Origin of the sequence: Donghicola sp. XS_ASV15 (assembly GCF_041224595.1) — a bacterium.
Lineage (GTDB): Bacteria > Pseudomonadota > Alphaproteobacteria > Rhodobacterales > Rhodobacteraceae > Donghicola.
The window spans coordinates 280,104-336,306 of sequence record NZ_JBGFGN010000162.1; the positions used below are offsets into that span (position 1 = coordinate 280,104).

The 56,203-nt window shown below is 58.3% G+C and carries 55 protein-coding genes and 1 pseudogene (2 of these 56 only partly in view); 31 read left to right on the plus strand and 25 right to left on the minus strand.

Going from position 1 to position 56,203, the window contains the following annotated elements:
- Together lpxD and AB9K37_RS17770 are read right to left on the minus strand one after the other, a co-directional pair.
- Positions 1-393: the 5' end (the start) of a UDP-3-O-(3-hydroxymyristoyl)glucosamine N-acyltransferase gene (gene lpxD / locus AB9K37_RS17765; protein WP_369841240.1), read on the minus strand. Its footprint begins 702 nt before the window's first position; 393 of the gene's 1,095 nt are visible here — the first part of the coding sequence; the start codon lies at positions 391-393; its stop codon lies off the left edge, out of view.
- A 32-nt stretch (positions 394-425) separates the two neighbouring features.
- The gene (locus AB9K37_RS17770; RefSeq protein ID WP_369841243.1) at positions 426-2,033 is read right to left on the minus strand and encodes a murein L,D-transpeptidase; all 1,608 of its coding nucleotides are present in this window, start codon (positions 2,031-2,033) and stop codon (positions 426-428) included.
- Between the two features lie 292 nt (positions 2,034-2,325).
- On the opposite strand from AB9K37_RS17770, the gene AB9K37_RS17775 reads away from it, so the two are divergent.
- The 4 genes from AB9K37_RS17775 (at position 2,326) to AB9K37_RS17790 (ending at position 5,957) form a co-directional block, all read left to right on the plus strand.
- Positions 2,326-2,886: a YcbK family protein gene (locus AB9K37_RS17775; protein ID WP_369841245.1), complete on the plus strand. Its 561-nt coding sequence runs from the start codon at positions 2,326-2,328 to the stop codon at positions 2,884-2,886.
- A gap of 177 nt (positions 2,887-3,063) precedes the next feature.
- The gene (locus AB9K37_RS17780; RefSeq protein WP_369841247.1) at positions 3,064-4,284 is read left to right on the plus strand and encodes an NAD-dependent epimerase/dehydratase family protein; all 1,221 of its coding nucleotides are present in this window, start codon (positions 3,064-3,066) and stop codon (positions 4,282-4,284) included.
- Positions 4,285-4,286: 2 nt separating this feature from the next.
- Positions 4,287-5,120, plus strand: coding sequence for a glycosyltransferase (locus AB9K37_RS17785; RefSeq protein ID WP_369841249.1), 834 nt, complete (start codon positions 4,287-4,289; stop codon positions 5,118-5,120).
- Positions 5,121-5,957: an NAD-dependent epimerase/dehydratase family protein gene (locus AB9K37_RS17790; protein ID WP_369841252.1), complete on the plus strand. Its 837-nt coding sequence runs from the start codon at positions 5,121-5,123 to the stop codon at positions 5,955-5,957. It abuts the gene before it with no gap.
- Between the two features lie 31 nt (positions 5,958-5,988).
- Here the strand turns inward: AB9K37_RS17790 and hflX are convergent, their stop codons facing one another.
- From hflX to dusB, 9 genes are all read right to left on the minus strand, one after another.
- A complete protein-coding gene (gene hflX / locus AB9K37_RS17795; protein WP_369841255.1) occupies positions 5,989-7,263 on the minus strand; it encodes a GTPase HflX in 1,275 nt (424 codons plus the stop codon).
- Positions 7,260-7,499 carry an RNA chaperone Hfq gene (hfq, locus tag AB9K37_RS17800; RefSeq protein WP_072706490.1) on the minus strand — a complete coding sequence of 80 codons (240 nt, stop codon included), beginning with the start codon at positions 7,497-7,499 and terminating at the stop codon, positions 7,260-7,262. The genes hflX and hfq overlap by 4 nt, the downstream gene beginning before the upstream one ends.
- Before the next feature lie 128 nt (positions 7,500-7,627).
- On the minus strand, positions 7,628-9,082 hold the full coding sequence (locus tag AB9K37_RS17805) for a TrkH family potassium uptake protein (protein ID WP_369841259.1): 1,455 nt from the start codon (positions 9,080-9,082) through the stop codon (positions 7,628-7,630).
- Positions 9,083-9,150: 68 nt separating this feature from the next.
- Positions 9,151-10,527 (minus strand): Trk system potassium transporter TrkA, encoded by a 1,377-nt coding sequence (trkA, locus tag AB9K37_RS17810; RefSeq protein ID WP_369841262.1) that lies wholly within the window; start codon positions 10,525-10,527, stop codon positions 9,151-9,153.
- Between the two features lie 70 nt (positions 10,528-10,597).
- Positions 10,598-11,992: a sigma-54-dependent transcriptional regulator gene (locus AB9K37_RS17815; protein ID WP_369841264.1), complete on the minus strand. Its 1,395-nt coding sequence runs from the start codon at positions 11,990-11,992 to the stop codon at positions 10,598-10,600.
- Position 11,993: 1 nt separating this feature from the next.
- Complete coding sequence (locus AB9K37_RS17820) at positions 11,994-14,138, minus strand: ATP-binding protein (protein WP_369841481.1); 2,145 nt, start codon at positions 14,136-14,138, stop codon at positions 11,994-11,996.
- 215 nt (positions 14,139-14,353) lie between these two features.
- Complete coding sequence (locus tag AB9K37_RS17825) at positions 14,354-15,718, minus strand: response regulator (protein ID WP_369841267.1); 1,365 nt, start codon at positions 15,716-15,718, stop codon at positions 14,354-14,356.
- Positions 15,719-15,730: 12 nt separating this feature from the next.
- Positions 15,731-16,831, minus strand: coding sequence for a nitrogen regulation protein NR(II) (locus AB9K37_RS17830; RefSeq protein WP_369841270.1), 1,101 nt, complete (start codon positions 16,829-16,831; stop codon positions 15,731-15,733).
- Positions 16,828-17,811, minus strand: coding sequence for a tRNA dihydrouridine synthase DusB (dusB, locus tag AB9K37_RS17835; RefSeq protein ID WP_369841273.1), 984 nt, complete (start codon positions 17,809-17,811; stop codon positions 16,828-16,830). Before dusB ends, AB9K37_RS17830 begins: the two co-directional genes overlap by 4 nt.
- Before the next feature lie 179 nt (positions 17,812-17,990).
- Between dusB and AB9K37_RS17840 the strand changes: the two genes are divergently transcribed.
- The 3 genes from AB9K37_RS17840 to AB9K37_RS17850 are packed head-to-tail and all read left to right on the plus strand — an operon-like array spanning position 17,991 to position 20,070.
- Positions 17,991-19,118 (plus strand): bifunctional 2-C-methyl-D-erythritol 4-phosphate cytidylyltransferase/2-C-methyl-D-erythritol 2,4-cyclodiphosphate synthase, encoded by a 1,128-nt coding sequence (locus AB9K37_RS17840; RefSeq protein ID WP_369841276.1) that lies wholly within the window; start codon positions 17,991-17,993, stop codon positions 19,116-19,118.
- A complete protein-coding gene (locus tag AB9K37_RS17845) occupies positions 19,115-19,606 on the plus strand; it encodes a phosphatidylglycerophosphatase A (RefSeq protein WP_369841279.1) in 492 nt (163 codons plus the stop codon). The genes AB9K37_RS17840 and AB9K37_RS17845 overlap by 4 nt, the downstream gene beginning before the upstream one ends.
- Positions 19,603-20,070, plus strand: a complete 468-nt coding sequence (locus AB9K37_RS17850; RefSeq protein WP_369841281.1) for a CinA family protein — start codon at positions 19,603-19,605, stop codon at positions 20,068-20,070. Before AB9K37_RS17845 ends, AB9K37_RS17850 begins: the two co-directional genes overlap by 4 nt.
- Here AB9K37_RS17850 and AB9K37_RS17855 read toward each other — a convergent pair.
- Positions 20,037-20,504 carry a type II toxin-antitoxin system RatA family toxin gene (locus AB9K37_RS17855; RefSeq protein ID WP_072706501.1) on the minus strand — a complete coding sequence of 156 codons (468 nt, stop codon included), beginning with the start codon at positions 20,502-20,504 and terminating at the stop codon, positions 20,037-20,039. The two genes, AB9K37_RS17850 and AB9K37_RS17855, sit on opposite strands and share 34 nt — an antisense overlap.
- 100 nt (positions 20,505-20,604) lie before the next feature.
- Between AB9K37_RS17855 and hpt the strand changes: the two genes are divergently transcribed.
- Together hpt and AB9K37_RS17865 are read left to right on the plus strand one after the other, a co-directional pair.
- Positions 20,605-21,114: a hypoxanthine phosphoribosyltransferase gene (gene hpt, locus AB9K37_RS17860; protein WP_072706705.1), complete on the plus strand. Its 510-nt coding sequence runs from the start codon at positions 20,605-20,607 to the stop codon at positions 21,112-21,114.
- Positions 21,111-21,296 carry a hypothetical protein gene (locus AB9K37_RS17865; protein ID WP_369841284.1) on the plus strand — a complete coding sequence of 62 codons (186 nt, stop codon included), beginning with the start codon at positions 21,111-21,113 and terminating at the stop codon, positions 21,294-21,296. The genes hpt and AB9K37_RS17865 overlap by 4 nt, the downstream gene beginning before the upstream one ends.
- Positions 21,297-21,371: 75 nt before the next feature.
- Here AB9K37_RS17865 and lipA read toward each other — a convergent pair whose 3' ends face one another.
- Positions 21,372-22,322 carry a lipoyl synthase gene (gene lipA / locus AB9K37_RS17870; RefSeq protein ID WP_369841287.1) on the minus strand — a complete coding sequence of 317 codons (951 nt, stop codon included), beginning with the start codon at positions 22,320-22,322 and terminating at the stop codon, positions 21,372-21,374.
- 317 nt (positions 22,323-22,639) lie between these two features.
- Here lipA and AB9K37_RS17875 point away from each other — a divergent pair, with 317 nt between their 5' ends.
- Complete coding sequence (locus AB9K37_RS17875; RefSeq protein WP_369841289.1) at positions 22,640-23,191, plus strand: peroxiredoxin; 552 nt, start codon at positions 22,640-22,642, stop codon at positions 23,189-23,191.
- 83 nt (positions 23,192-23,274) lie between these two features.
- On the opposite strand, the gene AB9K37_RS17880 is transcribed toward AB9K37_RS17875, so the two are convergent.
- Positions 23,275-24,198, minus strand: coding sequence for a LysR substrate-binding domain-containing protein (locus AB9K37_RS17880; protein ID WP_369841292.1), 924 nt, complete (start codon positions 24,196-24,198; stop codon positions 23,275-23,277).
- 135 nt (positions 24,199-24,333) lie between these two features.
- Between AB9K37_RS17880 and AB9K37_RS17885 the strand changes: the two genes are divergently transcribed.
- Positions 24,334-25,059 (plus strand): VIT1/CCC1 transporter family protein, encoded by a 726-nt coding sequence (locus AB9K37_RS17885; RefSeq protein ID WP_369841295.1) that lies wholly within the window; start codon positions 24,334-24,336, stop codon positions 25,057-25,059.
- Here AB9K37_RS17885 and AB9K37_RS17890 read toward each other — a convergent pair.
- Positions 25,056-26,174, minus strand: a complete 1,119-nt coding sequence (locus AB9K37_RS17890; protein ID WP_369841297.1) for a DUF6456 domain-containing protein — start codon at positions 26,172-26,174, stop codon at positions 25,056-25,058. The genes AB9K37_RS17885 and AB9K37_RS17890 overlap by 4 nt on opposite strands.
- Before the next feature lie 227 nt (positions 26,175-26,401).
- Between AB9K37_RS17890 and AB9K37_RS17895 the strand changes: the two genes are divergently transcribed.
- The gene (locus AB9K37_RS17895; RefSeq protein ID WP_369841299.1) at positions 26,402-26,782 is read left to right on the plus strand and encodes a DUF6477 family protein; all 381 of its coding nucleotides are present in this window, start codon (positions 26,402-26,404) and stop codon (positions 26,780-26,782) included.
- Here AB9K37_RS17895 and AB9K37_RS17900 read toward each other — a convergent pair.
- Positions 26,692-28,236, minus strand: coding sequence for a trimethylamine methyltransferase family protein (locus AB9K37_RS17900; protein ID WP_369841301.1), 1,545 nt, complete (start codon positions 28,234-28,236; stop codon positions 26,692-26,694). The genes AB9K37_RS17895 and AB9K37_RS17900 overlap by 91 nt on opposite strands.
- 196 nt (positions 28,237-28,432) lie before the next feature.
- Between AB9K37_RS17900 and guaA the strand changes: the two genes are divergently transcribed.
- The 15 genes and pseudogenes from guaA to AB9K37_RS17975 all read left to right on the plus strand — a co-directional run bounded on the left by guaA (position 28,433) and on the right by AB9K37_RS17975 (position 43,698).
- Complete coding sequence (gene guaA, locus AB9K37_RS17905; RefSeq protein ID WP_369841304.1) at positions 28,433-29,995, plus strand: glutamine-hydrolyzing GMP synthase; 1,563 nt, start codon at positions 28,433-28,435, stop codon at positions 29,993-29,995.
- A 178-nt stretch (positions 29,996-30,173) separates the two neighbouring features.
- A pseudogene (locus AB9K37_RS17910) lies at positions 30,174-31,150 on the plus strand (IS5 family transposase).
- A gap of 582 nt (positions 31,151-31,732) precedes the next feature.
- Positions 31,733-32,131, plus strand: coding sequence for an SxtJ family membrane protein (locus AB9K37_RS17915; RefSeq protein WP_369841307.1), 399 nt, complete (start codon positions 31,733-31,735; stop codon positions 32,129-32,131).
- A 37-nt stretch (positions 32,132-32,168) separates the two neighbouring features.
- Positions 32,169-32,318, plus strand: a complete 150-nt coding sequence (locus AB9K37_RS17920) for a DUF5989 family protein (RefSeq protein WP_369841310.1) — start codon at positions 32,169-32,171, stop codon at positions 32,316-32,318.
- 18 nt (positions 32,319-32,336) lie between these two features.
- Positions 32,337-34,175 carry a carbamoyltransferase gene (locus tag AB9K37_RS17925; protein WP_369841312.1) on the plus strand — a complete coding sequence of 613 codons (1,839 nt, stop codon included), beginning with the start codon at positions 32,337-32,339 and terminating at the stop codon, positions 34,173-34,175.
- Complete coding sequence (locus AB9K37_RS17930) at positions 34,162-35,430, plus strand: hypothetical protein (protein ID WP_369841315.1); 1,269 nt, start codon at positions 34,162-34,164, stop codon at positions 35,428-35,430. Before AB9K37_RS17925 ends, AB9K37_RS17930 begins: the two co-directional genes overlap by 14 nt.
- Before the next feature lie 182 nt (positions 35,431-35,612).
- Positions 35,613-36,266, plus strand: coding sequence for a YdcF family protein (locus AB9K37_RS17935; protein ID WP_369841318.1), 654 nt, complete (start codon positions 35,613-35,615; stop codon positions 36,264-36,266).
- Between the two features lie 53 nt (positions 36,267-36,319).
- On the plus strand, positions 36,320-37,210 hold the full coding sequence (locus tag AB9K37_RS17940) for a DMT family transporter (RefSeq protein ID WP_369841320.1): 891 nt from the start codon (positions 36,320-36,322) through the stop codon (positions 37,208-37,210).
- Between the two features lie 115 nt (positions 37,211-37,325).
- Positions 37,326-38,516 (plus strand): OmpP1/FadL family transporter, encoded by a 1,191-nt coding sequence (locus tag AB9K37_RS17945; protein WP_369841323.1) that lies wholly within the window; start codon positions 37,326-37,328, stop codon positions 38,514-38,516.
- A 137-nt stretch (positions 38,517-38,653) separates the two neighbouring features.
- Positions 38,654-39,514, plus strand: coding sequence for an ATPase (locus AB9K37_RS17950; RefSeq protein ID WP_369841326.1), 861 nt, complete (start codon positions 38,654-38,656; stop codon positions 39,512-39,514).
- Between the two features lie 57 nt (positions 39,515-39,571).
- Positions 39,572-40,495 carry a homoserine O-succinyltransferase gene (gene metA / locus AB9K37_RS17955; protein WP_369841328.1) on the plus strand — a complete coding sequence of 308 codons (924 nt, stop codon included), beginning with the start codon at positions 39,572-39,574 and terminating at the stop codon, positions 40,493-40,495.
- A complete protein-coding gene (locus tag AB9K37_RS17960; RefSeq protein ID WP_369841331.1) occupies positions 40,470-41,474 on the plus strand; it encodes an alpha/beta fold hydrolase in 1,005 nt (334 codons plus the stop codon). Before metA ends, AB9K37_RS17960 begins: the two co-directional genes overlap by 26 nt.
- A 32-nt stretch (positions 41,475-41,506) precedes the next feature.
- A complete protein-coding gene (gene ppk2 / locus AB9K37_RS17965) occupies positions 41,507-42,373 on the plus strand; it encodes a polyphosphate kinase 2 (RefSeq protein ID WP_369841334.1) in 867 nt (288 codons plus the stop codon).
- The gene (locus tag AB9K37_RS17970; RefSeq protein WP_369841336.1) at positions 42,366-42,980 is read left to right on the plus strand and encodes a TetR/AcrR family transcriptional regulator; all 615 of its coding nucleotides are present in this window, start codon (positions 42,366-42,368) and stop codon (positions 42,978-42,980) included. The genes ppk2 and AB9K37_RS17970 overlap by 8 nt, the downstream gene beginning before the upstream one ends.
- A gap of 418 nt (positions 42,981-43,398) precedes the next feature.
- The gene (locus AB9K37_RS17975) at positions 43,399-43,698 is read left to right on the plus strand and encodes a MarR family transcriptional regulator (RefSeq protein ID WP_369841338.1); all 300 of its coding nucleotides are present in this window, start codon (positions 43,399-43,401) and stop codon (positions 43,696-43,698) included.
- Positions 43,699-44,266: 568 nt separating this feature from the next.
- Here AB9K37_RS17975 and rpsI read toward each other — a convergent pair.
- From rpsI to AB9K37_RS17990, 3 genes are all read right to left on the minus strand, one after another.
- A complete protein-coding gene (rpsI, locus tag AB9K37_RS17980; protein WP_072706526.1) occupies positions 44,267-44,752 on the minus strand; it encodes a 30S ribosomal protein S9 in 486 nt (161 codons plus the stop codon).
- Complete coding sequence (gene rplM, locus AB9K37_RS17985) at positions 44,752-45,216, minus strand: 50S ribosomal protein L13 (protein WP_293707716.1); 465 nt, start codon at positions 45,214-45,216, stop codon at positions 44,752-44,754. The genes rpsI and rplM overlap by 1 nt, the downstream gene beginning before the upstream one ends.
- Before the next feature lie 225 nt (positions 45,217-45,441).
- Positions 45,442-45,864, minus strand: a complete 423-nt coding sequence (locus tag AB9K37_RS17990; RefSeq protein ID WP_369841342.1) for a PaaI family thioesterase — start codon at positions 45,862-45,864, stop codon at positions 45,442-45,444.
- A gap of 136 nt (positions 45,865-46,000) precedes the next feature.
- Here AB9K37_RS17990 and trmFO point away from each other — a divergent pair, with 136 nt between their 5' ends.
- On the plus strand, positions 46,001-47,344 hold the full coding sequence (trmFO, locus tag AB9K37_RS17995; RefSeq protein ID WP_369841345.1) for a methylenetetrahydrofolate--tRNA-(uracil(54)-C(5))-methyltransferase (FADH(2)-oxidizing) TrmFO: 1,344 nt from the start codon (positions 46,001-46,003) through the stop codon (positions 47,342-47,344).
- Positions 47,344-48,207: a tRNA glutamyl-Q(34) synthetase GluQRS gene (gene gluQRS, locus AB9K37_RS18000; protein ID WP_369841347.1), complete on the plus strand. Its 864-nt coding sequence runs from the start codon at positions 47,344-47,346 to the stop codon at positions 48,205-48,207. The genes trmFO and gluQRS overlap by 1 nt, the downstream gene beginning before the upstream one ends.
- A 46-nt stretch (positions 48,208-48,253) precedes the next feature.
- On the opposite strand, the gene hisI is transcribed toward gluQRS, so the two are convergent.
- Positions 48,254-48,622 (minus strand): phosphoribosyl-AMP cyclohydrolase, encoded by a 369-nt coding sequence (gene hisI, locus AB9K37_RS18005; protein ID WP_369841349.1) that lies wholly within the window; start codon positions 48,620-48,622, stop codon positions 48,254-48,256.
- A gap of 77 nt (positions 48,623-48,699) precedes the next feature.
- On the opposite strand from hisI, the gene AB9K37_RS18010 reads away from it, so the two are divergent.
- Positions 48,700-49,152 (plus strand): iron-sulfur cluster assembly scaffold protein, encoded by a 453-nt coding sequence (locus AB9K37_RS18010; protein ID WP_369841352.1) that lies wholly within the window; start codon positions 48,700-48,702, stop codon positions 49,150-49,152.
- A 287-nt stretch (positions 49,153-49,439) separates the two neighbouring features.
- Here AB9K37_RS18010 and AB9K37_RS18015 read toward each other — a convergent pair whose 3' ends face one another.
- From AB9K37_RS18015 to AB9K37_RS18035, 5 genes are all read right to left on the minus strand, one after another.
- On the minus strand, positions 49,440-49,562 hold the full coding sequence (locus tag AB9K37_RS18015) for a hypothetical protein (protein WP_276326945.1): 123 nt from the start codon (positions 49,560-49,562) through the stop codon (positions 49,440-49,442).
- A gap of 120 nt (positions 49,563-49,682) precedes the next feature.
- A complete protein-coding gene (gene recG, locus AB9K37_RS18020; RefSeq protein ID WP_369841355.1) occupies positions 49,683-51,770 on the minus strand; it encodes an ATP-dependent DNA helicase RecG in 2,088 nt (695 codons plus the stop codon).
- A 3-nt stretch (positions 51,771-51,773) separates the two neighbouring features.
- Positions 51,774-53,900: an NAD-dependent DNA ligase LigA gene (gene ligA, locus AB9K37_RS18025; RefSeq protein ID WP_369841357.1), complete on the minus strand. Its 2,127-nt coding sequence runs from the start codon at positions 53,898-53,900 to the stop codon at positions 51,774-51,776.
- Between the two features lie 68 nt (positions 53,901-53,968).
- Entirely contained in the window at positions 53,969-54,688 is a 720-nt protein-coding gene (gene ctrA / locus AB9K37_RS18030; RefSeq protein WP_369841360.1) for a response regulator transcription factor CtrA, read from the minus strand.
- Positions 54,689-54,767: 79 nt separating this feature from the next.
- On the minus strand, positions 54,768-55,064 hold the full coding sequence (locus AB9K37_RS18035; RefSeq protein ID WP_369841363.1) for a DUF1153 domain-containing protein: 297 nt from the start codon (positions 55,062-55,064) through the stop codon (positions 54,768-54,770).
- A gap of 130 nt (positions 55,065-55,194) precedes the next feature.
- On the opposite strand from AB9K37_RS18035, the gene mnmA reads away from it, so the two are divergent.
- A protein-coding gene (mnmA, locus tag AB9K37_RS18040; protein ID WP_369841366.1) for a tRNA 2-thiouridine(34) synthase MnmA crosses the window boundary here: on the plus strand, positions 55,195-56,203 show its 5' portion. The gene runs 137 nt beyond the window's last position; the window shows 1,009 of its 1,146 coding nt (coding positions 1-1,009); its start codon is at positions 55,195-55,197; the stop codon falls past the right edge of the window.

Genomic DNA, 56,203 nt, shown 5'->3' on the forward strand with positions numbered 1-56,203 from the left:
CACCGAACCGGCACCAATAATAGAGAATGGCCCGACGCTGGCATCCGCGCCGATCTGCGCAGTCGGGTCAATGATCGCTGTGGGGTGAATGCCGAGTGCATAGCCCTGCCCTGCGTCCATCATGGCGGACAGCTTGGACATGCCATACCGCGGTCGGTCCATGAGGATCGCGCCCTTCAGACCATAGCTTTGCCAATCCGCGCCCTGCCAAAGCAACGCCGCCTGAGCAGCGCCCGCTGAAATCTGGTCCGCAAATTCGGGTTTCATGGCCAGCGCCAAATCCGCTGCAGTGGCCGACGCGGGTTCTGCAACCCGCGTGATGGTCAAAGAGCCGTCGCCCTGAGCGTCCACGCCCAAGGCGGCGGCGATTTCGGCAAGAGTAAAGGTCGTCATTCAGTGCCTCCCGGCCTAGTCCGGGATTTGATCTAGCCCTGAATGCCGCGCAGTACCACCCCCCGCTGCTGCAATGCCTGCCAGATCGCGGCGTCGCGCCCATAGACATCGCGGCGGTATTGCACGTGTCCTTTGGCGGACGTGAATGCGGTCCTATATATAATGTGTACAGGAACATGCTCTTTCAGTGGCACTGTCGTCTCGCGGCCCGTGCTCAGAACGCTCTGGAAGTAGCCCTGCGGGTCGGCTTCCTGCTTGGCTAGCAAGGCGTAGGCGAAGTCAAAGGGCTTGTGCAGACGCACGCAGCCATGGGAATAGGCCCGTACTTCGCGCCCAAACAGGCTCTTTGCCGGAGTATCATGAAGATAGATATTATAGGGGTTCGGGAACATGAATTTCACCAGCCCCAGCGCATTGCCCTGGCTCGGCGGCTCCTTCAAGCGGAAGGGGAAGGTCTTGCCCGAGTACTGAGCAAAGTTCACAGCCGAACGTGGAACAACGCGGCCACGGTTGTCGATCAGGTTCAGATGACCCACCGCATTGGGGTTTTTCTGGAGCATCGGAAGATACTCTTTGACCGTAATCGAGCGCGGCACATTCCAAGTCGGATTGATGACCATATGCTCCATGACGTCGCTGAACTCGGGGGTCCGGCGGTCCAAGGATTTTGCACCAACAACTGAACGGGTCTCAAAGGTGACTTTGTCGTTGTCGATGATTTTTGCGGTAAAGTCGGTCAGGTTCACCAGAACATGGCGCGCGCCCCGCTCCTTGTTCAACCAACGCTCGCGCTCCATGGCAACGATGACCGACGCCAGACGTTGGGCCGCGGATTTATTGACCTCGTCCACCGTCGCAGGGCCCGCCACTCCGTCTACGGTCAGACCATGGTCACGCTGGAAGATCTGCACGGCCTGCTGCATCTTGGCATCATAGGTCGCAGAGGCGCTCCGCTCCATGTAGCCCATGGCCTGCAACCGGTTGCGCAGGATTGCCACCGAATTGCCAGATGCGCCGGGCTTGAGGGCACCGGGGACTTTTTGCCCCCAATCGCCCAAACCAACCTGACGTTCGAGATCGGCTTTGACACCAAACAAACGGTTATATTCCTGTGTTTGCGGCGCCAGCGCACGGAAGAAACCACGCGGAGAGGACTTCGCAACAGCGGTTAGGTAAGACAAACGATTGCGATAGGGAATCTCTCGCACGATCAGCGAGTCGACCCGGCGCGGCACCAGCACACCGGTCTGAAGGTCCTGAGCATACCTCAAAAAAGTCTCACTGACTTTTACTTCAGCATAACCGACCTCCCGGGCCGTCTTGGCAGAAGAGATTACAGATCGAAGCCCGACGGGGTCATAAGCCGATGTCGGCAGACCATGATTGCCACTGTCTTCCAGCGCCTCGAAAAGAGCTTGCAACCGGCGCGCATTTTTGCCGCGCCCGATCCAAATCGGATCAAAGTCCGCTTGACGGTAATACGCCGCGATATCTTCGTCTGAGGCAGAAGCTTCGGCGATGGCTTGTTTTATTGCGGCACTCTGCGCATGGGCCGGAACAGCCAACCCAGAAAACACAATCGCAAGAGCAGCCACGAATAGCTGCACACGCACAAGTTTTTTCGCCAATAGCGATAGCATGGCATGTCCTTTGCAGTTCTGAAATTGTTCACACTTAATCTCGGTGTCGTGACAGCCTTTGTCTATTCACAAAAGGACCAAACGTCATGGGGCCACAGGATTAACGGTTACTTGTATACTTTGGGTCACAATAGAGAGAGTTTGAGCGAAAAAATGCCAATGGGCGCTATCAGGATGGAACCAAATTGAATCCAAGCTTGGTCAAGATCGGTAACTATGCCATAAAAAGCGCACATCTGGGGATGGATGAAAAATCCGCGAAACGCGGAACAAAATGAATGGGACAGGCATAATGACGATCACGAATGTGACTCGCCGTGGGTTGCTTCAGGCTTTTGCTGCGACTGCTGTCGCTGCTGCGCCCACCTACTCGAACGCGTTCGGTCTACTGCGTGGTGCGGGTGATATCCGCCGCGTGCAAATGTATTCTGGCCGGACTGGGGAAAAAGTGAACACGATCTACTGGGTCGACGGGGAGTACGTCCCTGACGCGCTGGCAGAGATCAATTACTTCATGCGCGACTGGCGTACGAATGAAACCAAGAACATTGATGCCCGTACAGTGGACATCATGTCAGCGGCCCACCGTCTGATGGACGTGAGCGAGCCCTACATGATGCTGTCGGGCTACCGCAGCCCCAAAACCAACAACATGCTGCGTTCGCGCTCTTCGGGTGTCGCGAAAAACTCGCTTCACATGCGCGGTCAAGCGGCGGACCTGCGCCTCGCTTCGCGTTCGGTCGGCCAGATGGCCAAAGCGGCCGCAGCCTGCAAAGCAGGCGGTGTTGGTAAATACAGCCGCTCGAACTTTGTGCACATGGATTGCGGGCAAGTCCGCAGCTGGGGCAGCTAAGCCCCTTTACCTTTGCTCTGCCAATAGAATGAAGCCGCCCTTTGAGGCGGCTTTTTTCATTTTTTTGTGACTGCGCCGCGGACGCTGTCACAATATCTTTGCCTTTCTGTCACAAATGCTAATTTCTTATGAGATAAGAGTTTTTCATTCCGATGATTACGTCCGAAAGAGGTTTACATGAAGATCGCGGTTCTTGGCGGAGATGGCTTTGTAGGTTGGCCCACTGTGTTGCACCTGTCCGATTTGGGGCATGAGGTCCACATTATCGACAACCTCTCGCGCCGCTGGATCGACACCGAATTGGGCGTCCAATCGCTGACCCCCATGGACTCGATTCAGGAGCGTTGCCGCATCTGGAAAGAAGTCAGTGGCAAAACCCTGAACTTCCACCTGCTGGATCTGGCCCAAGAATACGAGCGCCTGAAAGCGTGGCTGGTCGAGAACAAGCCCGACGCAATCATCCACTTTGCCGAACAGCGTGCCGCGCCTTATTCGATGAAGACCGACCGCCACAAGGTCTACACGGTCAACAACAATGTAAGTGCGACCCATAACCTATTGGCAGCCGTCGTAGAATCCGGCATCGACCCGCATATTGTGCACCTCGGAACTATGGGCGTTTATGGCTATTCCAGCGTTGGCGCGGCCATCCCAGAGGGGTATCTAGACGTCGAGATCGAGAACCTTGAGGGCGAGAAAAAGGGTCTTGAGATCCTGTATCCCACCAAGCCCGGGTCGGTCTACCATATGACCAAGTCCCTCGATCAGATCTTGTTCCAGTTCTACGCGCAGAACGATGGCTTGCGGATCACTGATCTGCATCAGGGTATCGTTTGGGGCACCCACACCGAGCAAACCCGCCGCGACGAACAGCTGATCAACCGCTTTGACTATGACGGTGATTATGGCACCGTTCTTAACCGCTTCTTGATCCAAGCGGCGATTGGTTATCCGCTGACCGTCCACGGCACCGGTGGTCAGACCCGCGCGTTCATCCACATTCAGGACTCGGTGCGCTGTATCGAACTGGCACTGTCGGACGCCCCTGAACGCGGTGATCGGGTCAAGATTTTCAATCAGATGACAGAGACGCACCGCGTCCGAGATCTGGCTGCGCTGATCTCCAGGCTCACCGGCGCAGAGGTCATGAACCTGCCCAACCCGCGCAAAGAGGCGCCCGAGAACGACCTGATCGTAAAAAACGACCAGTTCCTTGCGCTGGGTCTGAACCCAACCACTTTGGAAGATGGTCTGCTGGCCGAAGTCGTCGAAGTGGCCAAAAAGTACGCCCACAGGATCGACCGCAGCCGCGTTCCTGCGGTTTCAGCATGGACCAAGGATATTGCGGCGACGGTCAATCACGACCCCGAAGGCAAAGCGCTTAAATCGGTCGGCTAAGAATGGACGGACTGACTGCCTCGCGCCCTGCCCGCGCGCAAACGGCGTTCGTGACACTGGTCACCAATGCAGACTACGCCATGGGCGCGACCGCCTTGGTGCAATCGCTGATCTGGACCGGCACCAAGGCTGATCTGGTCGTCATGTACACCGGCGGGGTCGCGTCAAGCGACCTCGAACCACTTGAACGTCTGGGGGCGCGACTGATCGAGGTCGCGCTGCTCCCCACATCCGATGCGTTCAACGAACGCCACGCACGCAAGAACCTGCATGGCGCGGCACCTTTTACCAAAGGCGAAAAGCCCAGCTTCCACACGCCGCTCGACAATTTTGCCAAGCTGCGTTTGTGGCAGATGACGGACTACACCTCGGTCGTTTTTCTGGATGCAGACACGCTGGTGCTGCGGAATATCGACACCCTGTTCGACTATCCACAGTTCTGTGCCGCGCCCAATGTATATGAAAGTCTGGCTGATTTTCACCGCATGAACAGTGGTGTGTTTACCGCGCGCCCGTCAGTCGCAACATTCGACTCGATGCTTGCGGAATTGGACCAGCCAGAGGTCTTTTGGCGCCGTACGGACCAGACATTTCTGGAACACTACTTTCCCAATTGGCACGGTTTACCAGTGACTTACAACATGCTCCAATATGTGTGGTTTAATATGCCGCAACTCTGGAGCTGGTCATCGGTGAAGGTGTTGCATTACCAGTATGAAAAGCCCTGGCAGGACCCGCACCCCAAGGCCGACCAATTGGCGCCGCTCATCACTCTGTGGCGGCAGTATCTGGACGGCAAGGCGGCGCCTGACCTGGATGTGTTGGAGAACCCTTGAATGAAAATTGCTGTCACCGGCGCTTCTGGATACCTTGGTCACTTTGTCATGAACGGCCTCAAGCGCGCGGGACACGATATAACGGCACTCAGCCGGCAGCCCTGTGCCTCTCATGATCATGTCGAGTATCAACTCGGCGATGCGCCTGACATCGCGGGCATGGATGCTGTCATTCACTGTGCATTCAGCCATGTCCCGGGCAAGTACCGCGGCGGCGAAGGTGACGATCCCGAAGGGTTCCGGATGCTGAACGTGGACGGGTCAATCACCCTGTTCAAGGCAGCAAAGGCCCAAGGGGTGAACCGATTTATTTTCCTGTCTTCTCGCGCAGTCTATGGCTCTGAGCACGACGGGGTGTTGCACGAAGATTCGAAGTGCGCCCCCGATACGCTGTATGGACAAGTGAAATTCGAGGCCGAGGCAGCTTTGTTCGCGCTGGCTGATGCAGGGTTCCACCCCACAAGCCTAAGAGCGACGGGGATCTACGGGTCGGCTTATCCGCAAGGCTGGCATAAATGGCGCGGTCTGTTCGAAGAGTTCGAGAACGGCGCAGACCTGCCCCCACGCCAAGGAACAGAAGTTCACGGCGATGACATGGCGGAGGCGATCAACTTGATCCTAAAAACAAAAGCGCCACCCCAGATCGCTAACCTCTCTGACATTTTGCTGGATCGCCGCGATCTACTGTCGGAATACGCGACCCTGCGCGGCGCAAATCGACCTCTGCCAGACGCTGCGAGCGATACGCCAAATGTCATGTCTTGCGAGGTTCTCAAATCCTTGGGCTGGCAACCGAGCGGACGCGCCGGGTTGACCAAATTCCTCCAGAACCTGTGACCCAAAGAAGAAGCGCCCTGCAGGGCGCTCTTTAGATTTCTCGGAACCGCTTGGCGTCTTTGGCGCTCCAACGGACTTCGATGTCATATCCATTGTCGGTCTGGGTTTCCTCGATCACGACGCCACGCTGAAAGAGCCATGCCCGTTCCTTGCCCTGAGCAAAAGTCAGGGAAATCACCTCTTCCCAACGCCCGCCTTCGAGCCGCTCAGAGACCAGCTCCAGCAAACGATCCATCCCGGTGCCCTCGAGCGCGGATAGGACCATTACATCATCCAAGCGTTCTGCCATATTTTCGAGCGTCACGCGGCGTTCATCGTCCACGCGGTCGATTTTGTTCCAAACCTCGATCATCGGCGTCGAATCGTTCACGCCAAGCGTGTCCAGAATCTCGTGCACGTCTGCAGCCTGTTCCGCTGTTTCTTCGTGGCTGATGTCCCGCACATGCAGGATCAGGTGGGCACTCAGAACCTCTTCGAGAGTCGCACGAAAGGCCGCCACGAGTTCCGTCGGCAGATCACTAATGAAACCCACGGTATCGGATAGAATGACCTCGGGGCCGTCAGGCAGCTTGACCCCGCGCATCGTCGGGTCGAGCGTGGCAAAGAGCATATCCTTGGCCAAGACATCTGCACCCGTCAGTCGGTTGAACAGGGTCGACTTGCCCGCGTTGGTGTAGCCCACCAGCGCAACGATCGGGAACGGCACTTTGGCACGGGCGGCGCGGTGCAGGTTGCGGGTCTTAACGACCTTTTCCAACTGCCGGCGCAGGCGCACAAGTTGCTCGTCGATGGCACGGCGGTCGGCCTCGATCTGGGTTTCACCCGGGCCACCGACAAAGCCTAATCCGCCCCGCTGACGTTCAAGGTGGGTCCACGCCCGCACCAGTCGCGTCCGTTGATAGGACAGCGCCGCCATCTCGACCTGAAGCACACCTTCGCGGGTGGCCGCGCGATCAGAAAAGATCTCAAGGATGAGCCCCGTACGGTCCAACACCTTGCATTTCCACTCTTTTTCAAGATTGCGCTGCTGGATCGGGCTCACCGGGCCATCGATCAGCACCAGCTCGGCTTCCATCTCGTGGATTTGCTCTTTCAGCTCTTGGATCTTGCCAGAGCCGAACAACATCCCCGGATGCGGACGCGGCAGACGCACAACAGATGACCCCACCACCTCTAGGTGCGGCAGGGCTGCGGCCAGAGAAACGGCCTCTTCCAGGGCGGGACCTGCGTCGCGCCGTTGACTATCGCTCCGGATGTCGGGATGCAGAACTAACGCGCGGGTTAGCTCGGTCTTTGTTTCGGTCAATTGTCGCCGTCACCGTCATAAAGGTTCAGCGGTTGCGCCGGCATAATCGTCGAAATCGCATGCTTGTACACAAGCTGGGATTGGCCATCGCGGCGCAGAAGAACACAGAAATTATCGAACCAGGTGATAACACCCTGAAGTTTGACACCATTGATCAAAAAAATCGTGACCGGTATCTTGGTCTTCCGGACGTGATTAAGAAATGCGTCCTGCAGGTTTTGCTTATCGGAAGCCATTGTATTTTTGCCTTTATTCTTGCCATTGCCTCAAGGGAGTGCCCCTGCTGCCAATGCAGTATGAAGACGGAAATTCCGAGTTTCCAGCCCGAATTTGCCCGCCGCCCCCGAAATTTGACAAAGATGTCTCAGTTTCGCCAGAAATTTGGGTTGAACACCGCGATAAGTGCAAGCGCTTCTAACCGGCCCAGAACCATCGCAAAACACAAGATCAGCTTCGCACCGCCCCCCAGTGACGCATAGCTAAAACCCGCTTCGGTTGCCGAATGGGCAAGAGGACCGGTGGTCGACAGGCCCGCGACAGCGAGCACCATTGCGTCTTCGAAGGTGACACCGACCGCAGTGAGCATCGCCATGATCGCTGCAATCGAGAGCGCAAACAGCATGAAGAACAGCCATGCCAGATAGGCCCCGCGCTGGTGGATACGCCGTCCCGGTCCCCCGATGGCACGCACCGAAGATGGGTGCACCAGCTTCTCCATCTCGCGCAGGCCATGCATGTACAGGGTATAAACGCGCAGAAGCTTGACCCCGCCTGTGGTGGTCGCAACACCCCCGCCGATGATCGCCAGACCGATGAGAACCACGCCAGCCGCGGGCAAACCAGACCAGCCGCGTGCGGCTTCCCAGTGGACAGACTCGTAGCCGGTGGTCGTCAAAAACGACATCACCGTAAACATTCCCCCCCAGAACGCGTTGATCCCCTCGTACCAGTTGTCTTGCTCGTTCACCTCGATCGCGCCGATCCAGTGGCGCAAGAACAGGATCGAAGGCACGATCACGACCAACAAAAGACCGACCTTGAACTCTGGATTCACCAGGATGCGCTCTGGTTGGATCAACATCTCTCTCGAGAATGCCAAGCGGGTGATCGCAGGCAACAGCAAGAGGAAGATCATCACTTCGCCCACCACCCCGCTCGAGCTATTCTCGGTTCCGGTGATCGGAGAAATTCCAGAGGTCGCAAGCGTGCCCATGGCATGGCATAATGCGACAAGCGGCCGGTCGCCTGCGATCAACAGCATAACCCAGAGCGCCAAGGTGAGCGCGGCGTAGAGCGGTGCCAACGTGCTGGTCGCCTGCCAAACGCGGCCTGCTTGGGACTTACGCCCCATGCCGCGATGGATGATGGATTGATCGCTATGCAAGGTGCCCGTGCCGGTAATCTCGAACCCACCCAAGTTCATCGGCGCGAGCGTCGCTGTGGCCACCACCCAGATCAGAAGCCCCCCAAGCCATCCGACAATTGCGCGCCATAGATGCAGACTGGGGGCGATTGCCTCGGACTGATCAAAGAGCGTCGCACCTGTAGTCGTGAAACTCGACACCATCTCGAAGTACGCATTCAGAAAGCCCGTAGTGCGGCTCGCCTCTTGGAACGGGATTGCGAGGATAACGGGCAAGAAAACATAGGAGACAACCAACGTCAAAAGCTGGTCCCGCTGGCTGAAGGCTTGGCTCCGACCCGAGATCGCAATGCCTATGAACGTGCTGATCACAAAGACCAGCAGCCCTGCGTAAAAGAAGGTGCGCGCGACGTGGTAATCCTCGGCCACCAGCGCGTGGGCAGCAGGCACAAACATGGCCAGCCCTGCAATCAAGCATAGGTGCAAAAGAAGCGGAAGGTGTGAGAGCGCGCGCAGCATATGGCTTAGAAGTAGTCGATCGAGACTTGCAGTAAGCGCTCGACTTCGGAGACGTCTTTTGTCAGGGCAAAGAGCGCGACGATATCACCTTCTTCGATCACCGTTGCCCCACGGGGCCGAATGTACTTGTCGCCTCGGATGACACCACCCAGCAAAACGCCTTCGGGGAAGTCGATGTCGCGAACAGGATTTCCTGACAATGGGCTGGTCGACAGAACCTGCGCTTCGATCACCTCTGCCTCGGCATCTCCAATCGAATAGACGTTCCGCACGCGGCCGTGGCGGATGTGACGCAGGATCGAGCTGACCGTGGTGGCCCGCGGATTGATGAAAGCGTCAATCCCCAGCGGTTCGATCATCGGCAGCAGCGTTGGATCGTTAATGAGTGCAATCGACATGGGACACCCCAAAGACTTCGCACGGGTCGCCGCCAGCATGTTGGTCTTGTCGTCGTCTGTGACGCACAGCACCGCATCCGCGCGCTGGATATTGGCCTCTTGCAGGATCTCCGCATCCAGACCGTCACCGTGCAAAACAATCGTGCGCTCGAGTGCGTCAGCTGCTTTCTCCGCAACTTTACGGTTCTTTTCGATGACCTTTAGGCGCACACGGTTCTTCTGGCTTTCCAGCTCTTTGGCCACGGCCAGACCGACATTCCCTCCACCAACCAGCACCACGCGCTCTTGTTTGCGGGGCTTCTTGCCAAAGATCTCCATGCAGCGGTTCACATCGTCTTCGCAGGTAAACACGTAGATCTGGTCACCGGCAAAAATCTGATCGCCAGCCTCGGGCGCATAGAGAGAGCCTTCGCGCCGTATGCCCACCACCGTCGCCCGCAGGGTCGAAAACAGATCGGTCAGCTGCCGCAGCGGCGTATTCAGCACAGGGCAATCTTCGTCGGTGACAATCCCCAAGAGCCGTGCGCGGCCATCGAAAAACACTTCGGTGTCAAAGGTTTCTGGCGCAGACAATCGCTGGAGCGCTGCTGCTGCCACTTCGCGTTCAGGGCTGATCACCACATCAATGGGCAGATGTTCACGGCGATACAGATCCGAGTAGATTGCAGTCAGGTAGCTTTGCGCCCGCAGACGCGCGATCTTGCGCGGGATGTCAAAGACAGAGTGCGCCACCTGACAGGTGACCATGTTCACCTCGTCCGAATAGGTCGCGGCGATAATCATGTCCGCGTCCCGCGCCCCTGCCCGTTCCAGCACGTCTGGATAGCTGGCAAACCCCGCAATCCCTTGAACATCAAGCGAATCCGTCGCGCGGCGTACCAATTCTGGATTGCTGTCCACCACCGTCACATCATTCAGCTCACTGGACAGGTGACGGGCAATTTGCCAACCGACCTGACCTGCCCCGCAGATGATCACTTTCATTGCCGCAAGCCTCCTGCTCTTAGGCTTTTTCCTTGGCAGGTTGTCGCAGGCGCGTCAATCGGGGCCTCGATCACTCTTCTTCGCCCTCGCCGTTTTTGGTCGTCCCTTTGGCTCCGATGCCCAGAGACTTCAGTTTTCTGTGCAGTGCGCTGCGTTCCATCCCGACAAACTGCGCCGTGCGGCTGATGTTTCCGCCAAATCGGTTGATCTGGGTCAGCAAATATTCACGTTCAAAGGCTTCGCGGGCCTCGCGGAGCGGCAGCGCCGCCAAGGCACCGGACAGGACCACGCGATCCCCGCCGCCCGTATCAGGGCTGTCAGAACCAGAGACTTCGGCCGCACTAATGGGCCCATCCCCGTCGCCCAAGATCAGGACACGCTCGATCAAGTTGCGCAGCTGCCGAACGTTTCCAGGCCAAATATGAGATTGCAGAACAGCGATGGCCTCATCGCTAAGCGTCCGCTTCGGCAAACCCTGCTGGCTGTTCAATTCCTCGATGAAATAGGACACCAGCAAGGGTAAATCCTCGCGGCGTTCAGACAGCGCAGGCACAGCAACGGGCACCACATTCAGACGGTGATACAGTTCTTCGCGGAACCGACCTCCGGCAATCTCGCTCTTCAGATCGCGACCCGTCGAAGAGATCACACGTAAATCGACGCGCACTTTATCTGTCCCGCCGACCCGCTGGAATGTTTGATCCACCAACACGCGCAGCATCTTGGACTGGGTGCCCAAGGGCATGTCGGCCACTTCGTCCAGATACAGCACGCCGCCGTCTGCTTGCTCGAGCATCCCCTTTTCCACACCACGCTCGCCGCTTTCGCGCCCGAACAGGACTGTTTCCATCTGGTCCGGTTGGATCGATGCACAGCTCACAGTCACAAAAGGCGCCGTCGCACGGTTCGAATTTTGATGAATGTAGCGTGCAGCGACCTCTTTCCCGCTGCCCGCAGGTCCGGTCAACAAAACCCGCCCGTTCGAACGTGTGACCTTGTCAAGCTGACCCACCAGCCCGCGGAACGCTGCGCTCTCGCCAACCATCACCAGAGGCTTCTGATCGACCCGCTTCAGGCTTTGGTTTTCGCGGCGCAATAGGCTGGTTTCCATCGCACGGCGGATCACCACCAGCAACTGGTCGATGTTAAAGGGCTTTTCAATGAAATCGTAGGCGCCCTGCTTGATTGCCGCGACCGCGATCTCGATATTCCCGTGCCCTGAGATGATCACCACCGGAATGCCCGGATTATCGCGCTTGACGACCTTCAGAATATCGATGCCATCCATCTGGCTGTCCTTCAGCCAGATATCGAGGATCATCAACGCAGGCGGCGCAGAGTTCAGCTGCTGCATGCATTCATCTGACGAACCGGCGAGACGCACGGCATAGCCCTCATCCTCGAGAATATCTCCGATCAACTCGCGGATATCGCGCTCGTCATCTACGATAAGAATGTCGCTCATCTTATTCAGAAGCCTCGTTTTTTTGTGGTTTTCCTTCCTCCAGCGGCAGCACAATTTCGGCGCGCGCGCCGCGATGTGCTCCGGGAGAGAAGGCAGCAGCGTCTTCCAGGCTCAGAAGTCCGCCGTGTTCCTCGATAATTTTCTTCACGATAGGGAGGCCCAGGCCGGTGCCCTTGTCGCGGGTGGTCACATAGGGTTCAAACAAGCGCGCACGATCCTCGGGCAATCCGATGCCGTTGTCGGAAATCGTGATACGTGCGCGCGCGCCATCGCATTTCATCGCGACCCTGATCTCGGGGGAAAAGTCGCAGTCATCGCCCTTTTCCAATCTAGATTCAATGGCTTCTCCGGCATTCTTGATCAAGTTGATCAGTGCCTGAGAAATCATCGTCTCGTCGAGCAAAGACGTTACGGGGTCTGCCGGGATACTCGTTTTGAATTTAACATCTGCCTGGCCTACGTCCTGCAGCACCACGGCATCGCGTAGGATTTTGGTCAAATCAACGGGCCTGCGCTGGGGCTGCGGCATACGGGCAAACTTCGAGAACTCGTCGACAATGCGGCGCAAATCCTCGGTTTGGCGAACGATAACGTCGGTCAGTTGCTCCAGCTTGTCCACATCCTCGCCTGCGGCCTTTGCGAACTTGCGCCGGATGCGCTCGGCGGACAGGCGGATCGGCGTGAGCGGGTTCTTGATCTCGTGGGCAATACGGCGCGCCACATCCCCCCATGCCGCCATCCGCTGCGCCGAGACCAGATCGCTCACGTCGTCAAATGCAAGCACGTAGCCTTCGAGCAGCTCCTCGTGGTTCATCCGCGCCGACATCCGTACCAAAAGCGTTTCAGTGCGGCCGTCACGGGTCAAACGGACCTGTTCTTGGACACTGTCGCTGGGATCTTCGCTCAGACGTTTGAACACCGGCAAGAACTCTGGCGCGATGAGCCCCATGGGCTGCCCTTCCTCGTCGCCCTCCAGTCCCAACAAAGCCACCGCGGACCGGTTCGCCAAGGTGATCTTGCCATCGGTATCCAGCGCCACCACCGCAGAGGTGACCGAGCTGAGGATCGAGTCAAACAGTCGGCGCCGACGCTCGATTTGGTCGGTGTTGTCCAGCAATGTATCCCGCTGGACCTTCAGTTGCCGCGTCATCTGGTTAAAGTAGCGGCCAAGCATGGCGATCTCGTCATCGCCCTTTTCCTCGCGCACCTGAATGTTCAGATCCCCAGAGCCCACGCGCTGCGCAGCGCCGGCAAGCCGCCCGATCGGGCGCGCCAATCGCTCTGCGAAATACAAGCCCAACCAGATCGCAGCGAGGATGAGGATCAACGCGAATCCAAGGTACAAAAGCCCGAATTCGAACAGAAGCCGCCCGCGATCATTCTCTAGCTGTTGGTAGAGCTTTACCGTTTGTTGTGTGTCATCCAACAGCCGCAAGATATCCCCATCTACTTGGCGGCTCACATATAGGAAGCGGTCGATAAACCCGGGCAAATCAACCAGCGCACGGAACTCGTCCCGATCCCAGTCTTTGATGACCTCAATCCCGTTGTCTCGCGCGGACTGAATTTGCTCGACCGACGGCATTTCATAGTTGAACAGATACGATCCCTCGCCGCGGGCTTTGATCTCTCCGCTCGAATTGATGACAAAGGCTTCGGTCAACCCGCGCTGAATCTTGCTTTGACCCTCGGCCAGAAAACGGCGAACATCGCCGTCGGTCAGATAGCCCGCAACGCGGCGGTTTACCTCGAGGTAACTGGCCAGAACCCGCGCATCTTCGGACAAATCCTGACGATGCTCTTGTTCGTAAGCCTGAGCCGCTGCGAGCGAGGTTCCCAAAACCCGTTGAACGCGATCGGAAAACCATCCCTCGAGGCCAAAATTCACTGTGAGCGTCGCGAAAACCGCAACGCAGACCGTGGGCACCAGCGCCAGCATCACAAAAACACCGGTCAGTCGCAGGTGCAAACGCGATCCCGCAGAGCGGGCGCGCCGCGCCGCGATCATCTGGGCCACACGCCCCAACACGAGCGCAGCCACCAGCAGCACGTAGACAAAATCAGCAAGAAGAATGCCGCGCAGATGCGCAGAAGACATCCCTTGGTCCAAGGGACCCAGTACAAGAAACGTCGCCAAAGCAAGCATCGGCCCGAGGATCACCAACCCGAGCGTCGCAATGTTCTGGAACTTTCGTTGGGCCCGCAACCGATTGATGCGGTCCCAAGTCAGAGAGCGGCCAAGCCGCTGTGCCCCTGTTGCCACGGGTCTACCTCTAGTGATGGGGGCCAAAACGGCCACCGACGCAATATCGTGGTAGGATGACCGGGGTGCGCCCCAAAAGCCATCCTACTGTTGCGTATTTACATCAACTTGCGGCGCCGTGTCACCTGAATATCGAGATCTGTGATCTTTTTCCTGAGGGTATTTCGGTTAATTCCCAGTAGATCCGCGCATTTGGCCTGATTTCCACCGGTTGCATCGAGGGCGATTTCGATCAGGGGCAGCTCTATCTCGTGCAAGATTCGCTGATAAAGCCCGGGAGGCGGCAACACGCCGCCATGGAGATCGAAATACCGACGCAGATGGCGCGCGACCGAAGCCGAGAGCTTCTCTTGGGGGGCGCCACTCACCATCGGTTCGATGCTGGGCTGATTGCCGAGCACAGATTCAACCTCGGTCTGGGTAATGCTGGGTTCGCGAGAGGTGACCACCAGACGCTTCATTGCATTTTCCAGCTGGCGGACGTTGCCCGGCCAACTATAGGCGCGCACCATTTTCTCTGCTTCATCAGACAATTGGCGTGCGGGGGCGCCCTCTTGCTCGGACTTCATGAGGAAGTGCGCGGCCAGCAGCGGGATGTCATCCACACGCTCGCGCAAAGCGGGAACCTGAATCGAGACACCGCCAAGACGATAGAACAGATCCTGACGGAACTCGCCGCCCTCCATCCTGTTGGTCAGATCGGTCTGGCTGGTCGCCATAATCCGTGGCGCGTTGTCGGTCAGGCTATCGAGCATCCGGACCACGCGGGCCTGCGCCTCGGCGCTCAGATCACCGACCTCGTCGAACAAAAGCGAGCCGCCGCGCGCTTTGGCCAGCGCCTGAGCCGGACCCTCCAACGTTTCCAGATCGTTGGAATTCACGGTCACGAACGGCAGCGTGCGGCGATCACTGAAGTCGTGAATAGCCTTCGCGATCAGAGACTTACCGGACCCACTTTCCCCAGAAATCAGGACCGGAAGTTCGGTGTTCATGACCCGCGCAACCAGACGATAGAGCGCCTGCATCGCGGGGGTACGCCCCACCAAGGGCAACTCGTCGGGACGCTCTGGCTCTTCGGTGGCCCGAGGTGTGCTGCGGGCGCTGCTTTCCAGTGCGCGCGCGGTGCGCTTCATCAGGTCGGGCAGATCGAACGGCTTGGGCAGGTAGTCATAGGCCTTGGCCTCAGCGGCCTGAATGGCGGTCATGATGGTATTCTGGGCCGAGATCACGATAACAGGCAGGTTCGGACGCTCTTCGCCAATCTTCGGCAGCATCTCCAGACCATTGCCGTCCGGCATCATCACGTCGCTGATCACCACGTCGCCCTTGCCCTCGCTGACCCAACGCATCAGCGTGGTCAACGAACTGGTCGCGTGGACTTTGCAGCCTGCGCGGGTCAAGGCTTGGGTCAACACCGTGCGAATGGTGCGATCATCATCTGCGACCAATACAGTTCCGTCCATAACCCGTTCTCCTTACTTCGAATTCTGCTCTTGGGCTGCCTTCATCTCTTGGCGCACCGCACGGGGCACCTGAGGCAGCGAAATGCGAAAAGTTGTTTTGCCGGGGACCGAGTCCACCGAAATCCAGCCGTCATGTTCCGAGATAATCTTGCTGACCAAGGCGAGCCCCAGTCCAGTCCCGTTCTCCCGACCCGAGACGAAAGGATCGAACACATCATCGGCGATTTCCGGCGGCAGACCGGGGCCGTCATCCTGAATCTCGATCTGTAGGGGCAGAGCTTTGCCGCCTCCGTCCTTTCGGCGCAAACGCAGGGAATACTCGTAATAGGTCCGCATCTTGATGGTGCCGCCGCCGTTCCCCGCCGCTTGGGACGCGTTCTTGAGCAGGTTCAGGACCACCTGAAGCAATTGGTCCGCATCCACCCACGCTTCGGGCAGCGAGGGGTCGAAATCCTCGACAAAGGTCATGTTCGCGCCAAAGCCAAGGATGGCCGACCGGCGCGCACGGTCCAGAATGTCGTGTAGGTTCACCGCCGCCAGTTTGGGCGGGCGCTGGTTGCCGAACTGTTCGACCTGATCCAAGAGCGCAGCGATCCTGCGGGTCTCACCCACAATTAGATCGGTCAGTTCCAAGTCCTGCTTGGGCAGGCTCATGGACAAAAGCTGTGCCGCACCTGCAATCCCCGCGAGCGGGTTCTTAATCTCGTGCGCCAGCATTTGCGCCATGCCAATCGCGGATTTCGCCGCAGACTTAACGGTTTGTCCTTGAGTGATCCGGCCCGCAAACTCGCGAGTCGACAGCAGGAACAGAAACTTGCCCGGCGATCCGATCAGCGGCGCGATCTGCAACGTGCACTGCAAGGGCGCGCGGTCGCCCGTCCCGACATCCACATCGTTGACGATCAGGACCGAGTTGTCTTTGCGGGCGCGCCCGAACGCTTCTTCGATCGGCGCGTCCACGGCCAGAACGTCGAACACCGGATAGCCGATCATCGAACGGGTCGAGTGGTTCAGGAACCCCTCGGCGGCGGGGTTCATATCACAAATCTTGCTCTCTTCGTCGACCAAGAGGCCGGGCACCGGCAAGGAGTTCCACAGGGTATCGAGGGTCATGCGGCCTCTCCCAACGGGTTCAGCAGCGCCTCTTCCAGATGCTCGAAAACAGCGGACGGCTCTTTTGCCGTCAGGATGCGACGCCGTGTTGCGGCGTTCGTTTGTGCGTTGTCCATATACCAGCCCAAATGTTTGCGCGCGACCTTGAGACCAAGCTCGCCGCCATAAAAAGAAAGCATTTCGTCATAATGTCCGGCGACCATATCCACGAGCGCCTGCCCCTCGGGGATGTCCGGTGCGGGGGTCCCAAAGAGGTCATGTGCGACTTCTGCCAGCACCCAAGGGCGTCCCTGTGCGCCGCGTCCGATCATGACCCCGTCTGCGCCGGACTGATCCAGCGCCATACGGGCTGTGTCCGCATCCACGATATCGCCATTTGCTATGACTGGAATGCTGACCGCCTGTTTGACGTTGGCAATCGCAGCCCAATCGGCAGACCCTTTGTAAAACTGACAGCGGGTGCGGCCATGAATGGTCATCATCTGCACGCCCGCTGCTTCGGCGCGCTGCGCCAATTCCGGTGCGTTCAGGCAGTCATCATCCCAACCAAGGCGACACTTCAGCGTCACCGGCACATCCACGGCGGCCACCACAGCCTCGATCAAGGTCAGTGCATGATCCAGATCGCGCATCAAAGCCGAGCCGGAATAGCCGTTGGTCACCTTTTTGGCGGGGCACCCCATATTGATGTCGATGACACGCGCACCATCACCGGCCACCCGCTTTGCAGCCTCGGCCATCCAGTAGGCGTCCTTGCCCGCGATCTGCACACTGGTCCTGTCTACACCAAGCCCTAACTCAGCCTTGGCCCGCACACCGGGCTTGGACTGGATCATCTCTTGGCTGGCGACCATTTCACTGACCACCAGTCCGGCGCCAAAGCGCGACACCAGATTGCGGAAGGGCAAATCGGTGATCCCCGCCAAGGGGGCCAAGAGAACTGGAGGCTCGATCGAGAGGTTTGCCACGCGAATGGACAAATGATTAATCCTTGTGCAATTGATAATGTGTTACCCAGCATGCGCCTTTCTTTCAACGGCACGGTGCTGATTTAGCGCCCGCAATTGAGCGAACGCACATTTTTTAATCACAACCGAGGGGTGGATTGCCAGCGCTGTTTGGACAGCCTAAGCAGGGCGGGAATTACAGGACGAGGGCTATGACCACAGCAGCAGTCATTGTCGCCGCAGGCCGCGGCACCCGCGCAGGCGGCGATATTCCCAAGCAATGGCGGTCTTTGGGCGCGCGTCTGGTGGGCGAATACAGTGTCGCGACGCTGACCCAGCATCCGGACGTGGCCCATGTGGTTGTGGTCGTGCACGCCGACGATCTGGAGTTTGCCCAAGGCTTGGGCTGGACCTGTGTCACTGGGGGCGCAAGCCGTCGGGATTCGGTGGTGAACGGGCTAGAGGCTCTGGCGGGCAAGGGCGTGACCAAGGTGCTGATCCACGACATCGCGCGCCCCGGTCTGACCGATCAAGTGATCGACGACGTGATCGCGGCGCTCGACACCCATCAGGGAGCTGCACCCGCCCTGCCCGTCGTTGATGCCCTGTGGATCGGCGCAGACGGGAATGTGAACGGAACGCAGCCCCGAGACGGGCTATATCGCGCGCAGACGCCCCAAGGGTTTCACTATGATGCGATCCTGAACGCCCATCGCACGCACGGACAGGACGCCGCCGATGACGTAGAGGTCGCCCGCGCGGCAGGCATGACCGTCGCGATCACCGCAGGGTCCGAAGATAATTTCAAGATTACGCACCCGCAGGACTTTGCCCGCGCGGCGCGACTGTTGGAGACAGGTATGGATATCAGACTAGGCAATGGCTACGACGTGCACGCATTCGAAGAGGGCGATCACGTCATCCTCTGCGGCGTGAAGGTGCCGCACACCAAGGCGCTCAAGGGCCATTCAGACGCGGATGTGGGCATGCACGCCATCACCGACGCGATCTATGGCGCTTTGGCCGAGGGCGACATCGGCCGGCACTTCCCCCCGTCGGACCCGCAGTGGAAGGGCGCCGCGTCAGAGATATTCCTGAAACACGCGGTAGATCTGGCGACATCCAAAGGGTTCACCATCAGCAACGTCGATTGCACCCTGATCTGCGAGCGCCCCAAGGTCGGCCCCCACGCGGATGCCATGATGGAGGCCCTGTCGGCGATCATGGGCATCGCCAAAGACCGCATCTCGGTCAAGGCGACCACCAGCGAACGTCTGGGTTTCACGGGCCGTGAAGAGGGCATCGCCTCTATCGCAACAGCAACATTGGTGAAGCTATGAGCAAGTTTATCGCAACCTTCTTTGGCGTCGGAAACCTGCCCAAGGCACCGGGCACATGGGGGTCTCTGGCCGCCCTGCCCGTCGGGTATGTGCTGCATGAAACCGTGGGCTTCTACGGGTTCGCCATTGCCACTGTCGCGGTGTTCATCATCGGCTGGTGGGCGACGGCCGCGGTGACCAAGGGCAGCGACAACCATGACCCCAGCGAGATCGTGATCGACGAAGTGGCGGGCCAGTGGATTGCTCTGCTGCCTGTGTCATTGGGCGCGACCCATGCGGGCGCGGACATGCTGGCCCTTTGGCCGGGCTGGGTTGTGGCTTTCGTCGGCTTTCGTCTGTTCGACATTTGGAAGCCCGGGCCCGTTGGTTGGGCAGACCGTCGCGGCGATGCGCTTGGCGTGATGCTGGACGACGTTTTCGCAGGGATCATCGCGGCGATCTGTGTTATGATCGGCGCAGGGATCAGCCACGGGTTGCTTGGCGTATGAGCTTGGCCGTCGAAATTCTGGACCGCTACAAGGCGGAGGGGCGCATGATCGCCACCGCCGAAAGCTGCACGGGCGGCATGGTCAGCGCCGCCCTGACCGACATCGCGGGCTCTAGCGCAGTGGTCGAGCGTGGCTTTGTCACCTACACCAATCTGGCGAAACAGCAGATGCTGGGGGTTAAGGCCGAAACTCTAGAATCTGTGGGCGCTGTATCCGAAGAGGTTGCACGGGAAATGGCCGCTGGCGCGCTGGCAAATTCCGCTGCGCAGGTGGCTGTCAGCATCACAGGAATTGCCGGCCCCGGCGGGTCAGACCACAAGCCCGAAGGACGCGTCTGTTTCGGCATCGCGACCGAGGCTGGATATCTTCATACCGAGACGATTGAGTTCGGTGCCTTGGGCCGCGACATGGTTCGTGCCGCGGCGCGGGATCACGCACTCGCGCTCTTGCTGTCTGCGCCGTAGAGGGTATTCGCGCGTTCCAGAAACGCGCGCACAATCCGCTGCATCGCTTCGTTGAACACTAGGCCGATGATCCGCTGAAGCATGGCGTTCTTGAATTCGAAATCGACAAAGAACGCCACTTCGCAGCCCCCTTCGACATCTGTGAACGACCAGTTGGACTTCATGTACTTGAAGGGACCATCAAGATATTCGGTGTCGATCTTCTTGTCGTTCGGCCACAGGGTCACGCGGCTGCCGAACCGTTCGCGGAACACTTTGAAACTGATCACCAGATCGGCGTCCATGACGGTCGCCTCGCCCTGTTCGGTGGTCTTGCGCACACGGGCAGCGGCACACCACGGCAGGAACTTGGGATAGCTGTTCACATCCGCCACCAGATCATACATCTGTTGGGCGGTGTACGGCATAAAGCGGTTTTCAGAATGGGTCGGCATAGCACCAAGGATAATTCGTGACAGTGGTGCAGCATTTCGTAGTATACGCCCGAAACTTCAAGGGGGATCTCCTGTGTCGCGTCCATATGTCATCGATGAAATGATCTCGGCCAAGGCGATTGCGGCCCGGATCGAAGAGCTGGCCAAGGAAATTTCACAGGAATACGCAGACACCGAACAGGTCGTCGTTATCGGTCTGTTGCGCGGCAGCTTCGTGTTCATCGCGGACCTTGCCCGCGAGTTGGACCTGCCGGTCGAGGTCGATTTCATGGAGGTCAGTTCCTATGGCAACGAGATGGTCAGCTCGCGGGAAGTCCGCATTCTAAAGGATCTGCGCGGCCAGATCGAAGGGCGCGATGTTCTGGTGGTCGAGGATATTGTGGACACGGGCTACACCCTGTCGCACGTGATTTCCCTGCTGAAATCACGCAAGCCCAAGCGACTAAAAACAATCGCTCTTTTGGATAAACCCTCGCGGCGCGAGGTGGATTTCAAGGCAGACTATATTGGTTTTGAAATTCCAGACGAATTTGTTGTGGGCTACGGGATCGACTACGCGCAGCGCAACCGGAACCTAGGGTATATCGGCAAGGTCAGGTTCCCCGAATGAACCTTTTCTGGCTCATCCGAATGTCCCAGTGGGTGCGCAACCCACCCTCGCCACAGCGGGTCAAACTGGTGCTTGGCGTCATCGCCCTGTGCCTGATCATCGTAGGGATCGAGTTTTTCTGGGGCTGGCCCGAGTGGCTGACCACGAACGGCAACCTGCGGGGCGGCGTGCCGCGCTTCTGACAATGACGTGAGCGGGCGCGCCAACGAAAAACGGGGCGCCAGAAGTGCCCCGTTCTAGATCGACTATCTGAACAATCAGGCCTCGGCCAATTTCTTCAGACGGTTCTCGCGCAGGCGCGCGAAATCGTCGCCCGCATGGTAGCTGGAACGTGTCAGCGGCGTGGCTGACACCATCAGGAAGTTCTTGGCCCATGCAGCTTTCTCATAGGCTGCGAACTCCTCGGGGGTGACAAAACGATCAACCTTGTGGTGCTTAGGCGTGGGTTGCAGGTACTGGCCGATGGTCAGGAAATCCACATCGGCAGCGCGCATGTCATCCATGACCTGACGGACCTGTTCGTTGGTTTCACCAAGGCCGACCATGATGCCCGACTTGGTAAAGATGGTCGGGTCAATCTCTTTGACCCGCTGAAGCAGACGCAGCGAGTGGAAGTACCGCGCGCCGGGGCGCACGGTCGGATACTGGCCGGGCACGGTTTCAAGGTTGTGGTTGAACACATCCGGTTTCGCGGCCACGACCGCCTCCAGCACCGACGGATCACATTTCAGGAAGTCAGGCGTCAGGATTTCGATGGTGGTTGTCGGGCTGCGGTGGCGCACGGCGCGGATGGTCTGGGCAAAATGCTCTGCCCCGCCGTCATTCAAATCGTCACGGTCCACCGAGGTGATGACCACGTGGTTGAGCCCCAGCTTTTGTACCGCATCTGCGACGCGGCCCGGTTCGAACACGTCCAGCGCATCGGGACGCCCGGTCGCAATGTTGCAGAACGAACAACCGCGGGTACAGATGTCGCCCATGATCATCATGGTCGCGTGGCCCTGAGACCAGCATTCGCCGACATTGGGGCAGCCCGCCTCTTCGCATACGGTGACCAGACCATGGTCGCGCATGATTTTATGGGTCTCGCGGTATCCCTCGCTCGTGGGTGCCTTGACGCGGATCCACTCTGGCTTCTTGGGCTGAGCGTTGTCAGGGCGGTGCGCCTTTTCGGGGTGGCGCTGGCTGGGGATCTTGAGGTCTCGCACGGGGTGACTCCAGACGGGGTTTTGTTGCGTTGTCCTACTTTAGGGTGTGTTTGCCCAAAGTTCCAGTTCTGTGCACGTGGTTTGCGTGCGGCGCATTGCGCGTTTGCACTGGAGGAATAGGTCACTTGGCACGCTTGTTTTTAAGGCGATCCGCGCCAAACAAACGGGCATAACCTGCGGCTTTTGCGCCAGAACTGGCGTGCGGTCAGAAAACATGGCTCGGGCCATTGCACCTGTTTTGGAACGATTCTATTTCTTGCTGCAGGCGCAGCACTGCGTCGCAGCATTCCCTTCCCCACCTCTACGGAGAGTTCGACATGAAGCCTGGCATCCGTCTGCCCGAAGTCACCTTCCACACCCGCGTCCGCGACGAAGCTGTTGGCGGCCCCAACCCCTTCCGCTGGGAAGACAAGACCACCGCTGACTACTTTTCTGGCAAGCGCGTGATCCTGTTCTCGCTGCCCGGCGCGTTCACACCCACTTGCTCGACCTACCAGTTGCCAGGCTTTGAAGATAACTTTGCCAAGTTCCAGGACCTGGGTGTCGACGAGATCTACTGCATGTCCGTGAATGACAGCTTTGTCATGAACAAGTGGGCCCAGATGCAAGAGATCAAGAACGTCAAAGTCATCCCCGATGGCTCGGGCGAATTCACCCGCAAGATCGGCATGCTGGTCGCCAAAGAGAACCTTGGCTTCGGCATGCGTTCGTGGCGTTATGCGGCAGTCGTCAAGGACGGCGTCGTTGAGGCATGGTTCGAAGAGCCCGGCCGTTGTGATAACTTTGGCGAGGATCCGTATGGCGAGAGCTCGCCCGAGACCCTGCTGGCCTATCTGGAAAACGCGTCGAAGCCCGTCGCAGCTGAGTAATCGGCGTTCCTGATTAGTATCGTTTGCGCCCTGCGCTCCTGATCGGAGCGCAGGGCGTTTGAGTATTTAAAGCAAAAAGAAGCCTAGAACGCTGCGCGGGCGTCTTGGACCAATTCTTCGCCCACGCGGGTCAGGATATCGCCGAGTTCGGTGAACCAACCGTCATCGCCTGCCACATTGCGGCGCACAAGGCCGATTGTCCTGTTTGGCTCTGGGCCATGAAAGCGCGAGAGGGCCATGTCGGGGGCCGCGCGGCTTTCCGTAATGGCAGCGATTTCTGGAAGCAGCGTCAGGCCGAATCCGGCCGCCACCATTCTGGACAGTGTCGCGAGGGACGACGCTCCCATATTGATTTGGTGGTTGGAGCGACCGCAAACTTCGAGCGCTTGATCGGTGAGACAATGGCCGTCCTCGAGAAGAAGAAGTTGATCGGGGTCAAGAGAGACCGGCCGCAGCTCTTCCAGATTCTTGCCAAGCGCGTTCAACCGAGCCTGAGAGCCAGCAAGCAGGAAGCGGTCCTCAAAGAGTGGGCGCTCGACCAGACCGTTAATGTCTGCGGGCAGCGCAATCACCGCAGCGTCGAGTTCCCCCTGCTGGATTGCGTAGAGCAAACGCTCTGTTTTGGCTTCTTGGACTTGAACATCAAGACTTAGATCGCGCGCCCTAAGGTCCGCCAACGCCATGGGTAGAAGATACGGTGCAACTGTCGGGATCATGCCGATATAGAGCTTGCCAGCCAATCCATCGCGCCACCTTGCCGAATGTTCCAGCATACGCACCTTGGCAACGACGTCGCGTGCCTGCTCAAGGGCCAAACGCCCGAAAGGTGTCAGCGTCACATCTCTGGCGTGACGTTCGACCAATGGGCCGCCGAGGGTTGCCTCAAGCTCTTTGATCTGGACCGAGAGAGCAGGCTGGCTGATGTTCACAATCGCCGCCGCCTGACCGAAGTGGCGACGCTCTGCAAGGGCGATGAAGTATTCTAGCTGTCTCAGGGTAATTCTCATAGTTTCGGATTATCGCAATCCAGATGGGTGTTCCAGAGAAACGCAGCGCTGCGGGTGCGGCAATGATGCGCCGCTGCGATCTTGCGACATCGGCTTGGGGGGGTAAGCTGCAAACGCAGCCAGGAAGGGCCCAGCATGCAAAACACGTCTGACTCGGAAGAGAGCAAAGGAATCGCCCATATGCGCGACTTCCTGAAGCAGATCGTCTTTGGGGGGAACGATGGCATCGTGACCACATTCGCTATTGTCGCCGGTTTCGCGGGCGCTCAGGCCGAGGGCACGGCGCAAATCGGCGGAATTGCTGTGTTGGTTTTCGGGCTCGCAAATCTGTTTGCCGACGCAGTGAGCATGGGACTCGGCGAATTTCTATCCCTGCGCTCGCGGAACGCAATGTACCGGACGCGCCGCGGCACCATTGCAGCCGATTTGCACAAAGGCGGCCGGCGCGCCGCCAACGCTGTTGAACAATTCTTAACCGACCGCGGCATTCCAAATGCACGTGCACGTGAGATCGGCACTGGACTATCTGAACATCCCGACGTCATGGCAGAGCTTGCGATGATGTTCGCGCATGGGATGACCGATCCAGACGGAGAAAGTCCGTGGAAAAGTGGTCTGGTGACCTTCGGGGCATTCGTCTTGTTCGGCGCCCTGCCCTTGCTGCCCTATTTTTTGGGGGACACCAGCGACGCGACTCTGGGTTGGTCCGCGACCACCACGATTGTCGCGCTGGTGGCTTTGGGGCTGCTTCGCTGGCGAGTCACCGAAGATGCCGCCCCGCAGGCCATTGGAGAAACCGTTCTCGTCGGCGCGCTTTGTGCGGGGGTGGCATATGGTGTGGGTTGGATGGTGGGCGGTTAACCGATCATCTGCCCCCCGACGCCCTCGATCCGCTCGTAATAGCGCTTGAGCCGAAAGAGCGCGATCCGAAGCACAATCTTGCCAGACCGTGCGGACCAACCGAGCTGTTTTTCCGCATTTTCAAGCCCTTCGAGCATACAGCAGCACCGTAGAACGACATCGCCAAGGCCTGGCCCCAGATCCCGAAGTGCCTCTGCGACGCGGCGCCGTGCGGCTGACGGGCTGTAGCCCACCATGTCATCCCCTTGATAAGGGGCCATATTCGCACCCGTCAGAATGTCCTGCCAGTTTTCTGCTGTTTCCTGCCCCATCTGCGCCAACTCGAAATCTTCACGAAGGCGCTCCCCGGCGCGGACAAGCACATCCTCGAGGAAAGGAGTCCCATCCTTGTCCCTGCGCCGTGCTAGAACAGCGAGCGGCGTCTCGTAGCTTGTGAACCGCATACGGCGGCTGTCCTCGGCTTCTACACCAGACTGGACCCGGGCTGTGGGTTGCAGAGCAAACGGAGTCTGAGCCTCGGCAAATCCACTGGCGCGGTTTTCATCCTCTGCGATCATGCACTTGAGCGCTGCGCGACCTTCGGGCGTAATGCGGTATTTCGAGATCCGACCTGGATCGATACATTCCACCCAGTTCTTTAGAGCGACGGCGCGCGCAATGCCGCGATCAGTGACGGCGGTGTTTTTGGTCTCGTTTGCGAAGCTACGCACCACGACGGCCTTTTCCATACCCTCGGCGACGGCCAGAACGGCCCCCGGCTCTGCTAGGTGCCGAAGCAGGCGCTTGCCCTCGGTACGAAGCATATCCGGATCGGGTTGGACGGAAGGCTGATAGCTGGCTTGGGACATGGCAGTGTCCTCCTGTTGATGTTGCACTGTCGCGCCGGACAGAGCATGGCCCAACTGCAAGAGCACTTCGTCAACCAGAGGATCCTCGCGCCGCGTTTCGACCTTCTGCACCTGACGCAAGACGGTCGAGGCATGGCAGCCTGCCGCTCGCGCCAATTCGCGGATCGACACCCCCTCTTCGGTGTGTGCCAGATAGCGCTTTGCGCCGCTTGGCACCCATTGGGGCAGCGTATTTACCAGAGAGCCGGACGAACGCGACGACTGCATATCAAACCTCATTTTCTCGTCGGGAGCACAGGGCAACCTGGCTGCGGGATCATGGTTAACGTATGGGAACAGCTGTTACCGATGCGTTAAAAATCCTTTGCGAAAGTCATTTTTGTTTCCGTATTGAAAACAATAACTAAGCCACCGTGCGCTGCTCCGTACGGTCACGCAACACCTCGGAAGTCGTGCTGTGATGGTCTGCAAGAAAGCAAGCGGAGAGCATTGAAATGACTGAACTCATGGCAGAATTGCAGAACCTAAAGCGCCCGAAACTCCTGATGTCTGCTGCAAAAGCAGGGGGAGCGATGTATCACCGTGATCATCACTTGTCGCGCATTCTGGGCCAGATCGCTCCTGATTGTATTCAAAAAATTCTCCGATTGTTGCTGATTCAAGAACAAGAGTTGGAGACCCAACGCAAAACGGGCAACGCGGAATATCGCGCTGCCCGTCATGTAGAGGTTCTGATTGCATTACGATCCGAGGCCACCCGGTGGCAAGCCGCGCAACAAGAAAATCAGGTAAAAGCGTCCGGCATGGAGGCTTTCTTTTCGGCCACATATGCTGCCAATGCCTCGTTGATGGCGGGGTCCAGCGCGGGCTGCTGATAGTCGGACAGCATCTTCTTGACCTTGATGCTGGCGAGCGTCTGGGTGTCACGCGCGCCTTCTTCGTACCATGTCTCGAAGGGCTTGTAGTCCAGAACATTGGTGCGCCAGAAGGCGTCTTTGAAGTTCGCCTGTGTGTGGGCACATCCCAAATAGTGACCACCCGGGCCGACTTCGCGAATAGCGTCCATCGCTTGGGCGTTCTCGTCGAACTTCACGCCCTCGGCGATGCGGTGCAGCACGCCAAGCTGGTCGGCGTCCATTACGAACTTCTCGTAAGATGACACCAGACCGCCTTCGAGCCAGCCGCACGAGTGCAGCATAAAGTTTACGCCACCCATCAGGGCTGCGTTCAGGGTGTTCGCGGTTTCATATGCAGCCTGCGCATCAGGCAGCTTGGAGCCACAAAGGCTACCACCCGAACGGAACGGCAGACCCAGACGGCGCGCCAACTGGCCTGCACCATACAGGATCAGGCTCGCTTCGGGAGTACCGAAGGTCGGTGCACCAGAGTTCATGTCGATCGACGACACAAAAGTACCAAAGATCACAGGGGCGCCCTGACGGATCAACTGGCTGTAGGCGATGCCGGCCAGAACCTCTGCCAGAACCTGTGTCAGCGTGCCAGCCACCGAAACAGGCGCCATCGCACCGCCCACAATGAACGGCGAAATGATGCAGCCCTGACCAGCTTCGGCATAGACCTCCAGCGCACCCATCATCACGTCATCGAAGGTCATCGGCGAGTTGATGTTGATGAGCGACGTCATAACCGCGTTATTTTGCACGAACTCTTTGCCGAACAGGATTTCCGACATTTCAACCGAGTCGCGCGCACGGCTGGGTTCGGTCACAGAGCCCATGTACGGCTTGTCCGACAGGGTCATGTGCGCCATCAGCATGTCGAGGTGACGCTTGTTCACGGGCACATCGGTGGGTTCGCAAACCGTTCCGCCCGAATGGTGCAGCCATTTGGACATGTAGCCAAGCTTCACGAAATTGCGGAAGTCATCCATGGTCGCGTAGCGGCGCCCACCTTCGAGGTCACGCACGAAGGGCGGACCGTAGACAGGCGCCAGAACAAGGTTCTTGCCGCCAATTTCCACGTTCCGTTCGGGGTTGCGCGCGTGTTGGGTGTAGCTCGACGGTGCGGTTTCGCAGAGCTTGCGGGCCAGACCACGGGGAATACGCACGCGCTCGCCCTGAACGTCGGCACCAGCATCACGCCAGCGCTCCAGCGCCTTGGGGTTCTCGGGGAAATTCACGCCGACCTCTTCGAGCAGGGTCTCGGCGTTGTATTCGATGATTTCCAGCGCTTCTTCGGTCAGTACTTCGAACAAGGGGATATTGCGTTCGATGAACTTGGCGCTTTCGATACGGACTGCGGTGCGTTCTGCCCGGCGGGCTGCGCCGCCACCCCCACGTGCGCGTTTGCGGGTCGCTGTCTCGGTCATTCGTGGAACCTCCAATTCGTGCGCAATCGCGCATGTTTGGACCAGTATATACCCTGCGTGATCGCTGCGGGGATTTAAGGTTTGCGTCCTCTCCGTCGCGAAAGCGACATTTAGTGAAGGTGAACCTACCAAAACACTATCACAACCCGCTCTGCTTCCCCTTGCCTAAAATGTGATCTCGCCCTAATGGGTGGCCATGACACAGCATGAAGCCCTCCTCATCATCGACTTTGGCTCTCAGGTCACGCAGCTGATTGCGCGCCGCCTGCGCGAGCTGAACGTCTACTGCGAAATTCGCCCCTACCAGAACGTGACCGCGGACAGCATCCGCGAGCTCGCACCCAAGGCCGTCATCCTGTCTGGCGGCCCTGACAGCGTCACCCGTGACGGCAGCCCCCGCGCCCCTCAGGAACTGTTCGAGATGGGCCTGCCCATCTTTGGTATCTGCTATGGCCAACAGGTCATGATGGAGCAGCTGGGTGGCAAGGTCGAAGGCGGCCACCACGCCGAATATGGCCGTGCCTTTGTGACCCCCGCCGAAGGCCACAAGCTGGACGGCATCTTTGCCGGTCTCTTTACCCAAGAGAACAAAGAACAAGTCTGGATGAGCCACGGGGACCGCGTCACCAAGATCGCCCCCGGTTTCGAGATTGTCGCAACCTCGCCCAACGCGCCGTATGCCATGGTCGCCGACGAGGATCGCCAGTTCTACGCTGTGCAATTCCACCCCGAGGTGCACCACACCCCGAACGGCAAAATCATGCTCGAGAACTTTGTTCGCAAAGCGGGTTTCACCGGTGACTGGACCATGGCCGCCTACCGAGAAGAAGCGATCAAAGCCATCCGCGAGCAGGTTGGCGACAAGCAGGTCATCTGTGGTCTGTCGGGCGGCGTTGACAGCTCGGTCACCGCGATCCTGCTGCACGAAGCGATCGGCGACCAGCTGACCTGTGTATTCGTGGACCACGGCCTGCTGCGTCTGAACGAAGCCGAAGAAGTCGTGGCGATGTTCCGCGACAACTACAACATCAAGCTGATTCACGCGGACGAAGCTGACCTGTTCATCGGCGCGCTCGAAGGCGTGTCTGACCCCGAGGTCAAGCGCAAGACCATCGGCAAGCTCTTCATCGACGTGTTCCAAAAGCACGCCGACACCATCGAAGGTGCCGAGTTCCTTGCCCAAGGCACTCTGTATCCCGACGTGATCGAGTCGGTCTCGTTCTCTGGCGGTCCCTCGGTCACCATCAAGTCGCACCACAACGTGGGCGGTCTGCCGGAAAAGATGGGCCTGAAACTGGTCGAGCCCCTGCGCGAGCTGTTCAAAGACGAAGTCCGCGCCCTTGGCCGCGAACTGGGTCTGCCCGCCAGCTTCATCGGTCGTCACCCCTTCCCTGGGCCGGGTCTCGCGATCCGCTGCCCTGGCGAGATCACCCGCGAGAAGCTGGAGATCCTGCGCAAGGCCGATGCGGTCTACATCGACCAGATCCGCAAGCACGGTCTGTACGATGACATCTGGCAGGCATTCGTGGCGATCCTTCCTGTCCGCACCGTTGGTGTTATGGGCGATGGCCGCACCTACGACTACGCATGCGCCCTGCGCGCCGTGACCTCGGTCGATGGGATGACGGCGGATTACTACCCCTTCACCCACGAATTCCTCGGCGAAACCGCCACGCGGATCATCAACGAGGTCAAGGGCATCAACCGGTGCACCTACGACATCACCTCGAAGCCTCCGGGCACCATCGAGTGGGAATAACCCAATTCCAAGCCGCCCCGAGCCGGGCGGCTTTTTCTTTGCGCTCTTATGAACAGGTGCTGCAACCACCCCCCTCAAGTCGCTGACTCAGCAAGCTCTGAAACGGGATCTAAGGTTGCAGGGGGCTTGTTGCACATATCGGTGAGAGGGATTCATCTCGGGAATCCTGATGGATAGTATGCCCAAACCTGCCAACACCCGCTACCGCACGACGAACTGGTCCGACTATAGCGCCTCCCTGAAACGGCGAGGATCGCTATCCATCTGGTTCGATCCGGCAATGCCTTGGAAAGCAGGCCGAAGTGGCAAGCGTGGTCACCCTCAAACCTTCTCCGACAGCGCGGTTCAGACCTGTCTCACGCTGAAAGTCCTGTTCGGCCTGCCGCTTCGGCAGACCGTCAGTCTGGTCGCAAGTCTTATCGAGATGGCCGAGCTCGACTGGCCCGTACCTGACTATTCGACGTTGTGCCGACGTCAGGCTCGGATGCAGGTGCAGATCCCGTATCGGCGCTCCAGTCAGCCTATGAATCTCCTGATCGACAGCACCGGCATTCGTTTTCGCGGCGACGGCGAATGGCTCTCGCGCAAGCATGGCGCGACGCGCAGACGCGAATGGCGCAAGGTGCATCTGGCGATGGATACCACAACGGGCGACATTCGCGCGGTCGAGTTCACCTCGAGCAGGCAGGGCGACAGCCCGGTCCTGCCGGAGCTCCTGGTGCAGATCCCGGCGGGCGAAGAAATCGAAACCGTCACCGCCGATAGCGCCTATGACACGCGCCGCTGCCATGCCGCGATCCTCGAGCATGGAGCCGACCCGATCATCCCGATCCGACGTAACGGGCGCGCCTGGAAACCCGATTGCCCCGCCGCGAGATCTCGAAACGAGATCCTGCGAGCGACACGATGTCTGGGTCGGTCCATCTGGAAGAAATGGGCCGGCTATCACGCCCGAAGTCGCGTCGAAGCACAGCCTCTCGGGACATTGGCTTCGCGCAATGCCCTGCCGGCCAGTGGATGAATCGCCTCAAGCTTTTCAGCGACCGGATCTTGTCACGTGACCCTGATCGTCAGACCGCAGAAATCCAAATCCGCATCGCCATCATGAACCGCTGCTCGGCCCTGGGAAGGGCCGAGATCCAAGCCGTCGCCTGAAGCTTGCGGGGAAAGGGGCGGATCATCTTGGCGTCCAATTAGCGCAACAAGGCCGGTTGCAGGGGACAGATTCTCTGTAGGAAGGCCGCTTAGCCCCGAGAATTCTTTTCGCGGCAAAGAAGTATCACGTCGGTACAAATTTTAGCACTTTCTCGGCTCGATATATCCAGATTCAAATTGATAAATTTACTTTCATCATGAACTAGTATTTCTGCAAAAGGAGGACGAGAAAGCAGGAAAAAGAGATGAAATTGCGGATCGGCCTACATGTTTACAAAGCACCTTTTGCGCTACACCTTACCGTCGTTTGTAAATAAATATCAAAACTAAACTATTCCGCGCGACGCGAAGCCGACATATGTTCGCACCTTGCGCAAAACATGTTGAAATCACCGCAAACACATTGAATAACTGCTTCCATCGGCACGGTCCTGATTACAGCTTGGGCGCATACCGATGGAAATATGAATACGCACGAAGGCATCGCGCAACTTTTGACGAGTGCTTTTTACAAAACCTTCCCTTCGGAACGCCAGTCCGAATTAACAATTGCTTTAACGATTTTTACTCTGAGGATTACCCGTGAAACTCCCTGACGTAGAATTACCATCGAACCGGAAGTTCGGTTTCTTTTTCACTTTTGTGTTTTTGGTTATTGCTTGGCGCCTATTCACTACAGGTTCTGCCGCGCTCGGATACCTGAGTTTGATCGTTGCAGCAGTGTTCCTGCTGGTCACAATGATCAAGGCAGACCTGCTCCTCCCCTTGAACAAGGGCTGGATGGCCTTCGGGCTTGTCCTTGGCATGATCGTTAGCCCGATTGTTCTCGGTATCATCTATTTCGGCCTCTTCACACCTGTTAGTCTCGTCATGAAGGCTGTCGGCCGTGACGAATTGGGCCTGAAGCTCAAACGCACCGGCTCTCATTGGAAGGTCCGTGAAGAAGCGACCGCCGCAGGTTCGTTCAAGAACCAATTCTAAAACTTACGAGATACGATTTACAAGGTTAGGAATTGAAATGGAATTCATCGGAGAACTTTTCACATTTCTTGGAGCCAAAAAGAAACTTTGGCTCATTCCGATTATTAGCATCATGTTTATTCTGGGCGGCCTGCTTATTCTTGCGCAGGGTTCTGTTGTCGCTCCGTTTATCTACACACTCTTCTAATTCCATTGGAATTGAACCATGTACATTTTGGGTATTTCCGCGTTTTACCACGATAGCGCGGCCTGCCTGCTGAAAGATGGCGTTATCATCGCAGCAGCTCAAGAAGAACGCTTCACACGCAAGAAGCACGATCCCGGCTTCCCACACGAAGCCATCAAATACTGCCTGCAAGAAGCGGGCATCACCGGAAAGAGCATCGACAACGTCGTCTTTTACGAAAAGCCTTTTGTAAAGTTCGAGCGCCTGCTGGAAACCTACTTGGCGTTTGCACCCAAAGGTTTCAAAAGCTTCAGGACGTCGATGCCGCTGTGGATCAAGGAAAAACTTTTCCAAAAGTCCATGCTGACCAAAGAGTTGGAAGAAACTCTGGGCAAGGACATTAAATGGCGTGACCGGATCCTGTTTTCGGAACACCATTTGTCCCACGCTGCCAGTGCATTCTACCCTTCGCCCTTCGAGAGTGCGGCTGTGCTCACTCTGGACGGGGTGGGAGAATGGACCACGACCTCTTTGGCAATTGGCAAGGGCAAAGACCTCAAGGTGCTCAAGGAAATTCATTTCCCGCATTCGTTGGGTCTGCTGTATTCCGCTTTCACGTATTACACCGGTTTCAAGGTGAATTCCGGTGAATATAAAGTGATGGGCCTCGCCCCGTATGGCGAGCCCAAATACGCCGACCTGATCCGTGAGAACCTGATTCTCGTGGCGGAGGATGGCAGCTTCCAGCTGGACATGAGCTATTTCGACTACGCGACTGGTCTGACGATGACCAACAAGAAGTTCGACGATCTTTTTGGCGGGCCGCCCCGCACATCGGAAACCGAACTCACCCAGCGCGAGATGGATCTGGCAGCTTCGGTCCAGAAAGTGACCGAAGACATCGTCCTCGAGATCGCTCGTGGAATCGCCAAGGAAACTGGGGAAAAGAACCTCTGTCTGGCAGGCGGCGTGGCACTGAACTGCGTGGCGAACGGTATTCTGCTGCGCGAGAAGATTTTTGAAAACATCTGGATTCAGCCTGCAGCCGGTGATGCCGGTGGTGCGCTCGGTGCTGCTCTGGCGGTCTGGTATCAGGACCACGCGACAGAGCGGAAGCTGTCCAATGACCGCGACGCAATGCGCGGGGCCTATCTGGGACCGGACTTCGAAGATTTCGAGATCGAGCACGAACTGCTCGCGTGCGGTGCAAAGTTCCACAAGATGGATGATGACGGCCTGATCGAAAGCGTTGCGTCGGCTTTGGCCAACGAGAAGGCGATTGGCTGGATGCAGGGCCGTATGGAATTCGGTCCACGCGCCTTGGGCGGCCGCAGCATCATCGCAGACCCGCGCTCACCGGTCATGCAAAAGCAGCTGAACCTCAAGGTGAAGTATCGCGAGAGCTTCCGCCCCTTTGCCCCCAGCGTTCTGCGAGAGCATGTTGGTGAATGGTTCGAACACGACAGCGACAGCCCTTACATGCTGCTCGTGGCCGATGTTCAGGAAAGCAAGCGTCGCAAAATGACCGCCGAAGAGGACGCGCTTTTTGGGATCGAAAAGCTGAACGTGCCCCGTTCATCGGTTCCGGCAATCACCCACGTCGACTATTCGGCGCGCATCCAAACGGTGCACGAGGATACGAACCCGCGCTACCACGCGGTGATTTCAAAGTTCTACGACAAGACCGGTTGCCCTCTGGTCGTAAACACCTCGTTCAACGTCCGCGGCGAGCCGATCATCTGTACCCCGACCGATGCGTTCAAATGCTTCATGGGGACAGAGCTCGATGTTCTGGCGGTCGGCAATTACTTCCTTGTGAAGGATGAACAGGACCCCGCGCTCAAAGAGAACTACGAGGAGCGTTATGAGCTGGATTGAGAAGACTTGGGGGAGTGAGAAAGAGAACCAGTACAAAGGGTTCATCGGCTCCTTCATCGCTTTGATGCTCGCTTTTGTTGTTCTGGTGATGATGCTGCTCCGACTTGTCGGAATCGGAGAACAGGTTCTGTTCTACGCGCAGGTCTACCTGATGGTGCTGGCAGGGCTCGCTCTGCTGGCATCGTTCAAAAGCTGGCATATGGTGTCCGCCGTTCTGTCGGTGTTTCTATTTGTCGAACTGGCTGTGGGGTACATTCCTCTCGCCTTGGCGATGGCTGGCGTCCCCACGCGAATGGACACAACCTTCCCCGTCGAGGAGGGAAACCGCTTTCAGTTCCACCCGCTTCTGGCCTCGCTGCCCGTGGCGAATTACAGCGCGCCGACCGTGTCGCATAATGCGAACCATCTGCGGAACAATGAGCTACCCTTTGATCCGGCAAAACCACACGTCGCTGTGTTTGGCGGGTCCTCGACCTATGACCTTGGCGTCACCAGCGATGCTGCGACTTGGGTCAGCCAACTGGACACCCTGATCCCCGAATATTCGGTCTCGAATAACGGCGTTCCCGGCTATTCCAGCAGCGAGCATGTGGTTCAGACGACCTTCTACGAGGATCGCGCTGGAACAGAGCCGTTCTGTGCTGTCTACTACATGGGCTGGAACGACATCCGCGACTACGGTTTTGACAAGCTGGACAACGGCTATGCGAACTTTCACCTGTTGTCCCAATACGGGGCACAGAAAATCCGCTTTAGTCTGGGCTCGCCCTCTCCGACTTTAAACCTGTTGGCGGCCTACTTCATGCGAAACGAACTACCGTTTCCGCAGGCTCAGGGCACCGTGGGCAAGGACGTGACAGCCGACGATGATCTGTTTCGCGTGGCAGAACGCAATGTGCGTTCCATCAAAGCCATCAACGATTCGCGGGACATTAAAACGGTGTTCATCGCGCAGATCCTGAACCGGGCAAAGTTGACCGATCCGACCCGCATTTATGGCTGGCTGCCCTTTGTTTATGACGGGGACACTTGGCCGCTGCAGGATCGGTTCAATCTCTTTGTCGGCGACCTAGCAGCCGAAATTGGCGCGGAGTTCATCTATCCGCCGATTGACGCCTTTTCCGACGAGGATTTTGCCGACAACGGACACTTCAACGATCCCGGTTCGGTTAAATTCAGCGAGATGATCAGTGAAGAGATCCGGTCTGCTTGCGGCACACCGCGCACGGCATCGTTGGCCACACCTGCGCAATAGCTAGGGCTCGACCAAAAGCTGTCTCTACGAGGCCGCAAAGCCTGACTAACAAACCTATGGCCCACTCTTTCGCGAGAGCGGGCTTTTTCTTGCCCGTATTTAATAGGTTTTGGTCACAATCCTGATCCATTTTACAAGTAATCTTCTTTGACTTTTGGATAGCTGACCTCTTTTCATAACGAATGTTTCGACGCCTACTTAGCCTGATCACGTATTGTGCCCTCGTCGGGCTGTTCACCGCACTCGGCTCGGCACTGCTGACCCGCAACTGCGCTGACGTGATGCCCAGTCGTAGCCACTACGATACGATCGTGGTTCTGAGCGGAAGTCTGGGGTCCAAAGGAAAGATCGGTCCCGACACGGCCTTGCGGACCGATGCCGGTATCGATCTGTTCGAGCGGGGAATTGCTCCCAACCTTCACATGACCGGCGGCGTGTCGGAAAACAGGGTGCATGTGGCGGCCGCGATTCAAATGGCCGAGCGCACGGCAGAGGCTGGCGTTCCTCTGGCTGCGATCAGCGTCGAAGACGACTCCAGATCCACGCTGCAGAACGCCCGAAACTCGGTATCGATGCTGGAAGGCCAAGAGCGTATCATCTTAGTCAGTGACGGCTATCATCTGTGGCGGGCGTGGCTCAGTTTTGCTTGGGCCGGTCATCCACCCGCCGGACTGTGTAAAAGCACCAGCTTCCGTCCGGACGGTGCAGAGATGAGCGCGCGGCTCGTTGTGCGCGAAGCGTTGGCCTTGTGGTTTAACGTTGGGCGCGCCGCCGTGTGGAGTGGCGCAGAACTTGTCGGGCTGACCCCTCAGCTCGGTGGTAGTTTCTTGCATTGATGCACAGGATCGAGGGTTTACTTTCGCGCGCCGCACGCAAAGATGCCTGACACATGCCCCAACTTATAGGAGCACTTTGCGTGTCACCGGTTCTTCGCGGCAGCCTCTGGATGAGCGGCGCTATCCTGTCATTTTCGGCCATGGCGATTGCGGGCCGCGAAGTCAGCACAAACCTCGATACCTTCGAGATCATGTTTTACCGCAGTCTCATCGGCTTCGTGATTGTGCTCGTTTTCGCTACGGTTTCTGGCACAAAAGGCGATATTCAAACTGAAAGGTTGCCCCTGCATACTATTCGGAACATCTGCCACTTCACAGCCCAGAATTTGTGGTTCTACGCGATCACTGTGGTCCCGCTCGCGCAGGTCTTTGCGATCGAATTTAGTGCACCACTCTGGGCTTTGTTCCTGTCCGCCATCATCCTCAAAGAGCGCCTCACGCCCAGTAGACTACTCGCGGGTCTGGCTGGGTTTATCGGTATTTTGATTATCACACGGCCGGGCACATCCGCGATGGGATGGGCACAGATCACCCCGGCACTTGCGGCCATCGGCTTTGCCGCGTCTGCGGTCACCACGCGGCTTTTGACGCGAACTGAGAAAATCACATCGATCATGTTTTGGCTAACAGGTATGCAATGCATTTTTGGCCTGATTTGCGCGGGTTGGGACATGGATATTGCGCTTCCAACGGCCGCCAACATGCCTCTGGTCACGTTGATCGCAATCTGTGGTGTGACTGCCCATTTTTGCCTCACCACCGCTCTTTCGCTCGCGCCTGCATCCATTGTGATGCCTATCGATTTCCTTCGGCTACCCCTGATTGCAGCCTTAGGCGCCCTTCTGTATTCAGAAGCCCTCGATCTTTACGTTGCGTTAGGTGCGTTGATCATCATAACTGCAAACTATGCAAATATTCGCAAAGAGACACGCGCCATAAAATAATGTGACGTTACGGCCAAAGTGATCACATTAACGTAAGGGCAAAGATTGACCCATCGCCTCAAGGACTCGTAGGCTGAGTTTCACCTTGGGGAGAAGGTAAGAGGGATGAGGATCCATGAAAAGAACACTACTCGGTAGTGCGATGATCGCCGTTCTGGGCACTTCTGTGGCCGCAGGCGGGATCGAACGCACCAATCAATCTAGCAGCGTCCTGTACAAAAAGGGCAATTACGTTGAGCTCGGCTTTGGCTCTGTCCGGCCAAGTGTGAGCGGCGAAGGCAAGTCCACCGGCTACAGCTATGACAACGTGGCTAACGATTTCGCCCAGAAAGAACTGCGCGCCAAAATCGACATCAATGACCGCTTGTCCTTTGGCATCATCATGGACCAGCCCTTTGGCGCGGACATCGATTATGGCGGCGACAGTGCGACAACCGAACTTGGCGGCACCAAAGCTTTCGCAGAAGTCAACGCTCAGACTTTCCTGCTGAAATACCAGGTGAACAGCAATGCCAGCGTTTTTGGCGGCTTGCGTCGTCAGACAGCTTCGGGTGACATCACTTTGGACGGCACCACGTATGGCGGCACCCTTCAGGTTCTTCCGCCCCCGCCCGCAGGTCCCGGTGGCGTTCTGTCGTCAGGCGCGTCGGGCTATAATATCGAGCTCAAAGACGCGGTCGGCACCGGCTACACCGTTGGCGCGGCCTATGAAATTCCCGACATTGCCTTGCGCGTCGCTCTGTCGTTCAACTCTGAGATCACCCACAAGATGGACGTCGAAGAGACACTGCCTTTGGACGTTGTGGTCCCCGGAGTGGGCGTTGTGGCAAGTTCGACCACGACCAGCAGCGGTTCGCTTGATGTGAAAACGCCCAAGTCGTGGAACCTTGATGTTCAGTCCGGTATCGCGAAGGATACCCTGCTCTTCGGGTCGATCCGTTGGGTCGAACATTCCGTCTTCAGCGTCTACGCCGACCTTTTGGATGCAGAATTGGTCAGCCTTGACGACACCGTCACCTATACCATCGGCGTCGGCCGTCGCTTCTCGCCAAACTTCTCGGCATTGGCTGCGTTCTCGCACGAGGCCGCCGGTGATGAAGAAGTCTCGCCACTGGCACCGACCAACGGGTTCAACGCCTTGACCATTGGTGGCGCGTATACCTTTGACAACGGTTTCGAGATTTCCGGCGGCGCAAGCTGGCGTCAGGTCGGCGATGCCAAAGCCTATGCCCGCGGCGCAACCCGCGCTGATTTCGAAGGCAACACGGCTTTCGGTGCTGGTATCAAGCTGTCCTATAGCTTCTGACCCAGAGAGCGGTTCAATCAAAACGCCCTGCACTTTTCGTGTGGGGCGTTTCTTTTTGTGCATCGCGCAGCGCCCGTTTGACCACACCTTGAAGGGGCGGTAACACATCACGAACGCACTTAATTCAGGCCTTTTCCATGTTGTATCCCACCGCCGACAGCTGGCTGACCGCCGCCTCCAAACGCATCACCCTGTTCGGAATGTCCGGTTTGGGGAAAACCTTTCTGGCCAATATGCTGCGGCAAGATGCGGGCTGGTTTCACTACTCGATCGATTACCGGATCGGCACGCGGTACATGGGCGAATACATCACCGACGAATACAAACGTCTGGCGATGCAGCACCCGACCCTGCGCGAACTCTTGATGTCAGACTCGATTTTTATAGGGTCGAACATCACCTTTGAAAATCTGGCGCCGTTGTCGACCTACCTGGGCAAACCAGGCAACCCCGATCAGGGCGGCCTGCCCTTTGCCGAATATCGCCGCCGTCAGGACCAGCACCGCACCGCCGAGATCGCGGCCCTGCTAGACACGCCCTATTTCTGCGAGCGGGCCAAGGCTCTCTATGGCTACGACAACTTCATCTGTGACAGCGGCGGTTCCATTTGCGAGGTCGTTGCCCCGAACGATCCTGACGATCCGGTCCTGAAAGCCCTGTCCGAAGAGACCCTGCTAATCTGGATCGAAGGCAGCGATGCCCACACCGCAGAGCTCTGCCGCCGCTTCGACCGCGCGCCAAAGCCCATGTATTACATGCCCGAGTTCCTGACAGCCAAATGGGCCGAGTATCTGGAAACCAACGGGCAAACACAGGAACAGGTGAACCCCGACGCCTTTGTGCGCTGGACCTATGCGCAGGCGCTGGCCCACCGTCAGCCGCGCTATGCGGCGATGGCCAAATGGGGAGTCACCATCAAGGCCGAAGAAGTCATGCAGGTCAAAACGCCCGCAGATTTCGATGCTTTGATCGCAAAAGCGATTAAACGGCAGGCTTGAGTCTGCCGTTACTTAAGACTATCTAGGATGCCTATCCAATAAAGCGGAAATCTTCCAATGCCTATCAAGCTGCCCTCTGACCTGCCCGCCTATGACGTCCTCTCCAAAGAGGGTGTTATGGTCATGGCAGACGATCAGGCAGCCCGTCAGGACATCCGACCGATCAAGATCGCGCTTCTGAACCTGATGCCGAAGAAGATCCAGACAGAGAACCAGTTCGCCCGCCTGATCGGTGCGACCCCTCTGCAGATCGAATTCACGCTCATCCGCATGAGCGAGCATCAGACCAAGAACACCGCCGCCGAACATATGGAAAGCTTCTATCGCCCCTTCGAAGAGGTGAAAGCGAGTGGCGAGAAGTTTGACGGTCTGATCATCACCGGCGCGCCCATCGAGCATCTGGATTTCAATGACGTGACCTATTGGGAAGAGCTGTGTCAGGTCTTTGACTGGACCCAAGGGCACGTGCATTCGACCTTTGGCGTGTGCTGGGGTGGTATGGCGATGATCAACTACTTCCACGGCGTCCCCAAACACCTCTTGGACGCGAAATCCTTTGGCTGCTTCCGCCACCGCAATCTTGCGCCTGCTTCGCCTTATCTGCGCGGGTTCTCGGATGACGTGCTCGTGCCGGTTAGCCGCTGGACAGAAATCCGCCAGACCGATCTGGACCAGCATCAGGATCTGACGACTCTGATCGCCAGCGACGCGTCAGGCCCCTGTCTGGTCGAGGACCCCAAGCATCGCGCGCTCTACGTGTTCAATCACTTTGAATACGATGACAACACGTTGAAAGAGGAATACGATCGCGACGCCGAAGCGGGCAAACCGATCAACGTGCCGGAAAACTATTATCCCGATGACGATCCGTCGAAAAAGCCGCTCAATCGCTGGAGAAGTCACGCGCACCTTCTATATGGGAATTGGATAAACCAGATTTATCAGACGACGCCCTATGAGTTGGAAAAAATTGGCCATTAAGGTTATTGCCATTGCTGGATTAACAGCGGTTGCGGGCTGCGCGGTGATTGACCGCCGCGCGTCAGAGCGTGAATCCGTCGCCGAAGCGAACACGCCACCGTTGGGGGACTTTATTGAGCTGGACGATGGGCGCCGCGTCCATGCCTTTGTCAAAGGGTCTGGCCCTGATCTGGTGCTGATCCACGGCGCCAGCGGCAACCTGCGTGACTTTACCTACAGCCTAGTGGATCGCCTGACCGACCGCTACCGCGTGATCGCGTTTGACCGCCCCGGCATGGGTTACACCGACCGTGCCGATCCCACGTATGATACTGCTGCGAATAACGGCGCAGAGCCCGTGCGCGAACAAGCCCGCATGTTGCAATTGGCCGCCGACAAGATCGGCGTCGCGGAGCCTGTCGTCCTTGGCCACAGCTTTGGTGGCGCGGTGGCATTGGCGTGGGCGCTTGAACGCCCCCAAGACACGGCAGCGCTGGTCGTTCTTTCTGGTGCGTCCAATCCGTGGCCTGGCGGGCTCGGTGTCAGCTATTCCGTGCCGAACAGCAGCCTTGGCGGGCGGATCGCGGTGCCTCTGGTCTCTGCCCTTCTCAGCACCGAAACCCTGAATTCTATGGTGGATGGTGTCTTTGCACCGCAGTCCGCACCCGCAGGCTACGCCGAATACCTTGGCGCTGATCTCGCCCTGCGCCGCGACAGTCTGCGGGCCAATGCCCGTCAGGTCAGTAGCCTGAAGCCGCAACTGGCGCAGATGGTCCCGCTCTATTCCGATCTCCCCATGCCCGTGGAAATCCTGCACGGTGAGGCAGATGACACTGTTCCGCCCGCCATCCATGCGATCCCCCTGTCCCGCCAGATTCCGAATGCCAATCTGGTCCTCCTGCCCGGTATCGGCCACATGCCCCACCATGTCGCCCAAGATGATGTCATCGCGGCGATTGACCGCGCCGCCGCCCGCGCCGGATTGCACCCAACGCCCTAACCGCCCATAAAGGTGGAAAAAGAGGTGCCCCTATGAACTTGCCCTTCGACGGTGCGATTTCCGAATTCTACGAATCCGAGGCCGCAGCCGATCTCTGTGCCGCGATCGAGAATGCGGGCAAGAAAGACATCCTAGGCGCCTACCCCTATGACAGCCGGCTCGACAAGAGCACCTACGAGGACACGCTTCACGCCCTGCAGGTCGAACTGGTCAAGCTGCAGCACTGGGTCAAGGACACAGGCGCCCGGATCGCCATCGTCTTCGAAGGGCGCGATGCGGCTGGCAAGGGCGGCACCATCAAGCGCATCCGCGAAAACCTGAATCCACGTGGCTGCCGTGTGGTTGCCCTGTCCAAGCCTTCGGAAACCGAGGCGACCCAGTGGTACTTCCAGCGCTATATTGAACAACTGCCCTCGGGCGGAGAGATCGTTCTGTTCGACCGCAGTTGGTACAACCGCGGCGTGGTGGAAAAGGTCTTTGGCTTTTGCGACGAGGTGCAGCGCGAACATTTCTTCCGTCAGGTGCTGCCGTTTGAGGAAATGCTGGTCGACGAAGGTGTTCATGTCATCAAGGTCTGGCTCAACGTTGGGCGCGCCGAGCAACTGCGCCGCTTCCTTGACCGCGAACAGGACCCCCTGAAGCAATGGAAGCTCAGCTGGATCGATGTCGAAGGTTTGAAACGCTGGGATGCCTATTCCGAGGCGATCCAAGAAACCCTGCTGCGCAGCCATGCCAAACTGAGCCCTTGGCACGTGGTTCGCAGCGATGACAAGCGCCGCGCCCGTATCGAAGTGATCCGCCTGCTTCTGTCAGGATTGGAATACGACCGCAAAGACCATGATGTGGTCGCATCCCCTGATCCGAACATTGTCGGTGGACCGGACCTGCTCCATGTCTAAACGCGGATACCATCACGGCAACCTGCGGCAGGCTTTGGTCGATGCCGCACTCGAATTGGTGCGCGACAAGGGCCCCACGGGCTTTACGCTGTCAGAGGCTGCAAAGCTCGCAGGTGTGACCCCCGCTGCTGTCTACCGCCATTTCCAAGGGCGCGAAGACCTGATCGCCGAAGCCGCGCGCCAAGGCTATTTGATCTTCTCCGATGTGATGGAATTTGCATACAACAAAGGCCAACCCAGTGCGCTTTCTGCCTTTGAGGCCACAGGACGCGCCTACCTCGCCTTTGCCCGAAAGTACCCTGGTCATTACGTTGCAATGTTCGAGTCCGGCATCTCGGTCAATAGATCGCCAGAACTGGCCGAAGCGGCGTCCGGTGCAAACAAAATCCTCGAGCAAGCGGCCACCGTTCTCAGCGAGCGCATTCCAGCAGACAAGCGCCCACCGGCAAACATGTTCTCGGCCCACATCTGGGCCATGAGCCATGGCGTGGTCGAACTCTTTGCGCGGGGCACACCCGGGACAAGGTCCCCTTACTCTCCCGAAGATCTTCTCGAAGCGGGAATCGGTATCTACTTGCGTGGTCTCGGACTGATTTCGAACGACTAATTCTCTGGCTGTGCGTCCCGCGGGCAAAAAAATAGCATTTCCATAGAAATTTTCTTGAAAAATTTTCCTGAAAACGGGGCTTACCGGAACTCCGCTAACGATATTTTAGTGCTTTCTTTGGTTTATGCCTGCGAGACAAAGCAACCATAGGGCGAATAGCGACGTTCGTGGGTGCATCCTGAAAATTCGCAACAAGTAAGCCGATCTCACCCTGCAATATCGCAATCACGCGCATGCCAATGCCCTCAAAGCGATCCGCTTTAATGTAATCTGTAATTACAATACCCAATAAAATAAGGGACAATCTGGGCAAGTATGGTCGCAATGTGGCGAGAATGTGGCTGGACAGCTCGACCTGCCTTCCCCTAGATTGAAATCACACCATTTCTTTCGTGTTATACAGTCTAAGGGTATTCAAATGCATAGCGGATACAAGCAGCTCGCAGCGATGCGCGAACTTCTTTACCAACTCGAGCAAGACATGGGGCTCGACGATATGTCGCAAAACGAGAAGGATATTCTCTATGCCTTCCACATGATCGCCGAGTCCAAGATCGATGCCGATGTTCATTCGGAGTCGATCCGATCGCACAATACCGTCCGCGCCATGAAGCACGCGACTTACCACCGCACGCTGAAACGGCTTCTGGATCAAGGCTTTATCGAGCACGCACCGCAACGCAAGACCGGCCTCTACCGCCTGGCCACCGCTCACTGATCGGCCCAATCGGCCACGCCTGCAGGGAAATTTCGCCCGTATGCAGAAGATATCAAGGTGCTCTCGTCTGCCAGAGGGCACCTTTTTCGTTCCACAGCCAATTTGTGGCAAAGATCGTAAATCGCTATTTACGCAAATCATCCCGCAAAAATCCCGCCAACCTTGAGCATATGCGCAATGTTCTGGCGCATTCACGGCTTTGGGAACGCTCGGCAACCCCCAATGAGCTGCTCAGTCGAAGGGTCCGACGAGAGTCAAATCTCGGACAATCGGTGTTCCCAATCTTCACAGTCTTAGGTGAACCGAGAGCGATGACCTCTGCCCCACAGCGCTCTCTGGCCGCACGCTTTCTACTGGCGCATTCTTAAAATGCGACTTCCGAGCAGAGCCTTTCCGAGGTCATTCAACGCACTTCATCCAGAACCGCCGCGCCAGCGCTGGCCTTGCCTTGAGCCGCGAATGCGTTGCGCCCGAAACATGCCTCTTGTCCAGCTTCCCGCCCCTTGAAAACGGAAACAGGCGCGTACGAAAGCACGCGCCTGCCAAAATCGTCTTCGGAAGCTCCGAATTAGCGCTTCGAGAACTGGAAGCTACGACGTGCCTTACGACGGCCGAACTTCTTACGTTCAACAACGCGGCTGTCGCGGGTCAGGAAGCCAGCGGCTTTCAGCGCGCCACGCAGCGAGGGATCGTACAGCTGCAGAGCTTTGGAGATGCCGTGCTTGACCGCACCAGCTTGGCCCGACAGACCGCCGCCTTTGACGGTGGCGTAAACGTCGAACTGATCTTCAACGCCGGCAACCTCGAAAGGCTGACGCAGGATCATCTGCAGAACGGGACGTGCAAAGTACACGTTCAGTTCGCGACCGTTGACGGTCACTTTACCGGAACCGGGCTTGATCCAAACACGGGCAACAGCGTCTTTACGCTTGCCGGTGGCGTAGGAACGACCCAGCTCGTCACGGACGGGCTCACGGGGTGCGTCGATCTCGATTGCTGCGACGTCACCTGCAACGGCGCCGAGTTCTTCGAGCGAGTTGACTTGATCGGCCATTATTTCGCAGTCCTCGTGTTCTTGGAGTTCAGCACTTTGACGTCAACGACTTCAGGTGCCTGAGCTTCGTGGGGGTGTTCAGTACCCGCGTAAACGCGCAGGTTGGTCATCAGCTGGCGCGACAGGCGGTTGCCGGGCAGCATACGCTGAACAGCTTTCTGAACCACACGCTCGGGGTGCGCGCCGTCCAGGATTTCCTGCTTGGTGCGCGACTTGATGCCGCCGGGGTGGCCAGTGTGCCAGTAGAAACGCTCTTCGCGCTTCTTGCCGGTCATCTGGATTTTCTCAGCATTGATGATGATGACGTTGTCACCGCAATCCATGTGAGGCGTGAAGGACGGCTTGTGCTTGCCGCGCAGACGCGTTGCGACGATCGACGCAAGACGGCCCAGAACGACGCCTTCAGCGTCGATCAGGATCCATTTCTTCTCGATGTCTGCAGGCTTTGCAGAGAAGGTTTTCATGGTCAGGATATCCTGGGTTTCATTAAATTAAGGTCGAGCCGAGTGCGGCCTCAGCCTCACCCGAATTCGGATTGGCGTCTTATACAGCCCTTCGAACCCCAGTCAAGCGCCCTTAAGTGATCAAAACCCTTATAAAACAATGGCTTAAAAAATAGGTATCAAAATACCCCATATTTTACGCCATCCTCGGGCTTCTTTTTGCACCAAATACTCAAAATCCAATGTTCAGCCACTTGGCGGGATGGAATAGGTCATGCTCGCCCGCGCCACAGGCCGTGCATCCCCCTCGGAATAGATCAGAACGTCGCCCACCGCCAACACGCGCCCCAGCTTCAAAATGCGGCATTCCGCCACCAGATCGACACCCGCCACCGGTTTGCGCATGAAATCAATCGAACAGTTGGTCGTCACAGCAAGGCCGACCGGCCCGATCACCGCCAGAACCGCCAGATAGATGCCCACATCCGCCAGCGCGAACATGGTGGGTCCAGACACCGTGCCACCGGGCCGTAGATGCTCTTCTTTGACGTTCAAGCGCACCTTAAGCGTGCCTGCGCCGACCTCCAGAATGGTGAACATGTCGCCCACCTGCGGAAAGTCTCGCGCCAGAAAGGCCTCCAACGCGGCCACATCCATCTTCAGTTCCATTTGCCCCTCCCGTCTTGCGCATCCCACAATGGCGCGCGAAACCCAAACAGCAAGCCCTGCCAGAAGTGACGTCCGGGCATTTTACGAACCGCCTTTCCCCTTTCCAAACGCGCGCGAAAGCCCTAGATCGCGCGTCATGGACAAGACATTGCATATCATCGGCGGCGGAATGGCCGGCTCCGAGGCCGCCTGGCAGGCCGCGAACATGGGCGTTTACGTGGTCATCCACGAGATGCGCCCCAAGGTCGAAACCTTTGCCCACCAGACCGGCAATCTGGCCGAGATGGTGTGCTCGAACTCCTTCCGTTCAGACGATGACGAACAGAACGCCGTGGGCCTGCTGCATTGGGAAATGCGCGCGGCGAACGGGATCATCATGACCACTGCCGACAAGCACCGCATTCCAGCGGGTGGTGCGCTGGCCGTAGACCGCGATCCCTTTGCCGAAACGGTCACGCAAACCCTGCGCGCCCTGCCCAATGTCAGCGTCTCCGAAGAAGAGATCACCGAGCTGCCCACGGAAGGCAACTGGATCATCGCCACTGGCCCCCTGACCAGCACCGCGCTGGGTCAGTCGATCCAGGCCGCCACCGCGCAGGACCATCTGGCCTTCTTCGATGCGATCGCGCCCATCGTCTATGCGGACAGCATCGATATGTCCCAAGCGTGGATGCAGTCCCGCTATGACAAGGGCGAAACCGAAGAAGAGCGCACCGCCTACCTCAACTGCCCCATGAACAAAGAGCAGTACGAGGCCTTTATCGACGCGCTTCTGGCCGCAGACAAAACCGAATTCCACGAGGGCGAGACCGCAGGTTACTTCGACGGCTGCCTGCCGATCGAGGTGATGGCCGAACGCGGCCGCGAGACCCTGCGCCACGGCCCGATGAAGCCCGTCGGCCTGACCAACCCGCACAAGCCCGAAGAAAAGGCCTACGCCGTTGTCCAGCTGCGCCGCGACAACGCCCTTGGCACGCTGTTCAACATCGTCGGCTTCCAGACCAAGATGAAATACGGCGCGCAGACCGAGGTTTTCCGCATGATCCCCGGTTTGGAGAACGCCAGCTTTGCCCGCCTTGGCGGCATCCACCGGAACACCTTTATCAACTCGCCGACCCTGCTGGACAGCCGCCTGCGGATGAAGGCGCGCCCGAATGTGCGCTTCGCAGGCCAAATCACCGGCGTCGAAGGCTACGTTGAATCCGCAGCGATGGGTCTGCTGGCCGGTCGTTTCGCCGCCGCCGAGATCCTCGGTCAGGACATCCCCGAAGTCCCGCTGGAAACCGCGATGGGCAGCCTCGTGAACCACATCACCGGCGGCGCGGATGCGAAAACCTTCCAGCCGATGAACGTGAACTTTGGCCTCTTCCAGCCTCTGGAAGACGTGCGCGGTGGCCGCAAGGGCCGTAAAGTCCGGTACAAAGGCTACACCGACCGCGCCAAAGAGATGTGGCAACAATGGCTTACCAGCCAAAGCTAATGCGAACACGATTTGCGCCGTCGCCCACAGGGCCCCTGCATTTGGGGCACGCCTTTTCGGCCCTGACGGCGGCGCATCTCGCCCAATCACTTGGCGGCGAATTCCTGCTGCGGATCGAAGACATTGACCAATCCCGCGCCCGCCCCGAGTGGGAGGCGCAGATTTACGACGATCTGACATGGCTCGGCCTCTCATGGCCCACGCCCGTCATGCGCCAGTCAGATCGCATGCCCTCCTACCGCGCCGCGCTGCAAACCCTGTGGGACATGGACCTGCTCTATCCCTGCACCTGCAAACGCCGCGATATCGAAGCCGCCATGTCAGCTCCCCAAGAGGGCGTTCCCACCCACGGCCCCGACGGCCTAATCTATCCAGGCACCTGCCGTACCAAACCAAAACCAGCCCACATGCCCGATGGCGAAACCCTGCGCCTCGACATGGCCAAGGCCGTCGCGACCATCGGCACCGAAACTCTGACCTTCACCGAAATCGGCCCCGTCCACACGGGCACCCACATCGTTGATCTGAGCAAAGCCGATCAAACCCTCGGCGACATTGTCCTCGCCCGCCGTGACATGGGCACGTCCTATCATCTGTCAGTCGTCATCGACGACGCGGACCAAGGCATCACCCACGTCACTCGGGGCTCCGACCTGTTTGAGGCCACCCAGATCCACGTGATCCTACAGGCCCTCCTGAACAAACCGGTTCCGAACTACCACCACCACGACCTGATCCGCGACGCGCAAGGCAAACGCTTGGCCAAACGCGATGACGCCCGTGCCATCGCCCTCTACCGCGCCGAAGGAAAAACCCCGCAGGACATTGCGACCCTGACAAACGCGCCAGTTTCATTTTGCTGAAAATACTCTGGGGGAATCCGCGCAGCGGATGGGGGCAGCGCCCCCCTCAGACCATCGGGTCCATCAACTCGACAGTCTCACCCTCGCGCACAGCCGTGTAAAAACAGCTGCGACGGTTTGTGTGACACGCAGGCCCTTCCTGACGCACCATTACCAGAATGCAGTCCTGATCGCAGTCATACCGGAAATCGACCAACGTCTGCAGATGCCCGCTGGTCTCGCCCTTGACCCAGAACGCCTGACGGGACCGCGACCAGTAGGTCACTTTGCCCGTTTCCAGTGTCTTGGCCACCGACTCCGCGTTCATCCACGCCATCATCAACACCTCATGGGTCTCGGCATCCTGCGCGATGGCGGGGATCAACCCCTTATCGTCGTATTTCAAACTTGCCGGATCAAATGCCGCGGAGGTCATGTGGAAAATCCTTTTGCTTCGGTCGTGCAAGGCCTATCTATGCGGAACTGACCCCAAGAGAAAGCCTCGGAGGACGCATGTCGAACGAGAACGACCTGATGAAGCTCTATTCCCAGCGTATTCTCGCGCTGGCAGCCGAGATTCCCCATACAGGCCGGCTCGACGCGCCTCAGGCCAGCGTCAAGAAACGCTCGCCCCTTTGCGGGTCCACCGTCACCGTAGATGTCGATGTCGAGGACGGCAAAGTCAGCCGCTACGCCGCAGACGTCAAAGCCTGCGCCTTGGGGCAAGCGTCGGCCAGTGTTGTCGGGTCTGCCGCGATCGGCCGGACGAGCGCCGAGATCAACAAAGCCCGTGACGAGATGAAGGCGATGCTGCGCGAGGGCGCCGATGCACCGACCGCTCCGTTCGAAGGGCTAGAAGCTTTGCTGCCCGCGCGAGAATACAAGAACCGCCATGCGTCGATCATGCTGACCTTGGACGCGTTGAGCGAAGCGGTAGCCGAGGCCGAAGCGGCGCAGACCGTATAAGTTTTTGATGATTGGTGAACGTGTAAAGGGGGGCTGTCTGCCCCCTCTTGGTGCTTGGGCACCAATTCACCCCCGAGAGTATTTTCACCAAAGTGAAAGCACGAGCGCCCTGGCCCGCGTGCGCATAAAAAAACCGCCGCGCATCCCGGCAAGGATGGCGGCGGAGAGGACGGTTCGTACCGGACTAAGGTTCAACCAGTAGGCGCTGGCAGAACAAGACGGGCAGTCAGGCCGCAAATTGGGACATGGCGGCAAGTCCGGTCGGCAGAGAACCGCGGGATGGGCAATCAGAAGAACATCGGCAAGTGAAGCGCCCCGACCAGCATGACCATCAACGAGGCCGCACCGATCATATCGGGAATGAAAGTGTCTGCGTTACGCGCGAGGGTCAGTTTGATCTGGCGGGCCATTTTGTACGCTCCGTTCGCTCAATGTTCCTGTTGCCTCTTTGTTCTCATAGCTTAACGATTCGGTAAAGAACTTTTTGAGAACAAACGTGAACATTTCGGAACACCGTGTGATCGAAGCACTTAACCCACTGAAATCAAACGGATCGCCTGATCTTGCTCCATGAGCCAAAGAAGCGTTCTGGCAGACTTGCCACGCTCAGATGTCAGGTGCGGGTCCGTCGTCAGCAGCGCGCGCGCATCGGTTTGGGCCGTCGCCATCAAATCTGCCTGCCGCTCCATATCGGCGATCCGGAATCGTGGCAGGCCCGATTGCGCGGTCCCGATCAGGTCACCTGCCCCGCGCATTTGCAGATCCACCTCACTGATACGAAAGCCGTCCTCGGTATCGCGCAACGTGGTCAGGCGGCGCTGGCCGGTCTCGGACAGCGGGGGTTGGTACATAAGTAGGCACGTCGAAGCCGCCGCGCCGCGCCCCACCCGTCCGCGCAACTGGTGAAGCTGCGCAAGGCCGAAAATCTCGGCCCGTTCGATGACCATAATCGAGGCATTGGGCACGTTCACCCCCACCTCGATCACTGTGGTCGCGACCAGCACCTTGGTCTCGCCCGACTGGAACCGCGCCATCGCTGTGTCTTTTTGATCGGGCGGCATCTGGCCGTGGACCAGATCGACCACACCTTCTCCGAGTGCCGCGCGCAGGCGTTCGAACCGCTCTTGGGCAGAGGTCAGGTCAGAGACCTCGCTCTCTTCTACCAGCGGGCAAACCCAGTAAGCCTGACGCCCTTGCGAAATCGCGTGGCGCAGATGCTCTGTCACTTCGTCCATGCGCTCGTTCGAGATGAGCGCGGTTTTCACTGGTGTGCGCCCCGGTGGCTTTTCGTCGAGGATCGAGACATCCATATCCCCGAATTGAGTCAGCGCCAGGCTGCGCGGGATTGGAGTCGCGGTCATGACCAGTACATCGACCGCGCGCCCCTTGCGCCCCAGCTCCAGCCGCTGCGCAACACCAAATCGGTGCTGTTCATCGATCACCGCAAGGCGCAGATCGTGGAATTCGACGTCCTTTTGGAAAACCGCATGGGTTCCGACCAGAATGTGGATATTCCCCTTGGCCAGCGCCTCCAGCTTGGCCTTGCGCTCTTTGCCCTTGTCGCGTCCCGTGAGAAGCTCGATCACCACACCCGCGCTTTCGGCCAGAGGCTGCAGTCCCTCCATGTGCTGACGCGCGAGGATCTCGGTCGGGGCCATCATCACACCCTGCCCGCCAGCCTCGACCGCGACCAGCAGTGACATCAGCGCGACCAAGGTTTTCCCGGCACCCACATCGCCCTGCAAGAGCCGGTTCATGCGCACGGGCCGTGCCAGATCATCGCTGATTTCGCGAATGGCCCGCTCTTGGGCGCCCGTCGGGCGATACGGCAGCGCCGCCAGAACCCGCCGTTGCATCCGACCCGAGGCAACCGAGGGCAAGCCGGGCTTTTCGCGGCGCGACGCGCGGGCAAGCCCCAAAGTCAATTGGTGCGCAAAGAATTCGTCATAGGCCAGACGCGTCCGCGCTGGCGCCTCGGCTGCCAAATCCCCCCCGTTTTCGGGGGTATGTGCGGCGGTCAAAGCCTCGCGCCACGCGGGCCAGCCTTTTTGCTTCATCAAGGACGGGTCGATCCACTCGGGCAGATCCGGCGCCATGTCCAGCGCGCTGGCCACACCCTTGATCACCTGTTTTGCCGTCACGCCAGAGGTCAGCGCATAGGTCGGTTCAAAGGGCGGGATTGACGCCTCTTCGTCCATCGGAACCACATGATCGGGGTGTGCGATCTGGGGGATGCCGTCGAAAAATTCAACCTTGCCCGAGATGATCCGCTCTTCACCCTCCGGCAGAATTTGCTGCAAGTAGCGGTCCCGCGCGTGGAAAAACACCAAGGGAAAACTGACCTGCGCATCCTCGACCATCACACGGTAAGGGCGGCCACGGCCCGTTGGCGGCGTATGGCGCAAGACGCGCGCCGCGACGGTGACAACTTCGCCCGTTGTCGCCCCTTGGACCGTCTCGCGCCGCGCACGGCTGATCCCGCTATAGGGCAAGTGAAACAGCAGGTCCCGCGGACGGGTGATCCGCAGGTTTTCCATCGCTTCGGCGGTCTTTGGGCCGATCCCGTTCAGGGTTTCCAGCCCCCCAAACAGCGGGAACAGAATTTCGGGACGGCTCATGGATCAGGCCTGCCCGATCAGTTCGAGCCAGCCGTCCTCGTCCAAGGTCTCGATCCCCAACTCTGCGGCCTTTTTCGCCTTGGAGCCAGCACCGGGACCGGCGACCAGAATGTCCGTCTTGGCACTGACCGAGCCAGATACCTTGGCCCCCAGCGCCTCGGCGCGGGCTTTGGCCTCGGCCCGTGTCATCTTTTCGAGGGTCCCCGTAAAGACCACGGTTTTACCGGCGACAGGGCTGCCATCGGTGGACGGCGCGGCCACATCTTGCACCTCGAGCTCAGCGATCAAGCGGTCGATGCTGGCGCGCTCGGCCTCTTGGGCAAAGGCGGTCACGATCGACCGCGCCAGTACCGTGCCCACGCCATCCACGGACAACAGGTCGGCCCATGCCTCGCTGCTTTCATCATGGGCGGCGTCGAGCGCTGTGGTCAGCGCATCCCAGCTGCCATAGTGGCGGGCGAGCAACCGGCTGACCTGTTCGCCCACATGACGGATGCCAAGCCCGAACAGCACGCGATCCAGACCGATTTTCCGTCTTTCATCAATGGCGTCAAAGAGTTTCTTCGCGCTCTTGTCGCCCCAGCCTTCGCGGTTCTTCAGCTGTTGCATGCCGCTGCCGTACCGCTCGCGCAGCCTGAAAATGTCTGCGGGCTCTTTGATCCACTCATCTTTGTAGAACTGCTCGACCTGCTTGGCGCCCATCCCGTCGATGTCAAAGGCTGCGCGGCTGACCAGATGCTTCAGCTTCTCGACCGCTTGTGCGGGGCAAATCATTCCGCCAGAGCACCGGCGCACACTATCGCCCTCTTCGCGGATCGCCTCTGATCCGCACTCAGGGCAAACCGTCGGAAAGTCATACTTTTCAGACCCTTCGGGGCGCTTATTCAGGTCGACATCGGCAATTTTGGGGATCACATCGCCCGCACGATACACCTGCACCCAATCGCCTACGCGAATGTCACGTCCTTCGCGGATCAGGTTGCCGGCGTTGTCGCGGCCTTCGATGTAGTCCTCGTTATGCAGCGTCGCATTGGACACAACCACACCGCCAACCGTCACAGGGGTCAAACGCGCAACGGGGCTCAGCGCGCCCGTGCGGCCGACCTGAATATCTATCGCCTCGAGCCGTGTCCAAGCCAGTTCAGCGGGGAATTTATGGGCAATCGCCCAACGCGGCGTGGTACTGCGGAAGCCCAGACGCTCTTGCAGGGCTAGGGTATTCACCTTGTAGACCACGCCGTCGATGTCGTAGCCCAAGGTTGCCCGCTTCTGTTCGATCATGCGGTAGTGGGCGATCATATCGTCTGGCCCGTTGCAAATCGCGGTCAGCGGATTGGTCTGGAACCCAAGATGTGCCAGCCTCTCAATCGCTCCCATCTGGGTGTCGGCCAAAGGCGCGGACAGCTCGCCCCACGCATAGGCAAAAAACCGCAGCGGGCGCGCTTCGGTAATTTTAGCATCAAGCTGGCGCAGGGAGCCTGCCGCCGCGTTGCGCGGATTGGCGAAGACTTTGCCACCGCGTTCTTGGTGACGGGCATTGAGGGCCTCGAAGTCATCGTGCGACATGTAGACTTCGCCGCGAACCTCCAAAACATCGGGCACGTCCGTCAGCGTCTGCGGAATATCTTTGATGGTGCGGGCGTTGGCGGTCACATCTTCGCCCTCGGCCCCGTCGCCGCGCGTTGCAGCGTAGATCAATTTGCCCTTTTCATAGCGCAAGCTCAGGGACAGGCCGTCAATCTTCGGCTCTGCTGTAAAGGCCAGATCACCCGCAGACATGCCAAGGTAGCGCGCGATGCCATCCACAAAATCCGTGACATCCTCATCATCGAAGGCATTTGACAGTGACATCATCCGCACGCGGTGCTGAATTTTGCCAAAGCCTTCGGCGGGCGCAGCACCGACTTGCTCTGACGGGCTATCTTCGCGCTTCAGTTCGGGGAATCGCGCCTCAATTGCCGCGTTACGCGCTTTGAGCGCATCGTATTCAGCGTCTGAAATCTCGGGCGCATCTTTTTGGTGATAGGCCGCATTTGCCGCACCCAACAGGCCAGCCAGACGCTCCAGCTCTGCACGCGCTCCGGTTTCGTCCAATGCCTCGACCGGCGTGTCGTGAAAATCCTGGCTCATGAGGCACCCCAAACGCAATTCCGTGTGCCTGATGGTTTAGGACGGTGCGTGCCGGTCGTCCAGTCGCCTCAGCCGCCGACGGCGATCTGTTTGTTTGTCGCGCCTGCCGCGTCCGAAGGATCGCGCATCACATAGCCGCGCCCCCAAACGGTTTCGATATGGGTTTCACCGCCAGTCGCTTTTGCCAGCTTTTTCCGAATCTTGCAGATAAAAACGTCGATGATCTTGAGTTCCGGTTCATCCATCCCGCCGTAAAGATGGTTCAGAAACATCTCTTTGGTCAGCGTGGTCCCTTTGCGCAGGCTCAGGAGTTCCAGCATCTGATATTCTTTGCCGGTCAGGTGTACCGGATCACCCTCGATATCGACAGTCTTGGCATCGAGGTTCACGTTGATGCGCCCCGTGCGAATGACCGACTGCGAATGCCCTTTCGATCGGCGGATGATCGCGTGAATACGCGCAACCAGTTCGTCGCGGTGGAACGGCTTGGTCAGGTAATCATCAGCACCGAACCCGAACCCTTTGAGTTTACTCTCGGTGTCGTCTGACCCAGACAGGATCAGCGCGGGCGTCTCAACCCGCGCCAAGCGGACCTGGCGCAACACTTCGTGACCGCTCATGTCCGGTAGTGACAGATCCAAGAGGATCAAATCGTAATCATACAACTTCGCCAGCTCGACACCTTCTTCGCCAAAGGCGGTCGAATACACATTCAGGTTGGCGTGCCCCAGCATCAATTCAATGCTCTTGGTGGTCGCCGGATCATCCTCAATCAGTAAAATACGCATATATAAGATTCCCAATACTCATGAACCATCTTGCGCACAGACTGCCTGACGAAGGTTAACTGCACGTTACCAATTAACCTTATCTTTCATAATCCCCTTTAGGTTGTCTATAATTTTGTACCTGCGTCGCCTTCAAAGCTGTTGATCCGTATGAATTAAGTGCCGAATCCCAGCTATTCAGTTCTTCGTCCGAGAGGCCATACTTCTCTAAGGCAGATTTACGACTCAGTAGGCCGTGCCGCACTGCCAGAACAACCGCTTCTTTGCGCGAGGCAACCCATCGCAGAGTATTGGCTGGCGGCAGGTCCGCGTGGCTGAGTACTCGACCATCGGGCAGCGCCACAGTGCGCACGCCCTCTACACGTTTTAGAAACATATCAGTCCCCTTTTTGCTTCCCACACAGGGAAAATCGACCAAGGGACTTAATAGGACCTGAAACCGGGTCTTGAGAGTACTGAGGATTTTCATATATTCTGCAGGTTCCAAACCCGCAGGAGTATGCCCCATGGCGCTGGACAACGGCACCCCGCTCAATTCCCTTGGTTTCGCCAAGCCCCCGTCGGAGACCCGCGTGGTCGTCGCGATGTCGGGCGGCGTGGACAGTTCGGTTGTGGCCGCGCAGCTTGCCGAAGAAGGCTATGACGTGGTCGGCGTGACCTTGCAGCTGTACGATCACGGGGCAGCGCTGGCGAAAAAGGGCGCGTGCTGCGCGGGCATCGACATCCACGATGCGCGCCGCGTGGCCGAAAAGATGGGCTTCCCCCATTACGTTCTGGATTATGAGAACATTTTTAAGGATGCGGTGATCGACGAGTTCGCCGACAGCTATCTGGCTGGCGCGACCCCCGTGCCCTGCATCCGCTGCAACGAGCGTGTGAAGTTCAAAGACCTGCTCGAAACCGCGCGGGATTTGGACGCCGACTGCATGGCGACCGGCCACTATATTCAACGCAAAGACGGTGCGAATGGCCCCGAGCTGCACTGCGCCGCCGATGCGAACCGCGATCAGAGCTATTTCCTGTTCTCGACCACGCCAGAACAGCTGTCCTATCTGCGCTTCCCCTTGGGCCATCTGCCGTCCAAAGACGCGACCCGCGAGTTGGCCGCGAAGTATGGCCTGAGTGTGGCGGACAAGCCCGACAGTCAGGACATTTGCTTTGTCCCGAACGGCAACTATGCCAGCGTGATCGAAAAGCTGCGCCCCGGTGCGGCAGAGCCCGGCCAGATCGTTCATGCGGACGGCCGCGTCTTGGGCGAGCATAACGGCGTGATCCACTACACCATCGGCCAGCGTCGCGGCCTTGGGATCGGCGGGCTGTCAGAGCCGCTCTATGTGGTCAAGCTGGACGTGGACAAAAAGCAGGTCATCGTTGGCCCCAAAGAGCTGCTGGCCACCCGCAAAGTTCCCGTGCGCGAGATCAACTGGCTAGGCGACGGTCCGTTCACCGATATGGCCGAACGCGAGATCGCGGTCAAAGTCCGCAGCACCCGCCCGCCCGCGCCTGCAATCCTGC

Excerpts from the sequence above, each read along its gene's own strand:
- AB9K37_RS17770 (WP_369841243.1), bottom strand. The coding sequence starts at position 2,033 with ATGCTATCGCTATTGGCGAAAAAACTTGTGCGTGTGCAGCTATTCGTG.
- AB9K37_RS17775 (WP_369841245.1), top strand. The coding sequence starts at position 2,326 with ATGACGATCACGAATGTGACTCGCCGTGGGTTGCTTCAGGCTTTTGCT.
- AB9K37_RS17780 (WP_369841247.1), top strand. The coding sequence starts at position 3,064 with ATGAAGATCGCGGTTCTTGGCGGAGATGGCTTTGTAGGTTGGCCCACT.
- AB9K37_RS17785 (WP_369841249.1), top strand. The coding sequence starts at position 4,287 with ATGGACGGACTGACTGCCTCGCGCCCTGCCCGCGCGCAAACGGCGTTC.
- AB9K37_RS17790 (WP_369841252.1), top strand. The coding sequence starts at position 5,121 with ATGAAAATTGCTGTCACCGGCGCTTCTGGATACCTTGGTCACTTTGTC.
- hfq (WP_072706490.1), bottom strand. The coding sequence starts at position 7,499 with ATGGCTTCCGATAAGCAAAACCTGCAGGACGCATTTCTTAATCACGTC.
- AB9K37_RS17805 (WP_369841259.1), bottom strand. The coding sequence starts at position 9,082 with ATGTTTGTGCCTGCTGCCCACGCGCTGGTGGCCGAGGATTACCACGTC.
- trkA (WP_369841262.1), bottom strand. The coding sequence starts at position 10,527 with ATGAAAGTGATCATCTGCGGGGCAGGTCAGGTCGGTTGGCAAATTGCC.
- AB9K37_RS17815 (WP_369841264.1), bottom strand. The coding sequence starts at position 11,992 with ATGAGCGACATTCTTATCGTAGATGACGAGCGCGATATCCGCGAGTTG.
- AB9K37_RS17820 (WP_369841481.1), bottom strand. The coding sequence starts at position 14,138 with ATGCTTGCTTTGGCGACGTTTCTTGTACTGGGTCCCTTGGACCAAGGG.
- AB9K37_RS17825 (WP_369841267.1), bottom strand. The coding sequence starts at position 15,718 with ATGGACGGAACTGTATTGGTCGCAGATGATGATCGCACCATTCGCACG.
- AB9K37_RS17830 (WP_369841270.1), bottom strand. The coding sequence starts at position 16,831 with ATGACCCTCGATACCCTGTGGAACTCCTTGCCGGTGCCCGGCCTCTTG.
- AB9K37_RS17840 (WP_369841276.1), top strand. The coding sequence starts at position 17,991 with ATGACCACAGCAGCAGTCATTGTCGCCGCAGGCCGCGGCACCCGCGCA.
- AB9K37_RS17845 (WP_369841279.1), top strand. The coding sequence starts at position 19,115 with ATGAGCAAGTTTATCGCAACCTTCTTTGGCGTCGGAAACCTGCCCAAG.
- AB9K37_RS17850 (WP_369841281.1), top strand. The coding sequence starts at position 19,603 with ATGAGCTTGGCCGTCGAAATTCTGGACCGCTACAAGGCGGAGGGGCGC.
- AB9K37_RS17855 (WP_072706501.1), bottom strand. The coding sequence starts at position 20,504 with ATGCCGACCCATTCTGAAAACCGCTTTATGCCGTACACCGCCCAACAG.
- hpt (WP_072706705.1), top strand. The coding sequence starts at position 20,605 with ATGATCTCGGCCAAGGCGATTGCGGCCCGGATCGAAGAGCTGGCCAAG.
- AB9K37_RS17865 (WP_369841284.1), top strand. The coding sequence starts at position 21,111 with ATGAACCTTTTCTGGCTCATCCGAATGTCCCAGTGGGTGCGCAACCCA.
- AB9K37_RS17875 (WP_369841289.1), top strand. The coding sequence starts at position 22,640 with ATGAAGCCTGGCATCCGTCTGCCCGAAGTCACCTTCCACACCCGCGTC.
- AB9K37_RS17880 (WP_369841292.1), bottom strand. The coding sequence starts at position 24,198 with ATGAGAATTACCCTGAGACAGCTAGAATACTTCATCGCCCTTGCAGAG.
- AB9K37_RS17885 (WP_369841295.1), top strand. The coding sequence starts at position 24,334 with ATGCAAAACACGTCTGACTCGGAAGAGAGCAAAGGAATCGCCCATATG.
- AB9K37_RS17890 (WP_369841297.1), bottom strand. The coding sequence starts at position 26,174 with ATGCAGTCGTCGCGTTCGTCCGGCTCTCTGGTAAATACGCTGCCCCAA.
- AB9K37_RS17895 (WP_369841299.1), top strand. The coding sequence starts at position 26,402 with ATGACTGAACTCATGGCAGAATTGCAGAACCTAAAGCGCCCGAAACTC.
- AB9K37_RS17900 (WP_369841301.1), bottom strand. The coding sequence starts at position 28,236 with ATGACCGAGACAGCGACCCGCAAACGCGCACGTGGGGGTGGCGGCGCA.
- guaA (WP_369841304.1), top strand. The coding sequence starts at position 28,433 with ATGACACAGCATGAAGCCCTCCTCATCATCGACTTTGGCTCTCAGGTC.
- AB9K37_RS17920 (WP_369841310.1), top strand. The coding sequence starts at position 32,169 with ATGGAATTCATCGGAGAACTTTTCACATTTCTTGGAGCCAAAAAGAAA.
- AB9K37_RS17925 (WP_369841312.1), top strand. The coding sequence starts at position 32,337 with ATGTACATTTTGGGTATTTCCGCGTTTTACCACGATAGCGCGGCCTGC.
- AB9K37_RS17930 (WP_369841315.1), top strand. The coding sequence starts at position 34,162 with ATGAGCTGGATTGAGAAGACTTGGGGGAGTGAGAAAGAGAACCAGTAC.
- AB9K37_RS17935 (WP_369841318.1), top strand. The coding sequence starts at position 35,613 with ATGTTTCGACGCCTACTTAGCCTGATCACGTATTGTGCCCTCGTCGGG.
- AB9K37_RS17940 (WP_369841320.1), top strand. The coding sequence starts at position 36,320 with ATGCCCCAACTTATAGGAGCACTTTGCGTGTCACCGGTTCTTCGCGGC.
- AB9K37_RS17945 (WP_369841323.1), top strand. The coding sequence starts at position 37,326 with ATGAAAAGAACACTACTCGGTAGTGCGATGATCGCCGTTCTGGGCACT.
- AB9K37_RS17950 (WP_369841326.1), top strand. The coding sequence starts at position 38,654 with ATGTTGTATCCCACCGCCGACAGCTGGCTGACCGCCGCCTCCAAACGC.
- metA (WP_369841328.1), top strand. The coding sequence starts at position 39,572 with ATGCCTATCAAGCTGCCCTCTGACCTGCCCGCCTATGACGTCCTCTCC.
- AB9K37_RS17960 (WP_369841331.1), top strand. The coding sequence starts at position 40,470 with ATGAGTTGGAAAAAATTGGCCATTAAGGTTATTGCCATTGCTGGATTA.
- ppk2 (WP_369841334.1), top strand. The coding sequence starts at position 41,507 with ATGAACTTGCCCTTCGACGGTGCGATTTCCGAATTCTACGAATCCGAG.
- AB9K37_RS17970 (WP_369841336.1), top strand. The coding sequence starts at position 42,366 with ATGTCTAAACGCGGATACCATCACGGCAACCTGCGGCAGGCTTTGGTC.
- AB9K37_RS17975 (WP_369841338.1), top strand. The coding sequence starts at position 43,399 with ATGCATAGCGGATACAAGCAGCTCGCAGCGATGCGCGAACTTCTTTAC.
- rpsI (WP_072706526.1), bottom strand. The coding sequence starts at position 44,752 with ATGGCCGATCAAGTCAACTCGCTCGAAGAACTCGGCGCCGTTGCAGGT.
- rplM (WP_293707716.1), bottom strand. The coding sequence starts at position 45,216 with ATGAAAACCTTCTCTGCAAAGCCTGCAGACATCGAGAAGAAATGGATC.
- AB9K37_RS17990 (WP_369841342.1), bottom strand. The coding sequence starts at position 45,864 with ATGGAACTGAAGATGGATGTGGCCGCGTTGGAGGCCTTTCTGGCGCGA.
- trmFO (WP_369841345.1), top strand. The coding sequence starts at position 46,001 with ATGGACAAGACATTGCATATCATCGGCGGCGGAATGGCCGGCTCCGAG.
- gluQRS (WP_369841347.1), top strand. The coding sequence starts at position 47,344 with ATGCGAACACGATTTGCGCCGTCGCCCACAGGGCCCCTGCATTTGGGG.
- hisI (WP_369841349.1), bottom strand. The coding sequence starts at position 48,622 with ATGACCTCCGCGGCATTTGATCCGGCAAGTTTGAAATACGACGATAAG.
- AB9K37_RS18010 (WP_369841352.1), top strand. The coding sequence starts at position 48,700 with ATGTCGAACGAGAACGACCTGATGAAGCTCTATTCCCAGCGTATTCTC.
- AB9K37_RS18015 (WP_276326945.1), bottom strand. The coding sequence starts at position 49,562 with ATGGCCCGCCAGATCAAACTGACCCTCGCGCGTAACGCAGACACTTTC.
- recG (WP_369841355.1), bottom strand. The coding sequence starts at position 51,770 with ATGAGCCGTCCCGAAATTCTGTTCCCGCTGTTTGGGGGGCTGGAAACC.
- ligA (WP_369841357.1), bottom strand. The coding sequence starts at position 53,900 with ATGAGCCAGGATTTTCACGACACGCCGGTCGAGGCATTGGACGAAACC.
- ctrA (WP_369841360.1), bottom strand. The coding sequence starts at position 54,688 with ATGCGTATTTTACTGATTGAGGATGATCCGGCGACCACCAAGAGCATT.
- AB9K37_RS18035 (WP_369841363.1), bottom strand. The coding sequence starts at position 55,064 with ATGTTTCTAAAACGTGTAGAGGGCGTGCGCACTGTGGCGCTGCCCGAT.